Annotated in this window: 63 protein-coding genes (2 of these 63 cut by a window edge); 53 read left to right on the top strand and 10 right to left on the bottom strand. The window is 40.6% G+C overall.

Annotation, left to right across the window (positions count from 1 at the left end; all coding sequences use genetic code 11):
* From ACZ42C_RS08455 to ACZ42C_RS08400, 12 genes are all read left to right on the top strand, one after another.
* Nucleotides 1–162: the 3' portion of a TasA family protein gene (locus ACZ42C_RS08455; RefSeq protein ID WP_461183241.1), read on the top strand. The gene continues 540 nt to the left of window position 1, outside the view; only the last 162 of its 702 coding nucleotides appear in the window; the start codon falls outside the window, past its left edge; the stop codon is at nucleotides 160–162.
* Between the two features lie 303 nt (nucleotides 163–465).
* Complete coding sequence (locus ACZ42C_RS08450) at nucleotides 466–1,026, top strand: TasA family protein (RefSeq protein ID WP_461183242.1); 561 nt, start codon at nucleotides 466–468, stop codon at nucleotides 1,024–1,026.
* Nucleotides 1,027–1,287: 261 nt separating this feature from the next.
* On the top strand, nucleotides 1,288–2,070 hold the full coding sequence (tapA, locus tag ACZ42C_RS08445; RefSeq protein WP_461183243.1) for an amyloid fiber anchoring/assembly protein TapA: 783 nt from the start codon (nucleotides 1,288–1,290) through the stop codon (nucleotides 2,068–2,070).
* A complete protein-coding gene (sipW, locus tag ACZ42C_RS08440; RefSeq protein ID WP_461183244.1) occupies nucleotides 2,067–2,636 on the top strand; it encodes a signal peptidase I SipW in 570 nt (189 codons plus the stop codon). The genes tapA and sipW overlap by 4 nt, the downstream gene beginning before the upstream one ends.
* A 106-nt stretch (nucleotides 2,637–2,742) precedes the next feature.
* Nucleotides 2,743–3,423, top strand: coding sequence for a hypothetical protein (locus ACZ42C_RS08435; RefSeq protein WP_461183245.1), 681 nt, complete (start codon nucleotides 2,743–2,745; stop codon nucleotides 3,421–3,423).
* Between the two features lie 225 nt (nucleotides 3,424–3,648).
* Nucleotides 3,649–3,786 (top strand): anti-repressor SinI family protein, encoded by a 138-nt coding sequence (locus ACZ42C_RS08430; protein ID WP_464891348.1) that lies wholly within the window; start codon nucleotides 3,649–3,651, stop codon nucleotides 3,784–3,786.
* Nucleotides 3,787–3,855: 69 nt separating this feature from the next.
* Nucleotides 3,856–4,188 carry a helix-turn-helix domain-containing protein gene (locus ACZ42C_RS08425; RefSeq protein ID WP_461183247.1) on the top strand — a complete coding sequence of 111 codons (333 nt, stop codon included), beginning with the start codon at nucleotides 3,856–3,858 and terminating at the stop codon, nucleotides 4,186–4,188.
* 89 nt (nucleotides 4,189–4,277) lie between these two features.
* Nucleotides 4,278–4,766 carry a VanZ family protein gene (locus ACZ42C_RS08420; protein ID WP_461183248.1) on the top strand — a complete coding sequence of 163 codons (489 nt, stop codon included), beginning with the start codon at nucleotides 4,278–4,280 and terminating at the stop codon, nucleotides 4,764–4,766.
* A gap of 163 nt (nucleotides 4,767–4,929) precedes the next feature.
* Nucleotides 4,930–5,097: a hypothetical protein gene (locus tag ACZ42C_RS08415; RefSeq protein WP_461183249.1), complete on the top strand. Its 168-nt coding sequence runs from the start codon at nucleotides 4,930–4,932 to the stop codon at nucleotides 5,095–5,097.
* 46 nt (nucleotides 5,098–5,143) lie between these two features.
* A complete protein-coding gene (gene nagA, locus ACZ42C_RS08410) occupies nucleotides 5,144–6,328 on the top strand; it encodes an N-acetylglucosamine-6-phosphate deacetylase (protein WP_461183250.1) in 1,185 nt (394 codons plus the stop codon).
* Nucleotides 6,328–7,047 carry a glucosamine-6-phosphate deaminase gene (gene nagB / locus ACZ42C_RS08405; RefSeq protein WP_461183251.1) on the top strand — a complete coding sequence of 240 codons (720 nt, stop codon included), beginning with the start codon at nucleotides 6,328–6,330 and terminating at the stop codon, nucleotides 7,045–7,047. Before nagA ends, nagB begins: the two co-directional genes overlap by 1 nt.
* 527 nt (nucleotides 7,048–7,574) lie before the next feature.
* The gene (locus tag ACZ42C_RS08400) at nucleotides 7,575–8,603 is read left to right on the top strand and encodes a multicopper oxidase domain-containing protein (RefSeq protein WP_461183824.1); all 1,029 of its coding nucleotides are present in this window, start codon (nucleotides 7,575–7,577) and stop codon (nucleotides 8,601–8,603) included.
* Between the two features lie 56 nt (nucleotides 8,604–8,659).
* Here the strand turns inward: ACZ42C_RS08400 and ACZ42C_RS08395 are convergent, their stop codons facing one another.
* The gene (locus ACZ42C_RS08395) at nucleotides 8,660–9,292 is read right to left on the bottom strand and encodes a YigZ family protein (RefSeq protein ID WP_461182882.1); all 633 of its coding nucleotides are present in this window, start codon (nucleotides 9,290–9,292) and stop codon (nucleotides 8,660–8,662) included.
* A gap of 141 nt (nucleotides 9,293–9,433) precedes the next feature.
* Between ACZ42C_RS08395 and ACZ42C_RS08390 the strand changes: the two genes are divergently transcribed.
* The 35 genes from ACZ42C_RS08390 to ACZ42C_RS08220 all read left to right on the top strand — a co-directional run bounded on the left by ACZ42C_RS08390 (nucleotide 9,434) and on the right by ACZ42C_RS08220 (nucleotide 44,931).
* Complete coding sequence (locus ACZ42C_RS08390; RefSeq protein WP_461182881.1) at nucleotides 9,434–10,573, top strand: sensor histidine kinase; 1,140 nt, start codon at nucleotides 9,434–9,436, stop codon at nucleotides 10,571–10,573.
* Between the two features lie 150 nt (nucleotides 10,574–10,723).
* Nucleotides 10,724–11,413: a response regulator gene (locus tag ACZ42C_RS08385; protein ID WP_461182880.1), complete on the top strand. Its 690-nt coding sequence runs from the start codon at nucleotides 10,724–10,726 to the stop codon at nucleotides 11,411–11,413.
* Nucleotides 11,414–12,304: 891 nt separating this feature from the next.
* Complete coding sequence (locus ACZ42C_RS08380) at nucleotides 12,305–13,147, top strand: DegV family protein (protein WP_461182879.1); 843 nt, start codon at nucleotides 12,305–12,307, stop codon at nucleotides 13,145–13,147.
* 484 nt (nucleotides 13,148–13,631) lie between these two features.
* Nucleotides 13,632–14,672, top strand: coding sequence for an ATP-dependent helicase ComFA (locus ACZ42C_RS08375; protein ID WP_464891347.1), 1,041 nt, complete (start codon nucleotides 13,632–13,634; stop codon nucleotides 14,670–14,672).
* A 148-nt stretch (nucleotides 14,673–14,820) separates the two neighbouring features.
* Entirely contained in the window at nucleotides 14,821–15,348 is a 528-nt protein-coding gene (locus ACZ42C_RS08370; RefSeq protein WP_461182877.1) for a ComF family protein, read from the top strand.
* Nucleotides 15,349–15,390: 42 nt separating this feature from the next.
* Nucleotides 15,391–15,786, top strand: a complete 396-nt coding sequence (locus ACZ42C_RS08365) for a TIGR03826 family flagellar region protein (RefSeq protein WP_461182876.1) — start codon at nucleotides 15,391–15,393, stop codon at nucleotides 15,784–15,786.
* 74 nt (nucleotides 15,787–15,860) lie between these two features.
* Complete coding sequence (flgM, locus tag ACZ42C_RS08360; protein ID WP_461182875.1) at nucleotides 15,861–16,121, top strand: flagellar biosynthesis anti-sigma factor FlgM; 261 nt, start codon at nucleotides 15,861–15,863, stop codon at nucleotides 16,119–16,121.
* Between the two features lie 15 nt (nucleotides 16,122–16,136).
* Nucleotides 16,137–16,625 carry a flagellar protein FlgN gene (locus ACZ42C_RS08355; protein WP_461182874.1) on the top strand — a complete coding sequence of 163 codons (489 nt, stop codon included), beginning with the start codon at nucleotides 16,137–16,139 and terminating at the stop codon, nucleotides 16,623–16,625.
* 228 nt (nucleotides 16,626–16,853) lie between these two features.
* Entirely contained in the window at nucleotides 16,854–18,380 is a 1,527-nt protein-coding gene (gene flgK / locus ACZ42C_RS08350) for a flagellar hook-associated protein FlgK (protein ID WP_461182873.1), read from the top strand.
* 7 nt (nucleotides 18,381–18,387) lie between these two features.
* Nucleotides 18,388–19,254: a flagellar hook-associated protein FlgL gene (gene flgL / locus ACZ42C_RS08345; RefSeq protein WP_461182872.1), complete on the top strand. Its 867-nt coding sequence runs from the start codon at nucleotides 18,388–18,390 to the stop codon at nucleotides 19,252–19,254.
* 234 nt (nucleotides 19,255–19,488) lie between these two features.
* Nucleotides 19,489–20,052, top strand: coding sequence for a DUF6470 family protein (locus tag ACZ42C_RS08340; RefSeq protein WP_461182871.1), 564 nt, complete (start codon nucleotides 19,489–19,491; stop codon nucleotides 20,050–20,052).
* Between the two features lie 153 nt (nucleotides 20,053–20,205).
* Nucleotides 20,206–20,658: a flagellar assembly protein FliW gene (gene fliW / locus ACZ42C_RS08335; protein ID WP_464891346.1), complete on the top strand. Its 453-nt coding sequence runs from the start codon at nucleotides 20,206–20,208 to the stop codon at nucleotides 20,656–20,658.
* A 2-nt stretch (nucleotides 20,659–20,660) separates the two neighbouring features.
* Nucleotides 20,661–20,891 (top strand): carbon storage regulator CsrA, encoded by a 231-nt coding sequence (csrA, locus tag ACZ42C_RS08330; RefSeq protein WP_461182869.1) that lies wholly within the window; start codon nucleotides 20,661–20,663, stop codon nucleotides 20,889–20,891.
* A gap of 153 nt (nucleotides 20,892–21,044) precedes the next feature.
* Complete coding sequence (gene flaG / locus ACZ42C_RS08325; protein WP_461182868.1) at nucleotides 21,045–21,395, top strand: flagellar protein FlaG; 351 nt, start codon at nucleotides 21,045–21,047, stop codon at nucleotides 21,393–21,395.
* A 14-nt stretch (nucleotides 21,396–21,409) separates the two neighbouring features.
* Nucleotides 21,410–22,918: a flagellar hook-associated protein 2 gene (locus ACZ42C_RS08320; RefSeq protein WP_461182867.1), complete on the top strand. Its 1,509-nt coding sequence runs from the start codon at nucleotides 21,410–21,412 to the stop codon at nucleotides 22,916–22,918.
* Nucleotides 22,919–22,978: 60 nt separating this feature from the next.
* Nucleotides 22,979–23,380 carry a flagellar export chaperone FliS gene (gene fliS, locus ACZ42C_RS08315; RefSeq protein WP_461182866.1) on the top strand — a complete coding sequence of 134 codons (402 nt, stop codon included), beginning with the start codon at nucleotides 22,979–22,981 and terminating at the stop codon, nucleotides 23,378–23,380.
* Nucleotides 23,380–23,733: a flagellar protein FliT gene (gene fliT / locus ACZ42C_RS08310; RefSeq protein WP_461182865.1), complete on the top strand. Its 354-nt coding sequence runs from the start codon at nucleotides 23,380–23,382 to the stop codon at nucleotides 23,731–23,733. Before fliS ends, fliT begins: the two co-directional genes overlap by 1 nt.
* A 181-nt stretch (nucleotides 23,734–23,914) precedes the next feature.
* Complete coding sequence (gene hpf, locus ACZ42C_RS08305) at nucleotides 23,915–24,472, top strand: ribosome hibernation-promoting factor, HPF/YfiA family (protein WP_461182864.1); 558 nt, start codon at nucleotides 23,915–23,917, stop codon at nucleotides 24,470–24,472.
* 370 nt (nucleotides 24,473–24,842) lie between these two features.
* Nucleotides 24,843–25,034, top strand: a complete 192-nt coding sequence (locus tag ACZ42C_RS08300; protein ID WP_461182863.1) for a hypothetical protein — start codon at nucleotides 24,843–24,845, stop codon at nucleotides 25,032–25,034.
* A gap of 332 nt (nucleotides 25,035–25,366) precedes the next feature.
* Nucleotides 25,367–27,883 carry a preprotein translocase subunit SecA gene (gene secA, locus ACZ42C_RS08295; RefSeq protein WP_461182862.1) on the top strand — a complete coding sequence of 839 codons (2,517 nt, stop codon included), beginning with the start codon at nucleotides 25,367–25,369 and terminating at the stop codon, nucleotides 27,881–27,883.
* Nucleotides 27,884–28,044: 161 nt separating this feature from the next.
* A protein-coding gene (prfB, locus tag ACZ42C_RS08290) for a peptide chain release factor 2 (RefSeq protein ID WP_461182861.1) occupies nucleotides 28,045–29,146 on the top strand; the annotation gives its coding sequence in 2 pieces (ribosomal slippage) (nucleotides 28,045–28,116 and nucleotides 28,118–29,146; 1,101 coding nt in all).
* Nucleotides 29,147–29,417: 271 nt separating this feature from the next.
* The gene (cccB, locus tag ACZ42C_RS08285) at nucleotides 29,418–29,792 is read left to right on the top strand and encodes a cytochrome c551 (protein ID WP_461182860.1); all 375 of its coding nucleotides are present in this window, start codon (nucleotides 29,418–29,420) and stop codon (nucleotides 29,790–29,792) included.
* A gap of 437 nt (nucleotides 29,793–30,229) precedes the next feature.
* Nucleotides 30,230–30,916, top strand: coding sequence for a cell division ATP-binding protein FtsE (ftsE, locus tag ACZ42C_RS08280; protein WP_461182859.1), 687 nt, complete (start codon nucleotides 30,230–30,232; stop codon nucleotides 30,914–30,916).
* Nucleotides 30,906–31,802 carry a permease-like cell division protein FtsX gene (gene ftsX, locus ACZ42C_RS08275; protein WP_461182858.1) on the top strand — a complete coding sequence of 299 codons (897 nt, stop codon included), beginning with the start codon at nucleotides 30,906–30,908 and terminating at the stop codon, nucleotides 31,800–31,802. Before ftsE ends, ftsX begins: the two co-directional genes overlap by 11 nt.
* Before the next feature lie 189 nt (nucleotides 31,803–31,991).
* Nucleotides 31,992–33,440, top strand: a complete 1,449-nt coding sequence (locus tag ACZ42C_RS08270) for a murein hydrolase activator EnvC family protein (protein ID WP_461182857.1) — start codon at nucleotides 31,992–31,994, stop codon at nucleotides 33,438–33,440.
* A 158-nt stretch (nucleotides 33,441–33,598) separates the two neighbouring features.
* Nucleotides 33,599–35,065, top strand: a complete 1,467-nt coding sequence (locus ACZ42C_RS08265; RefSeq protein ID WP_461182856.1) for a S41 family peptidase — start codon at nucleotides 33,599–33,601, stop codon at nucleotides 35,063–35,065.
* 234 nt (nucleotides 35,066–35,299) lie between these two features.
* Nucleotides 35,300–36,520 (top strand): PDZ domain-containing protein, encoded by a 1,221-nt coding sequence (locus tag ACZ42C_RS08260; protein WP_461182855.1) that lies wholly within the window; start codon nucleotides 35,300–35,302, stop codon nucleotides 36,518–36,520.
* 501 nt (nucleotides 36,521–37,021) lie between these two features.
* A complete protein-coding gene (locus ACZ42C_RS08255) occupies nucleotides 37,022–37,543 on the top strand; it encodes a cupredoxin domain-containing protein (protein WP_461182854.1) in 522 nt (173 codons plus the stop codon).
* 22 nt (nucleotides 37,544–37,565) lie between these two features.
* The gene (locus ACZ42C_RS08250; protein WP_461182853.1) at nucleotides 37,566–39,029 is read left to right on the top strand and encodes a cbb3-type cytochrome c oxidase subunit I; all 1,464 of its coding nucleotides are present in this window, start codon (nucleotides 37,566–37,568) and stop codon (nucleotides 39,027–39,029) included.
* Between the two features lie 71 nt (nucleotides 39,030–39,100).
* Nucleotides 39,101–39,661, top strand: a complete 561-nt coding sequence (locus ACZ42C_RS08245; protein WP_461182852.1) for a hypothetical protein — start codon at nucleotides 39,101–39,103, stop codon at nucleotides 39,659–39,661.
* A 403-nt stretch (nucleotides 39,662–40,064) separates the two neighbouring features.
* On the top strand, nucleotides 40,065–41,216 hold the full coding sequence (locus ACZ42C_RS08240; protein ID WP_461182851.1) for a multicopper oxidase domain-containing protein: 1,152 nt from the start codon (nucleotides 40,065–40,067) through the stop codon (nucleotides 41,214–41,216).
* 66 nt (nucleotides 41,217–41,282) lie between these two features.
* Entirely contained in the window at nucleotides 41,283–42,647 is a 1,365-nt protein-coding gene (locus tag ACZ42C_RS08235) for a right-handed parallel beta-helix repeat-containing protein (protein ID WP_461182850.1), read from the top strand.
* Complete coding sequence (locus ACZ42C_RS08230; protein WP_461182849.1) at nucleotides 42,644–43,177, top strand: nitrous oxide reductase accessory protein NosL; 534 nt, start codon at nucleotides 42,644–42,646, stop codon at nucleotides 43,175–43,177. The genes ACZ42C_RS08235 and ACZ42C_RS08230 overlap by 4 nt, the downstream gene beginning before the upstream one ends.
* 68 nt (nucleotides 43,178–43,245) lie before the next feature.
* Complete coding sequence (locus ACZ42C_RS08225; RefSeq protein ID WP_461182848.1) at nucleotides 43,246–44,223, top strand: ABC transporter permease; 978 nt, start codon at nucleotides 43,246–43,248, stop codon at nucleotides 44,221–44,223.
* The gene (locus ACZ42C_RS08220) at nucleotides 44,224–44,931 is read left to right on the top strand and encodes an ABC transporter ATP-binding protein (RefSeq protein ID WP_461182847.1); all 708 of its coding nucleotides are present in this window, start codon (nucleotides 44,224–44,226) and stop codon (nucleotides 44,929–44,931) included. It abuts the gene before it with no gap.
* A 273-nt stretch (nucleotides 44,932–45,204) separates the two neighbouring features.
* On the opposite strand, the gene ACZ42C_RS08215 is transcribed toward ACZ42C_RS08220, so the two are convergent.
* Nucleotides 45,205–45,390: a hypothetical protein gene (locus ACZ42C_RS08215; protein WP_461182846.1), complete on the bottom strand. Its 186-nt coding sequence runs from the start codon at nucleotides 45,388–45,390 to the stop codon at nucleotides 45,205–45,207.
* Between the two features lie 283 nt (nucleotides 45,391–45,673).
* Between ACZ42C_RS08215 and ACZ42C_RS08210 the strand changes: the two genes are divergently transcribed.
* A complete protein-coding gene (locus ACZ42C_RS08210; protein ID WP_461182845.1) occupies nucleotides 45,674–46,225 on the top strand; it encodes a YkoP family protein in 552 nt (183 codons plus the stop codon).
* On the opposite strand, the gene ACZ42C_RS08205 is transcribed toward ACZ42C_RS08210, so the two are convergent.
* Nucleotides 46,222–47,070, bottom strand: a complete 849-nt coding sequence (locus ACZ42C_RS08205) for a metallophosphoesterase (RefSeq protein WP_461182844.1) — start codon at nucleotides 47,068–47,070, stop codon at nucleotides 46,222–46,224. The two genes, ACZ42C_RS08210 and ACZ42C_RS08205, sit on opposite strands and share 4 nt — an antisense overlap.
* Nucleotides 47,071–47,152: 82 nt before the next feature.
* On the opposite strand from ACZ42C_RS08205, the gene ACZ42C_RS08200 reads away from it, so the two are divergent.
* Nucleotides 47,153–48,253, top strand: coding sequence for an MGDG synthase family glycosyltransferase (locus ACZ42C_RS08200; RefSeq protein ID WP_461182843.1), 1,101 nt, complete (start codon nucleotides 47,153–47,155; stop codon nucleotides 48,251–48,253).
* A 146-nt stretch (nucleotides 48,254–48,399) separates the two neighbouring features.
* Here the strand turns inward: ACZ42C_RS08200 and ACZ42C_RS08195 are convergent, their stop codons facing one another.
* Both ACZ42C_RS08195 and ACZ42C_RS08190 read right to left on the bottom strand, forming a co-directional pair.
* The gene (locus ACZ42C_RS08195; RefSeq protein ID WP_461182842.1) at nucleotides 48,400–49,269 is read right to left on the bottom strand and encodes a helix-turn-helix domain-containing protein; all 870 of its coding nucleotides are present in this window, start codon (nucleotides 49,267–49,269) and stop codon (nucleotides 48,400–48,402) included.
* A 564-nt stretch (nucleotides 49,270–49,833) separates the two neighbouring features.
* Nucleotides 49,834–51,015: an IS256 family transposase gene (locus tag ACZ42C_RS08190; protein ID WP_464891313.1), complete on the bottom strand. Its 1,182-nt coding sequence runs from the start codon at nucleotides 51,013–51,015 to the stop codon at nucleotides 49,834–49,836.
* A gap of 367 nt (nucleotides 51,016–51,382) precedes the next feature.
* Here ACZ42C_RS08190 and ACZ42C_RS08185 point away from each other — a divergent pair, with 367 nt between their 5' ends.
* The 4 genes from ACZ42C_RS08185 to tnpC all read left to right on the top strand — a co-directional run bounded on the left by ACZ42C_RS08185 (nucleotide 51,383) and on the right by tnpC (nucleotide 53,905).
* A complete protein-coding gene (locus tag ACZ42C_RS08185; RefSeq protein WP_461183842.1) occupies nucleotides 51,383–51,526 on the top strand; it encodes a hypothetical protein in 144 nt (47 codons plus the stop codon).
* A gap of 57 nt (nucleotides 51,527–51,583) precedes the next feature.
* Entirely contained in the window at nucleotides 51,584–51,910 is a 327-nt protein-coding gene (gene tnpA, locus ACZ42C_RS08180; protein WP_461183807.1) for an IS66 family insertion sequence element accessory protein TnpA, read from the top strand.
* Nucleotides 51,904–52,260, top strand: coding sequence for an IS66 family insertion sequence element accessory protein TnpB (tnpB, locus tag ACZ42C_RS08175; protein ID WP_461183806.1), 357 nt, complete (start codon nucleotides 51,904–51,906; stop codon nucleotides 52,258–52,260). Before tnpA ends, tnpB begins: the two co-directional genes overlap by 7 nt.
* 136 nt (nucleotides 52,261–52,396) lie before the next feature.
* The gene (gene tnpC / locus ACZ42C_RS08170; RefSeq protein ID WP_461183808.1) at nucleotides 52,397–53,905 is read left to right on the top strand and encodes an IS66 family transposase; all 1,509 of its coding nucleotides are present in this window, start codon (nucleotides 52,397–52,399) and stop codon (nucleotides 53,903–53,905) included.
* A gap of 49 nt (nucleotides 53,906–53,954) precedes the next feature.
* On the opposite strand, the gene ACZ42C_RS08165 is transcribed toward tnpC, so the two are convergent.
* From ACZ42C_RS08165 to ACZ42C_RS08145, 5 genes are all read right to left on the bottom strand, one after another.
* A complete protein-coding gene (locus ACZ42C_RS08165) occupies nucleotides 53,955–54,236 on the bottom strand; it encodes a hypothetical protein (RefSeq protein ID WP_461183775.1) in 282 nt (93 codons plus the stop codon).
* A 34-nt stretch (nucleotides 54,237–54,270) separates the two neighbouring features.
* A complete protein-coding gene (locus ACZ42C_RS08160; RefSeq protein ID WP_461183776.1) occupies nucleotides 54,271–55,296 on the bottom strand; it encodes a YcaO-like family protein in 1,026 nt (341 codons plus the stop codon).
* Nucleotides 55,297–55,314: 18 nt separating this feature from the next.
* Nucleotides 55,315–56,133: a nitroreductase family protein gene (locus ACZ42C_RS08155; RefSeq protein WP_461183777.1), complete on the bottom strand. Its 819-nt coding sequence runs from the start codon at nucleotides 56,131–56,133 to the stop codon at nucleotides 55,315–55,317.
* Nucleotides 56,126–57,028 carry an McbB family protein gene (locus tag ACZ42C_RS08150; RefSeq protein WP_461183778.1) on the bottom strand — a complete coding sequence of 301 codons (903 nt, stop codon included), beginning with the start codon at nucleotides 57,026–57,028 and terminating at the stop codon, nucleotides 56,126–56,128. The genes ACZ42C_RS08155 and ACZ42C_RS08150 overlap by 8 nt, the downstream gene beginning before the upstream one ends.
* A 448-nt stretch (nucleotides 57,029–57,476) precedes the next feature.
* Nucleotides 57,477–57,671, bottom strand: the 3' portion of a protein-coding gene (locus tag ACZ42C_RS08145) for a hypothetical protein (RefSeq protein ID WP_461183779.1). The gene runs 12 nt beyond the window's last position; the window shows 195 of its 207 coding nt (coding positions 13–207); the start codon falls outside the window, past its right edge; its stop codon occupies nucleotides 57,477–57,479.

Genomic DNA, 57,671 nt, shown 5'->3' with positions numbered 1-57,671 from the left:
GTCCCAGAAGAAGTGACTGGAATCATGGCTGGTGATACGGCAGAATTCGACGTACAATTCCGCTTTAATGATACAGGAGAAGCGCAAAATGATCTACAAAACCTTGACTTAGAGCTTAACTGGACATTTGAAGGCTTCCAGGGTGAAGGCCAAGAAAAATAAGTAAATGATTAAATAAGAAAGTGAGGCTGGGTCATACCTATTTTATTGTAGAAATTGCCAAACAAACCACTTACCCAGCTCCGGGAATATACGGAGACTCCAGCAGGATAAAAGGCATCGATGAGACCCCGCAGGGCGCCGTGCGCCCGAGGAGGCTCATTAGCCGCCTGCGGAAAGCGAAGTATATTCCCGGGGCGGTCGGTGACACTCTATTAACACTATTTGTTCGGATTTTCTTCAGTGTTTAAAGTTAAGTCCAGACTCATTTCATAAAAGCACAGATTCAAACAGGAGGGAGAAAACATGGCCATTAAGGAAAAACTTGTGATGAGCATGCTGATTGGCGTCTTGGGAATTGTGCTCGTCAGCGGTGGCACATTTGCCTATTTCAGTGACTCGGTTCAGACAAACAACAATATAACTGCCGGGACATTGGATCTTGGTGTTACAAATATTGATGACGAAGGGGTATTGTTTGAGTTTGAAAACAAAAAGCCCGGGGATACGTTTGATTATACATTCAATTTGAGAAATGAAGGCTCATTGGATATCAGGGATGTCACGCTTTATTCCGAGCATGCCATCCGGGATAAAAACGGGGAAATAACTGAAAATGATTTCGATAAACAAATACTGCTTACTTCAGTCAAAGTGGACGATGAGGAATTAATAGAAGAAGAAATGACGCTTGCTGATCTTAAGGATGAAGATGTAATTCTAATTGAAGACTTTGGCTCCGGGGATGAAGATGCAGCAGTATATGCAGCATTTGAATTTATACAAACGGACAGCAGCCAGAATAAATACCAGGGTAACTCCATGGAGCTGGAATGGACGTTTGAAGCAATGCAGACAGAAGATTAATCCTATCTAAATACGGCCGGTGATCTCCTTCCTTGCTAAATGTGACCTGAAAAGATATGAAGTTTTTCAGGTCACATATGTATCATTTGGCATTTATGTGCATTCATAAATATATGACAAGTTGTGTATTTATGAGTACACAGAAATGCATTTGATTAAGGTAGGTAGCGCCGGAAAGATTTACATAATTGTCACTCACATATTACCGGATAGCCTTCCCGCCCGGTGATATATTGGCCCCAGTTTGAAAGGAGAATGAGGATGCGAAGTAAACGGTTAAGAAAATTTAGAAGGCAATTTCCTGTAGCTTTTTTTCTTGTAAAACTTGTACTGATCTGGTATTTGGTTGTTTTTTCCATTAGCTATTTAACATCAGGAACTGCTGCCCACTTTTATGATGCGGAGGAGGCTGATGCGAAGGTCCATGCCGGATTTTGGGCCGATGGCTGGGATGGAAGTTCATTATCATTTATGGAAAACGGCAACACAAACATAAAATCATGTGATCCTGTTGAAATCAGTACCGAAATAAAAAATACCGGTGATGGAGATATGGTGGATGGCAGTGTGTATGATATCTATTATATCGAAAATGGCAACCCGGAAAAACATGGGGTGAAACTTGATTTACCGGAAGACGAAGGGAGTATACCTGCGTTGGAGCCTGGTCAATCAACAGAATTGACCCATATTGCACAACAACCAGGGGTGTATGCCTTTTTAGCAGAGCAGCCAGAGGGTCATCCAGAGGGAGACACCGTATGGAGTAAGTGGGTCATTGTTAACTGTCCGTCAGGGAAGGCGGAAGTAGATGCAGAGACAGAAACGGAGGAAGAGGCTGAACCTGAAAATGAAGCAGATCCTGAAACGGAGAAAGAGGAAAGACCGGAACAGGATGCAGATGAAAGTGTAAATGAAGAAAGTGAAGCGAAAGAATCTGAAGAGAAAAATGAAAACAGCAAAGAACATGAAGAGGAAATAATTGAAGAAGAAATAGAAGACGAAGAAACAGAGGAAGCAGAGGAAGAGGGTGAGGAGTCATGAAAAAAAGAAAGTTTTTAAAATGGATGAACAGTTTTGTCAGTGCGGTGCTTATGGTTTTGTTAATCGGCGTGGCCACCTTATTTGTCTATACCAAAGTTTCCGGCGGGGAACCGGAAGTTTTCGGCTATCAGTTGAAAACGGTTCTGTCCGGATCGATGGAACCGGAATTTCAAACAGGTTCGATTATTGCAGTACAAACGGTAGAAGATGGCTCCGGCTTTGTGGAGGGGGACATCATTACCTTTATGGAATCTCAGGATAAATTGGTTACCCACCGGATTGTGGAAGTAAATGAGACAAACGACGGGGTGATATATACAACAAAAGGGGATAACAATAACGCACCGGACTCCAGCCCGGTACTGGCTGAAAATGTGGTTGCGGGTTATTCCGGGTTTACCGTTCCGTATGCCGGCTACATCATTAATTTTGCCCAGACACCAAATGGCGCTTTAGTATTCCTCGTGCTTCCGGGCGTGTTGATGGTCGGGTATTCCGCCATTTCCATCTGGAGAGCGCTGGGAGAATTGGAAAATGAAAAAAAAGCCGCCAGTACAGATTCATAAAATACCAGCTTCCCGTTAAGCTTTCGTTTACAGTACTACGGATCAGGCAGGAAGGACGATGTTTTCCTGCCTGCAATAATAAAAGTCTTATGTGAGGAAGATGCTTATGAAACTTAAAAAATTATTGCTTTCTATAATAGTTGCTCTGCTCATTGGTCTTTCACCATCTCTAAATAAGCCGGTTGCAGCAGATGAAGAAATTTCCATTGGTGTATCACCGGAAGATACATTATTTCAAGTGGAAAATATGAAGCCGGGAGATTGGGCTCCAAGAACGGTTACCGTAGAAAACAGGGGCGCGCAGGATTTTTCCTACATCATGCATATGGAGAATGAAGAATCGGATAAGCTATTCCGGGAGCTGCTGTTGGAAATAACGGCGTCCGGTACAGCATTATATGATGGAAAACTCGCAGACTTTGAGAACCTCGAGGAAAGATTCCTGGAACAGGGAGAACAGGAGGAACTGGAACTCACAATTCGGTTTCCGGAAGAATTGGGCAATGAGTATCAGGGATTAAATACAGCGTTTACCATCATCTTTACGGCAAATAGTACACAGGAGGAAGCAGCTGTTGAATTGCCAGGGTTTATTGGAAGTGATGCTACTCCATCTTCTGACAGTGAAGCCTCTTCTGCAGGAGGGAGCAGTGGATCTTCATCTGGAATCGGAGGGACCCTTCCTCAAACTGCGACCAATATTTTTCTGTTTCTAATATTAGGGGGCGTTCTATTGGTCAACGGCTTATTGCTATATAAATATAACCAATACAGAAAAAGAGCATAAAATGAGTCTAAAGCACTGTTTTTATGCTCTTGCCAAGCTAAAGCCTTTTCGACAAGAAAATAAAGAATAACCTACAAAACTAGTTGCATTTTGACAAAACAACCTACCCAAAAGGCGTGGGTTATATAGTATAATAGTCATAGCGGTTATTATATTTATACATATTTAAAAACGTGCATCATGTCATTTTAAAAGGTTGGAGTGGAATAAGAAACAGGGGGTTAAATGATGCAGAGTACGGTAAAAAAAATAGCGTTGGATGATGAGTGGGTCAGGCTGATCAAAAGTGCGAAGACATTGGGCATTACTACGGAGGAGATACGTGAGTTTTTGGAGGAAGCAGAAAAAAATGGAGGTGGATAAGTTTTAAATATAAAAATAGAACTCTTTACCTTCTTTATGGTATAATTTCCGTTGAAAGAAGGTGAGAACTTGATCGGTGAAAAGATAAAGCAGTTGAGGAAAGAAAATAAAATGTCTATTTCCGAGCTGGCTGAAAAAGCCGGTGTAGCAAAATCATATCTTAGCTCTATCGAACGAAATCTTCAAACAAATCCATCGATCCAGTTTATTGAAAAGGTAAGTGCAGTATTGAACGTTTCCGTAAATGAACTGATTAAAGACGACAGGGAGAAGGTTAACGAAGATGAGCTGGATGAGGAATGGCTGGAAATAGTTCAGGAAGCAATGGAATCAGGTGTTTCCAAAGAACAGTTCAAGGAATATCTCGAATTTAATAAATGGCGAAGTAAGCAAGGAAATTAAATTTAAGCAGAGAAAGATAAGCTGCCGTCACACATATGGACTTTCAGGAATTGAATCTTTCCGGAAAGATAAACGGGAGATTACACAAAATGAAAAAATATATATATTGGCTCCTGCCTCTTTTGTGGATGGGAGTTATTTTTTATTCTTCAAGCCAGCCATACGAAAATCAGGATATGCGGCCGTTGCTTGCAGACGGGATGAATCTGTCGTCTATTGAGCCGCTGGTGAACTGGATATCTTTTACGTATAATGGGTCCGCAGTAAGTGTGGAGACACATGGAGTTGCCGGATTTATTGAGTTTTTTATCCGCAAAGGAGCACATGTTGCGGTGTTTTTTCTGTTGGCCTGCTTCTTTTTTATCGCCTTAAGAAAATCGACGGAACTGCAATTTAAATATGCTGTAGCCATTTCGTTTTTTGCAACAGTTGCATATGCTATTGCAGATGAAGTTCATCAAGGATTTACGCCAAACCGAACGCCTTATGTTGGCGATGTTGTGCTGGATGCATTAGGTGCGTTTGCTGCTGTGATTATGCTAACGTCCATCTATTATTGGAAAAAAAGGTCATCCTGAAGTATGTTCCATGACCGTTTGGTTTTTCCAATGAGGCATATACCAGGTTTGTTTCTACAATTTTTTATAAAAAAAGCGAGGAAACGACAATATTCGACAGCAATTGGCGAAGAATTATGGTATGGTATGGTAATGACATGATGAGAAAAAGGCGGGAAGAATTATGAAGGAGCAGGAATGGTATAAGGATTTGCTTACCAAAGTAATTACAGAAACAGAAAATCAAAAAATTAACACTGCAGAAGAATTGATAAAAACTTTGAAGGACGAAATCAGTCTATCGCAAATGAATCAAAATACAACAGTACCAGCAAAAATTATGTCAAAATAAACAAAATTCAGAATTGGGGGGGTCAGACCCCATAAGGATGGTTTGTATGGAATCAGTGGGTTCAGTGTATATCAAACATGCGACTGTTTATTTGGAGGAGGAGATTATTCAGAATGGCTCTGTGCTGATGAAGGATGGGCAGATTACAATTATTCAATCGGGTGAAATGAAGACTGTTCCCGACAATGTACAAGTGGTCGATGGTACAGGCCTGTTTCTGATTCCCGGGTTTATTGACGGGCATATACACGGTGCAAACGGCGCTGATGTCATGGATGCAACGGAAGAAGCACTGGACACCATAGCCGAGGTGCTGCCTGAGGAAGGAACGACCGCATTTCTGGCTACGACGATTACTCAGTCTCCGGAAAATATGGAAGCTGCTTTGAAAAATGCATCGGCATATCATTCTAAAACAGGGCAGGCGGAAATGCTTGGTGTTCATTTGGAAGGTCCTTTTATTGAAAAAAATAAGGCCGGAGCCCAACCTGTGAAATACATAAGGAATCCTGATTTGGAGCAATTTAAAAGATGGCAGCAACTGGCAGGGGACCGGGTCACATCCATTACGATGGCGCCGGAACTCGACCAGGATGGAAGTTTTATCGAGTACTTATATCAAAGCGGGATCAATGTTTCAGCAGGCCATACAGGGGCAGGATTTTCCGATATGAAAAAGGCGGTGGATCATGGAGTGCGCCAGGTTACGCATTTATGCAACGCCATGACCGGTATTCACCATCGGGATATAGGGGTGGTGGGTGCAGCCTTTTTTCTGGAAGAGCTGCGGGCAGAGCTGATTGCTGATGGAGTTCATGTCTCGCCTGAAATGCTGTCCTTAATTTTTGCCAATATGGGAAGTGAAAGATTGCTGTTAATTACTGATGCCATGCGGGCAAAATGTTTGAAAAAAGGAAATTATGAGCTGGGCGGCCAACAGGTAACTGTTTCCGAAGACAGGGCAGTTTTGTCAGATGGCACATTGGCAGGCAGTATACTAAAAATGAATGCAGGTGCAAAGCAAATGCTTGATCTCCCTGATGTAACTATGCGCGATATTGTGCGTATGACTGCAGAAAACCCGGCAAAACAACTGCGTGTTTGGAACCGAAAAGGCAGTATTGCAGTGGGGAAGGATGCAGATGTGCTTTTAGTGGATGAAGCACTGAATGTTCAATATTCAATTTGCCGCGGAGTAATCAGTTTTAAGAGTGAGGAGGCGCAAAAGTAATGAACATCATCAAAGTAAAGGACTATCAGGAAATGAGTGAGCGTGCCGGAGAGACATTGGTTCGTACGTTGAATGCTAAGGATAACCCGGTACTGGGGCTGGCAACCGGCTCTACCCCGGAAGGAATGTATGCATACCTGGTGGAAAAGTATAAAACAGGAAAAATTTCTTTTGCGGATGCACAAACATTTAATCTGGATGAATATGTCGGATTGGATGCAGAAGATCCAAACAGTTATACATTTTACATGCATAAACATTTATTTAGCCAAGTTGACCTGCCCGACCAAAATGCACACTTGCCGAATGGTACAGCGGAGAATTTAGAAGAAGAATGCAAAGCATACGAAAGGAAAATAGAGCGTGCGGGCAAGATTGATCTGCAAGTCCTGGGAATCGGGCTCAATGGGCACATCGGCTTTAATGAACCCGGCACTCCTTTTAAAAGCAGAACGCATATTGTGGAATTGGATGAATCAACCCGGCAGGCCAACGCCCGTTTTTTTAACTCTATGGAAGAGGTGCCGACGCAGGCACTTACCATGGGAATAGAATCGATTATGGAAAGCAGGGAAATTCTTATGCTCATTTCCGGAGAGAAAAAATCGGAAACCCTGACTCAACTTTTAAACGGAAAAGTTACCGAAAGTTTTCCGGCATCCATATTGCATGAACACCCTAATGTCACTATCATCACAGATGAAGCAGCGTATAAATAATACGTCTTGGCCGTACTTCTGTTGCAAAGAATTTATGCTGTATTTGATAAAAGGCTTCATGCCGAACAAAAAATACTTTATAGCTTTGCTGAAAGTGCATTAAAAATCCATCTATTAAGAAGGTGGGTTTTTTATTATTATAAAGTTGACTGGCTAAACTCTATAGCCGGATGCTATAGTAAACCCCCTGGGAATGTCAACCTGCTTCCTGCGAACCAGGACTATAAAATGCCTCGCTGCCCACATTGTGAAGAGATCACATAAAACACAGTTCGTTAAAATCTATACACGATAGAATTAAGTTTACACTATATTCACCGTGTCAAACTTTGTTCATTTTTGCACATATATTTGTGATTTAAATCACAGGTGAGAAGGGTGAAAAAAACTATACTAGAGTCAGAGATAAGAAAGAGCCATTCAGTCAAGCAGATAACACAGCAGATCCAGGACCAATTTGATTGAGTGGATAAAATAAAAAATCCTTATCTTTAAACAAAAAATAATCTTATGAGGTGATTATTATGTTGAAGAAGAAATTGGGTTATGTTGTTACCGGTCTGAGTGCTGCTGCGTTGTTGTTATCTGCCTGCGGAACATCCGTGGATGAAGCATCCCCGGAATTGGATGATTCCATGGAGGAAGTAAATGCGGCTGAAGAGGTGGAGGTTATTAAACCGCACCAGGATCTGAATCAGGAGCCGGTGCCGGTTGAAATGGAACGTGACGGTTCGGATGTATATATTAAGATGACTTCCCAGATTACGGATATTGAAATCGCACCAGGCGAATTTTATAAAGCATGGACGTTTAACGGCGAAGCGCCAGGCCCGCTCGTGGAAGTAATGGAAGGGGACACCATCCATTTCACCATGGAAAACCTGGACCCGGCCATTCCGCACAGCATGGACTTCCACGCTGTTCATACGGCACCGGATAAAGGTTTTGCCGATGTGGAGCCGATGGAAGAAGAGACTTTCGTCTATGACGCTTCAAAACCGGGCGTATTCATGTACCACTGTGGAACGGACCCGATCCTTTCCCACATTGCCAATGGCATGCACGGCGTGATCATTGTCCATCCGGAAGATGGCTTCCCGACAGATGATGAGGTGGATCGTGAGTATGCGATTATTCAAAACGAATGGTATCAATATAATGATTTGGATGATATGACTAACGGCGTACCGTCCCAGGTTGTATTCTCTTCCAAAACACTGGAAGGCGGAGACCAGCCTAATACAGACGGAACGACCACTTCACTGAAGGATGAACCATTACACGCTGAAGTAGGCGACAAAGTTCGTTTCTATATCAACAATGTAGGTCCGAACGAAATTAGCTCTTTCCACGTCGTAGGCACCATGTTTGATGATGTCTATATCGACGGAAACCCTGCCAACCATATGGAAGGACTGCAAACAGTCATACTTCCGGCAAGTGGTGGAGCAGTGGTGGAGTTCACGGTAACTGAAGCGGGCGAATACCCATTTGTTACCCACCAGTTCAACCATGCCACTAAAGGCGGCGTTGGCATCCTTAAAGTAACCGAATAAGAAAATAAAGGGACGGCTCTCCTGCAATAATGCAATTGGAGAGCCGTCCCGCTGTTTTACACGTCAATTTCTATATATTTCTGTTCAGTTTGCTGCACTTCAGCCTGGTCACTTGTTAAATTGGTAATCCACTCCTGAAAGCCTTCTTCTTTGCCACTTTCTGCATAGACGATAAACTCCACTTTATCCAGGTAATTAATCTTCTCCAAAATATATTCAGAGTTTCTGAGCTCATTTTCCAATTTCCCGAGCAGCGTATAATCTATGGTAACAGAGAACCCTTGCATGAGCTGTCTTTTAACGACACCGGTTGTTTTGATTGCCTGGGAAGTGGTGTTACCGTAAGCACGAATGAGTCCGCCCGCCCCAAGTTTAATGCCCCCAAAATACCTTGTCACTACAACAGCAGTATCCTTGAGTTTTTGCTTTTTCAGCACTTCCAGCATTGGCACACCGGCAGTCCCGCTCGGCTCACCGTCGTCATTTGCTTTTTGGATCTGATCATGTTCCCCGACCATATATGCGGAACAATTATGTGTGGCATCCGAATGTTTTTTCTTTATTTCCTGAATAAATTTTTGTGCTGCCTCTTCGCTTTCCACACGTCTGACATATCCAATAAATCTGGACTTCTGGATAATGATCTCGTCCATTCCCTCTTTTTTTACTGTATAATAAGACTGCAGCATTAATATTACCTCCAATTCATTGCATTATAGTATAATAACAGGTACAAAGTAATAGAAGAAAAATTCATATAATATGCAGAAAGACCCTATAAAAAAATGGTAAATGCCCGTATAATTATATCATAGGTTGGTGGAGAAGCTATGGTGAAAAAAATCAGCGAGTCGGCACTGGATTTTATTATCAACGACATGATAGAAGTAGTAGAAAACAGCAAAGATGAAATATTTAATATCAGTGAAGAAGCGCGCAAAGAACATGAGCACCTTGTTCGCGAATTAAAAATCACCAAAGTAAAGGTTGCAAAACATATTGAGGATGGTGATCAGCTCGAGCAAAAAGTAAGGTACTCCAGGCAACGTTTAGCTGAAGTAAGTAGACACTTCGATCGTTATTCGGAAACGGATGTCAGGTCGGTTTATGAACGAACACATGCCATGCAGACACAGCTTGCAGTCATGCGGCAGGAAGAAAATGCATTGCGCGAAAAGCGCGATGATCTGGAAAGAAGGCTGATTTCCTTAAGCCAGACAATTGAACGGGCAGAAGGACTGGCAGGGAAAATTTCCGTCATCCTGAATTATTTGCACGATGACTTTAGACAGGTAAATGAAATGATAGAGGATGCCAAGGAAAAACAGGAATTCGGTCTGAAAATAATTGAAGCGCAAGAGGAAGAACGCAGCCGGATTTCAAGGGAGATTCATGACGGGCCTGCCCAAATGCTTGCCAATATTCTGCTACGCTCAGAACTGGTGGAAATGTCTTTCCGGAAGAATGATGTAGATCAGGCGCTTACCGAAATGAAAAGCGTACGAAAAATGATTCGTTCCTCGTTGTACGAAGTTCGTCGGATTATTTACGACCTGAGACCGATGGCTCTGGATGATCTCGGTTTAATACCAACCATCAGAAAATATGTCACAACGATTGCAGACTATAATGACACAGAGATTAATTTTACACCAATAGGGGAAGGAAAACGTTTAAACCAAAAATATGAAGTTGCATTTTTCCGTCTGATTCAGGAAGCAGTGCAAAATGCTGTGAAACATGCGGAATCAACATTAATAGACGTAAAGCTGGAGATCGGCAAGGAAAATTTATCCATGCTCATCAAGGATAACGGAAAAGGATTTGATCCTACGATAAAAAGGGACAAGTCATTTGGATTAATTGGAATGCGTGAGCGGGTGGAGATGCTGGAAGGCAAATTCAGCATCGATTCCAAACCGGGTAAAGGTACGATGATTTTTATTCAGGTTCCATACCAGCATACATAATCCGGAACTGCATTTGTGCCGCATATCTACGGATTCAGCCAATCTATAAATATAAAACAGAAAATAAACAGATAAAGAGAAAAGCAGGAAATATGATATCTATCATCTTAGGTTAATAGGAAATAGAATCAAAATTTGGAGGAAGTACAAATGGCAGACAAACGAGTAGGAATTGTTTTAATTGATGACCATAAATTATTTCGTGAAGGGGTAAAACGAATTCTTGATTTGGAAGAAGGCTTTGAAGTGCTGGCTGAAGGAGACGATGGTTCCGTTGCTGCAAAACTGGTAAAGGAACATAAGCCGGATGTAGTCCTGATGGATATAAATATGCCCAATATTAACGGGGTGCAGGCAACTGCGGATTTAGTCAGGTACTTCCCTGATACGAAAGTGATTATTTTGTCCATTCATGACGATGAAAGCTATGTCACCCATGCACTGAAAACCGGGGCCCAGGGCTATTTACTGAAGGAAATGGATTCAGAGGCACTTATTGATGCCATTAAAGTTGTGAGTGAAGGCGGTTCTTACCTGCATCCGAAAGTAACCCATAATCTTGTACTGGAATACCGCCGTCTTGCAAAGGAGAACTTTGTTGTTTACGGGGAAAATGGAATGGAGGTTCAAAAGCCGCTCCATCTCCTCACAAAAAGAGAATGCCAGATTTTACAGCTGCTGGCAGACGGAAAGAGCAACCGCGCAGTGGCAGAAACATTATATATCAGTGAAAAAACAGTGAAAAACCATGTCAGTAACATTCTGCAAAAAATGAATGTTAACGACAGAACACAAGCTGTAGTATCCGCCATACGAAAAGGCTGGGTGGAAGTAGGCTAGGTGAATATGGAGGATGGTTCTTCTGTTGTATGTAGGTGTACAGAAGAATCATTTAGATGATAACAAAGGAACATAACAATGCGTCCCTTGATTCAATGGCATTTGTATGTTCCTTTGTTTTGTGTAAAAATCAGGGATATTTAGGATACAGCGGCAGGAGTAAAATTGCATGTAACATGGAGGTGAGTACTTGCGGTAATGAGGCTGTTGCTATAAAATAGAGACTTGGCTTTGCGCTGGATTTGGAAACCTCGCTTTTTTCCGGGGAATCGCTCATATCCTTGGGAGAGCGCCCATAACGTCGGGGATTCGCTCATATTTCCGTAGGATCGCCCATAACGTCGGGGAATCGCTCATATCCTTGGGAGAGCGCCCATAAACTCATAAATTCGCCCATATTTCCGTAGCATCGCTCATAACGTCGGGGAATCGCTCATATCCTTGGAAAAGCGCTCATATTTTCATAAATTCGCTCATATTTCCGTAGGATCGCCCATAACGTCGGGGAATCGCTCATATCCTTGGGAGAGCGCCCATAAACTCATAAATTCGCCCATACCCCCGGAAAAGCGCTCATACCTAAGGATAACCGCCCATAACCCAAAAAATCCGCTCATATCCCCTGAAAACGCTCATATCCCCGAGAAAACGTCCATACCCACGAAGGATGGCCCATATTCCTTGGAAATTCCCTCCCCCTAAAAAGATTTCTGCTGTCTAGCCTCCTTTCCCTTCCGCTGACGTCAGGGAAGACGAAGCGTGCATGCTTTTTTCTTATTTCTTTATCAGTAGTGCATTTTTTCATCGTTTCATGTAAAATAATAGCTGACTGGTTTGCTATACGAAATCATATAAATAATGACAATTTTTTTATAGAGAGGTGAAGAAGCGATGAAAGTAGCTGTAATGACGGACAGTACAGCATACATTCCCGAAGAAGTCAGGAAAGCGCATGGTATTCATATGGTTCCGCTCAGCGTAGTATTTGAAGACGAATCATTCAGAGAAGAGATGGACATTACTACCGAAGAATTCTATCAAAAGATGAAGGAATCCAGCCAACTACCTAAAACCTCCCAGCCGTCTGTAGGATATGTGACGAAAAAGTTTGAGGAACTTGCCAAAGAATACGATGCGGTTGTTTCTATCCATTTGTCAAGTGGGATCAGTGGTACATATCAGGCAGTAGTCAGTGCCGGGGAAATGGTGGAGGACATTGAGGTTTATCCTTACGATTCTGAAATCAGCTGTATGGCTCAGGGCTTTTACGTGCTGGAAACTGCCAAGCTGGCGGAACAAGGTCATAAACCGGAGGAAATCATCAAACGGCTGGAGGAAATGAAAAAGAGCTTACGGGCTTATTTTATGGTGGACGATCTAACCAACCTGCAACGTGGAGGCAGGCTCAGCAGTGCCCAGGCTATGGTAGGTGGTCTGCTTCAAATAAAACCGGTGCTGCATTTTGTTGATAAAGTAATTGTTCCTTTTGAAAAGATACGCACCCGCAAAAAGGCAATCAACCGGATTATGGGATTACTGGAAGAGGATGCAGCAAAGGGACAGGCGCTGAACGTCGTGTTTATACACGGAAATGACAGGGATGCAGCGGTGGAACTGGAAAAGGAATTCTTAGAGAAATATCCTGATATGGACACGTCCATCAGCTATTTCGGACCGGTGATCGGCACACATGTCGGTCAGGGGGCACTTGGTGTCAGCTGGTATGTAAAATAAAACCGCATCGTAATCGCAGTGGAGAATTCTCGATTAATATACCTCACACGAATAAATGCCCAGGAGGTTTGGAAGTTCCGGACCTCCCATTTCCGATCGAAAAGGAGGAAATGGTTTGGACAAAGACGTTGAAATACAAAGGAACGAGCCATCACGGCAATTTTCAGGCAAGCTACTCCTCAGAAATGAAATCCCCCTAGATGAAAATACCTTTCAACAAATGCTGTCTGCAAATCACTTTATCCCAATCCAATCAATCATCAGAAAAAACTTCATGCCTCAATGCCAGCGCTGCGGAAACCAAGAGCGCAGGTTTTTTGCCGATATCCCTTGTCAGTTATGTCAAAAAACACATCTGTATTGCCGCAAATGCATTCAAATGGGGCGGGTTATGACATGTGAGCCCCTTTATGCCTGGTCCGGAGAGCAAGCGTTATGGCCTATGCATGAAAGCCCCTGTACATGGAAAGGAGATTTGACCAACGTGCAGCAACGGGCGGCAGAGCGAATTGTTACAGCCTTGAAACATCACGAAAAAGAATTGCTTATATGGGCTGTTTGCGGGGCAGGGAAGACAGAAATGCTTTTTCCTGGTATTACTGAAGCATTAAAACTGGGGATGCGGATTTGCATTGCTTCCCCGAGGGCCGATGTGGTGAGGGAACTGAAACCGCGTATAGAGCAAGCCTTCCAATCAGTTGATGTCCAGGCTTTATACGGTGGAAGTAAAGAGAAGATCGGCAGTGCGCAACTCCTTATTGCAACGACACATCAATTACTGCGCTATCGGGATGCATTCGACCTAATGATTATCGATGAAATTGATGCCTTTCCCTTTCATGCAGACCGTTCCTTGCCCTTTGCCGCCAAACGAGCAAAAAAACCCAAAAGTACAACCATTTATTTAACCGCCACCCCACGAAAACAGCAAAAGTCACTCATCCGTCGAAAAAAGCTCCCTCATATCTTTGTTCCTGTCCGCTATCATGGCCATCCCTTACCTGTACCGCAAATGAAAGTGAGCTTTTCATTGAAAAAGAACTTACAAAAAAGCACAACACCTGCCGTATTTACTTCCTGGCTGCAGCAACGGAAGAATCCGGGAAGGCAGCTGCTCATTTTTGTTCCTACCATTTCTTTAGCAGAAAACCTGCTGGGGAATATCTCCAAATCTCTTTTGCAGGCGAAATTCATCAAAAATAGAAATCAAGTGGATGCAGTCCATGCGGACGATCCGTACAGAACGGAAAAAGTAATTAAATTCAGGGAAAAAGAGCTGTTGGTGATTATTACAACTACCATCCTGGAACGGGGAGTAACTTTTCCCTCGGTGGATGTAGCCATATTAGATGCAGGACATGAAGTGTTTGATGAAGCAGCACTTGTACAAATTGCCGGCCGCGCAGGAAGGAGTGCAGATGATCCGACTGGGGAAGTTGTATTTTTTCATGAAGGGAAAACAGAAGCGATGGTACAGGCGATTGATGCGATTAAGCAAATGAATAAGCGGGGAGGAGGACGTTAACATGCATTGCCTATGGTGTTTTGAGGAAATTATTCCGAACATGAACTGGGAAAACATCATCCTCCACCTTAAACCTAAGCCGCTTTGTGAGCAGTGTGCAGGAATGCTGGAAAAATTGCATGGGAGGCGTTGCCGGCGGTGCAGCCGAATGTCAGTGGATAAGGTTTGCAGGGATTGTGCTTGGTGGCAGCAGCATTTGAAAAAGGATGTATTGGCATATAATCATTCCATCTATGACTATAATGGTTTGATGCAGGAAATGGTTGCCAAATGGAAATACCGGGGAGATTATCAGCTTGGGGAGGCTTTTAAACAGCCATTGTTCGATGCATTTTCACGGCATTTTAAAAAAAGGAACCCTGTCATTGTGCCAATTCCGCTGAGTAAGGAAAGGCTTTTGGAACGCGGGTTTAATCAGGCGGAAATGCTGGCGGCATTTTTACCGGGTCGGACAGTTGTAGCATTGGAAAGAGTCCATGGGGAAAAGCAGTCAAAAAAGACGCGGAATGAACGAATCTTTGCCGATAATCCATTTACCCTCGTCAAAACCATTAAAAAAACGGTCATTCTTGTCGATGATATATATACGACAGGTACTACCATCCGGCATGCAGCGGCTTTACTAAAGGAACATGGCACACCTGAAGTTTTTAGTCTTACATTGATTCGGGGTTAGCCGCTGTTGTGTTATAATTAAAAGATGAAAAGAGGGATCATCATGGCGGAACTGGCCAATTGCGCTCGATGTGATGCTGTTTTTGTAAAAGGAATTCGGGATATTTGCCCTAGCTGCTATCAAGAAGAAGAAAATGCGTTTAACATAGTTTACCAATACATGCGCCAACAGAAAAACCGGGAAGCAACGATGGCGGAAATTGTGGAAGCCACTGGTGTGGAAGAAGCATGGATCATCAAATTCATCAAAGAAAAACGATTGCTCACCTCCCGGTTTCCAAGGTTGCGTTATCCTTGCGAGAAATGCGGGAAACCAATTGACCAGGGCCGGTTATGCAGCAGCTGTTCCAAAGAATTAAAGGCAGATCTTGAGCTTCATGAAAATCAGCAAAAGCGGGAAAAAGAAGCGAAGAAAAAAACTTATTATATGTTTGATTAATGACTTTACAAGAAGAGGAAGTATGCCGATATAAAGTATACATACAGTCGGCGGAAAGAAATTGAGGTGAAATAATGAAAATTAATGGTCCGAATCAAACAAATTTCAATCCTTATAAACACCAGATTCAACAACAAAAGGACCTGAAGAAAGGCATGAAACAGGATCAAATTGAAATATCCAATGAGGCCAAAAAGCTGTTGGAAAATGACAAAGCTGACCCGAAAAGGGAAGCGTACATTCAGGAGATTAAGGATAAGGTAGATTCAGGTGAATATGAAATCAACTATGAAAAAACTGCAGAGAAGATGATTGATTTCTGGTCCAGGCAGTAAAAGGGGGACACAACTATGTCCATAGAAGAAATTATCGGGTCAGTGGATGAATTGATACAATACCATGAACGTCTGCTGGCTATTTCGGAACAAAAGACAGCTGTTATTATAGACGGAAATATCGAAGAGTTGCAGAAGTTGTTGGTGAAAGAAAGAAAAGAAGCCCGGCTGTTGGAACAGGCGGAAGAGAAGCGTCAGGCCGGAGTGCAGGAATGGTTTCTGCGCAGGCGGGACAGCCGTGAGGCAACATTGACCAACATGCTGGAAGTGATCAAGAATCCTATGGAAAGGGATCAATTAGGACGGACTACGATCCAATTAACCGAGCTCATTACGAAGCTGAAACAGCAGGAAGAGCTGAATCAGGCCCTGTTAAACCAGTCCATGAAATTTGTCCAGCTGACAATGGGAATGGTGAACCCGGATTTAAAAGAAATGAACTACGGAAAACAAAAACAAACGGGCCCCACCGTCCAACACTCCGTTTTTGATTCCCAGGCATGAAATAACGGGACGGTCTGCATTTCAGTGTATTTGAAGAGATACAAAGACAGCAGGTTATTTCCTGAAAAACTTTTCACGGATGTCCGGGAGAGGTATCAATTTCTTTTCCGTAAATAAATTATTCCAGAGCTTAATACAGTACAGTTGCAGCCGGGACGGTCTATATCTAAAAAGATTCGGCAACTGGTGAATCGTTCCGGTGTTTATAACGCATAAAGGGGTTTACATATGAGTACATTTCACGGTTTGGAGATGGCGAAGCAGGCTTTGTTTGCACAGCGCTCGGCTTTACATACAACAGGTCATAATATTTCCAATGCAAATACGGAAGGTTATACGAGGCAGCGAGTGAACTTTGAGACAACGAGCCCGTATCCTGCCGGTGCGAGAAACCGTCCGGAGATGCCGGGTCAAATGGGGACGGGCGTACAAGCCGGATCCATTGAGCGCTTCCGCGATCAATTTCTCGACAATCAGTTTCGTGCAGAGAACGGCAAGTCAGGATATTGGGAAGCAATGTCTGATGCACTGGGACGTATGGAAAATATAATGAACGAGCCATCGGAAAGTGGGTTGTCGCATACGATGGATCAATTTTGGCAATCACTTCAGGATCTTGCGGTTAGTCCGGATCATTCTGGTGCCAGGTCAGTTGTTGCCCAGCGTGGACTTGCGGTTGGTGAGACATTTAATTATTTGGGGGATTCCTTATCAAGCATTCGCACAGATTTGCAGAACCAAATTAATACAACGGTGTCTGATGCGAACTCGACTATGCGCCAGATCCACAATATCAATGAGCAAATAAAGCAACTGGAGCCGCACGGTTATTTGCCGAATGATTTATACGATGAACGCGACCGGTTAATTGATGATTTATCGAACATGATGAACATAAAGGTGACTTATGAAAAAAGCGGGGATGGTTCCCCGGACATTGCAAAGGGTCTCGCAACCATTGAAGTGGTTAATAATCAGGGAAGGGAATTTGAACCCCCTGTCATGTTAGTGAATGGAAACCCTGGAGAGGGAACAGTGTATGAACTTGAAGCAGCATACGGTAACGGACCTTACAATGAAGTGACAAGTGTAACTGCAGATGGAGAAGCATTTGACATACTCGCCTCCAACGGTTCCCTTGGAGGGCTGATTGAGGCTTACGGACATAATATGGAAGAAAATGAGGAGGGAACAGGCGTTTACACGTCTATGCTTGCCAATTTGGATGAGATGGCCAATGCATTTGCCTCTGCTTTTAATGAAGTGCATCAAAACGGTTATAACCTGGATGGAGATCAGGGAGCATCTTTCTTTACATATAAAGACGGATTAACAGGAGCCCGCGGACTTACCGTTGAACAGGATATTCTGGATCAACCTGAAAGGATAGCAGCCAGCGCTGATGGCGCTGCAGGAAATGGTGCCAATGCTTCCGAATTGGCCGCTGTGTTTAACAATAAAAATTTAGATGGCAATCCGCTGGGTGAAAACACGTCGGTAAACAGCTTTTACCAATCTATGATCGGTGAGCTTGGTGTCGCTGCGCAGGAAGCAAATCGAATGACAAACAACACGGAGATACTCCGTTCCCAGGTGGAAAATCAGCGTATGTCCGTCAGTTCGGTTTCTCTGGATGAAGAGATGTCCAATATGATCAAATTTCAGCATGCCTATAATGCATCAGCAAGAAGCATGACGGCAATGGATGAACTGTTGGACCGGATCATCAACAATATGGGATTGGTAGGGAGGTAATTAAGATATGCGGATAACTCAAAGCATGCTTTCCAATAATATGTTAAGAAATTTGTCAAACAGCAATGCCAATATGAATACATATATGGATCAATTGACGACAGGCAAAAAAATAAACCGCCCATCCGATGACCCGGTTGTTGCCATGAAAGGGATCAATTACCGAAGCCAAGTGTCGGAAATTCAGCAATTCCAGCGCAATACGAGTGAAGTCCATAATTGGATGGATAATACCGATGCGGCATTAAATACAGCAACCCAGGCATTGCAAAGGCTTCGTGAATTGGCAGTACAGGCAAGCAATGATACTTATGATGACCAGGAAAGGGAAAACATAAAGGAAGAGGCCGAACAGTTAAAAGACCATTTAATTGACATTGCAAATACGAATGTAAATGGGAAGTATATTTTTAATGGTGCAGATACGAATGCTTCTCCTTTTCAAGGTGATAATTTTCAACCGGATGATGGTGAAGTTATCATTGAAGTAGCGGGGGGAATGAAATTGCAGGCAAATGTAAATCCGGAGGACGTATTCGGAGATGATTTATTCGGCAAGCTCGATCAATTTATTCATGCATTGGGAGAGAATGATCAACCGGGTATAGAAAATAGCATGGAAGAGCTTGACCAGGGCATTAATCAAATAATTAATGTGAGAGCAGATCTCGGTGCACGGATGAATCGCCTGGAGTTGGTGGAAAACAGACTGGCTGACCAGGAAATTGTAGCTACAAAGACAATGTCTGATAATGAGGATATTGATTATGCAGAGGCAATCACGAAGCTTATTACCCAGGAGAGTCTCCACCGTGCTGCATTGTCTGCCGGTTCCCGGATTATTCAGCCATCCCTGGTTGACTTTTTACGTTAATTGCTTCCCCACCACCCTTTGCCCTTTGTTCCGGGGTGAAGGGTTTTTTTACACGGTATAAAATGTTAGCAAATGTTTATGGTTGGGCGGGGAACTGCTTTAACCCTCGTCCAAGAGAAGTGATCAGGGAAGTTAAATTTTTAAGTCTTAAATATAAGAGAAACTGACACATTCACTTAAAGACGAGCAATTATGAGTTTTTCAAAAATAAATGCGCAGAAGGAAGGTCTGTACATGAAAATTCCACAAATACGGCTGGAATCCCAAATGGCGCAGATCGAGATTCAGCAGACAGCTGCAAAACAGTACATAAAACAGCCAAAAGCGGAAATGACCATTCAACAGCCCGCAGCTTCAGTATCTTTGAAAACCACTCCTGCCAAATTGCAGATAGATCAAACACAAGCCTGGGAAGACATGAATCTGATGCATATTACAAGGCGAAATGAAAAATTTGCCGAGGAAGGTTTACAGGCGGTGCAGGATGGGGTTGCAAGAAGAGCAGCACAGGGAAGGGAATTAATGATGATTGAAAGGGAAGGAGACCCAATCGTTGCACAGGCAGCTGCCAATAGCCGGAAATCGGGAAAACCATTGGGGATTACATTTATTCCTTCTCCTTTTTCGGTAAAAATAGATTACCAGCCATCAGAGGTTAACATAGATGTGCAACTAAATAAGCCGGTGATAGAAGTAAACACGAATAACCCGCAAATGGATTATGAAACCGGTTCTGTGGATATCCGTATGAAACAGCATCAGTCCTTGAACATTGATTTCATCTATCCTGATGATTAAGACAGTATGAAGCGTATTTTAGCCTGGACGAGGAAAGAAGAATATAGCACGAATGTTTTGATGGCTGTATTTAAAATAAACAAAAACTATAGATGAAGGAGGGAAGGTCGCTTTCCTTCCCGTGCTTGAATGCAGGGGTTTCCAGCGGCCGCTATGATGAAGATACAAACAAAATATTTAGGTGAAGCAGAAATAGAACAATCGAATATTATCCAGTTTGCTGAAGGGATCCCCGGATTTAATGAGGAAACAGCGTTTATTCTCATGGACATCCCCGGGAATGCCGGTTTTCATATTTTGCAATCTGTCACATCGCCGGGCACGGCTTTTATTGTCACTAACCCGCATCAGATTTATCCGAATTTCACATTTACCTTGGACGATCATTTGCTGGATAAGCTTCAAATACATAATGAAAATGAAGTGGTTGTGCTAACGATTGTCACGATCAAAGAACCTTTTCAGGAAAGCACACTAAATTTAAAAGCACCAATTATTATCAATCCTGTAAGCAAACGGGGGAAACAATATATCATCAATAATGATGACTATCCGACAAGGGCGGCAATTGCACCACAGCATTCCCGCAGAGCGGAGGGAGAATAACAATGCTTGTTTTAACGCGAAAAAAGAATGAGTCCATCCAAATTGGTGAAGACATTGAAATTAAAGTGCTTGGAATAGAAGGAGATCAAATCAAACTGGGCATTCACGCACCAAAATCATTTGATATTCATCGAAAAGAAATATATGAAGCCATTCAGAAAGAAAACAATGAAGCGGCAAATATTTCCTTGGATATGCTTGAGGTCCTGCCGAAAAACAAAAATGAGGATTAGAAAGTATCCACTTTGTCTCTTGTGACATAGTGGTTTTTTGTTTCTATGCAAAAATAAATGTTACTGTATCATAACCTTTTACATTAACCCCATTTATATTTCCCGGACTTATGCCGATATAAAGAATAAATCGGATGGTGAGGGGTGCAAGCGATGCGATTGGAAAATGAAATGCAGGGAGTCGTTGGAGCAGGGCGAACTTCGGAAATGTTTGAAAACAAAACGCCGATAAAAGAACGGATAAAAGAAGATATCGATTTACATAAAGATTTGGAAATCAGTAGGGAGAAAGTAGAAACAGTAGTAACAAAGATAAATGACCTGATGGAACCATTGCGGACGAATTTGAAATTTGAGTTACATGAAAAATTGGATGAATATTACGTTACTGTCGTCAATTCGATGACAGAAGAAACGATTAGAGAGATCCCACCTAAGCAATTCTTGGATATGTATGCAGGTATGCTGGAATTCATGGGAATTTTAATCGACGAAAAAATATAGAGGAGTGAGATCCAATGATGCGGGTTGGCGGTTTGGCAACAGGAATGGATGTAGATCAAATAGTGAACCAGTTGATGGATGCTGAAAGAATTCCGCTGAATAAAATGCAGCAGGATCGGACAATGCTGGAATGGCAGCGGGACGGCTTCCGGGAAATTAACAAGAAACTGTCGGAGTTGGATAATATGATGCTCGATATGAAGATGAGTCATACATATCATTCCAAAAATGCCACATCCTCACAGGAAGGGGCTGTGACAGCAACAGCTACCACGAGTGCATCCGATGGTGCATATGATTTAAAAGTTACACAGCTGGCAAGTTCTGCGATTAACGTGAGCCAGGGGAATATTGGGATTGACCCTGATAAAACGTTGGGATCACAGGCAGACAAGTTAGGTGACGGGTTTGAATTTAAGACATATCATTTTTACACATTTGATGAAAATGGTGAAAAACAGACACATGAAGTATCGGTAAATGAGAACGACACACTGAATGATGTACTGCGAAGAATTAATACAGACGATAATCATGTACGGGCTTTTTATGATGGAGGAACCGATAAAATTATAATGGAAACTACAAGAACCGGAAATTATAACACAACCGACGAATTCGGTGGTAATGAAATCGGTTTTAATGAGGATAATGCATTTTTTACTGAAGTATTAAAGCTTACCGGTGAAGAAAAGGGCGGAGAAAACGCTCAATTCGAATACAATAACAGTGGTCTGACAATGGAGTCCAGGACAAATTCCTATCAGCTGAACGGAATCAACTTCCAATTTAATAATGTTACGGAAGGGAATGCCAAAATAACCGTCTCCAATGATACGGAATCATCCTTTGAGAAAATTATGGCCTTTGTTGATAAATATAATGAAGTCGTCGAAACGTTGAATGAATCACAGCGCGAGGAACGTCATCGGGACTATCCTCCTTTGACAGATGAACAAAAAGAGGAAATGAGCGAAAGTGAGATTGAGTTGTGGGAAGAACGGGCGAAAAGCGGAATTTTAAAAGGAGAATCCGTCATTACAAATGGTTTATTCAATATGCGGCAAAGCTGGTACTCCTCCGTGGATACCGATGGAGAATTTACTTCTTTAACACAAATAGGGATCACCACGTCATCCAATTATATGGACGGCGGAAAGCTGACGGTGGATGAGGGAGAACTGCGGGAAGCACTGCAGCAAAATCCGGATGATGTGCAAAAGCTTTTTTTCAATAGTGATGATGGTGCAAGCCGAGGGATTGTGAACCGGCTGGAAGATGCGCTCGATTCCACAATGTCGCAAATCGGAAACCGTGCAGGCAATAGCAATTCACCTTCATTGGAGAATTATACATTAGGAAAACGAATGAGCGAAATAAACGATCGTATCTCTGCATTTGAACAGCGACTGGTGCAAGTGGAAACGAGATACTGGAACCAATTTACAGAAATGGAGAAGGCAATATCCCGAATGAATCAGCAGTCGGCCCAGTTAATGTCCCAGTTTGGCGGAGGTATGTAACCAGGTTAAAGTAAAAGGGTAGAGATAAGCAAATATTGTTAAGGGAGTGGAATTAGTATCATGGCGGTAAATAACCCATATCAAACCTATCAGAATAACGCGGTGAACACGGCTTCCGGCGGCGAACTAACACTTATGTTATATAATGGCTGTATTAAATTTATAAAACAAGCAAAAAAAGAGATGGACGCCAATCATTATGAAGCGAAAAACACGAATATCCAAAAAGCACAAAATATTATTAGCGAATTGATGCTTACGCTGGATCAAAAAGTGGAAATATCCAAACAAATCCTCCCACTGTATGAATACATGCAATATCAGCTGAAGGAAGCAAATATAAAAAATGACCCTGCTTTATTGGAGGAAGTATTGGGCTTTGCAGTGGAATTCAGAGATACGTGGAAGCAGGTTATTATAAAATCGAGGCAACAGCAAACTTTCCAAGGGGCACAGGTTTGATGAACCGCGTCAAAACGGTGTATGAGCTGACAGTGGAACTCCAACATGTGCTTAACCAGGAGATAACGGATAAAAACAGAGCAGAAATTATTGAAAAGACAAATGTACTTGTGGAAAAGCGAGCGGCGTATATCAATCAACTCCATCCACCGTATACCATGGAGGAAAAAGAGTTGGGAAAAAAATTGATCTCATTAAATACAGAGGTCCAGACTAAAATGCAATGGCTGCACGACACACTGAAATCGGAATTAAAAAACGTGAAGAAGCAAAAAAGATCAAATCGAACTTATATTAATCCGTATTCCAGTATGCAGAATACAGATGGAATGTTCATGGACAGTAAAAAGTAATAAGATATTCATTCCGTTAAATATAAAAAAAGTGTAAAAATAATTAACGTACTGTAAAGGTGCTATATACACGTTTATCCCCCTTTTAGCGGGAAATGACATAGGAAAATCGTAGTTATGGGAGGAAATATAGGCGGAAACGTAGTATAATATAAGTATAAGATGAAAGGAGGACACTTTAATGAAATTTAACATTCGTGGTGAAAATCTTGAGGTGACTGGGTCATTACGGGATTACGTAGAAAAAAAGATAAGCAAATTGGAAAGGTACTTTGACACACCACCAGCTTCAGATGTTCACGTTAATTTAAGTGTCTACAATGATGAGCAGAGAATAGAGGTCACTATTCCGATGACAAATCTGTTGTTGCGGGGTGAAGAACAGCATACTGATCTTTACGCTGCCATTGACTTAGTAGTTGACAAATTGGAAAGACAAATCCGTAAATACAAAACAAAAGTAAATCGCAAATTCAGGCAGCAAGGCGCGCCTAAACATATATTTGCCGAATTGGAAAAGGAAGCTGTAGCGGTACAGGAAGAATCCGAGGAAGATGAAATCGAGATCGTCCGCACAAAGAGGTTTAATTTAAAACCAATGGATTCTGAAGAGGCAATTTTACAAATGGACATGTTGGGTCATGCTTTTTATGTCTTTACAAACGCTACCAGCGGGGACACTAACGTTGTCTATCGCCGGAAAGATGGTAAATACGGCTTGATAGAGCCGAATGCCTAAATTAAAGTGAAATAAGGAAATATAACATATATAGAAACAGCATGTGAAGGTTTTTTAACCATTGCATGCTGTTTTGGTTTGTTATTTGAATATTTATCATGGGAGGAAGAACTTTAGAATATAGACTTTAACAGGCTGTGAAAAATACTTGGCAACCGTCGGACTTTGAATTTTGTCGAACGAAGAGCCGAAATTGAATTTTGCGGTTATTACCTCCTTGAGATTATCCATTTTCTTTCATATAATACGCTTCAACTTTTAAATTCACCTCTATTTCCAATTATATAATGTTGGAAAATAAAAAATCAGTGATTCGACCGATATGCAGACGTGTGCTATAACTATGATAAAAGTCCTGGGAGGGATTATTATGTTGCCGGAAGATCGACGGACAATAAATAATCTGGTAAGAAAAGTGAAACAGCAGGAGGATACAATCACACAACTTGTGAACATCATTGCAGCTACAAATAGGAGAATTACCGATGTTCTCCATAGAATGGAGAAGGAAAAGCTGCCGAAAGCTTCTGGAAAAATTCAAATGAAGAAGACGATAAAGTAGCAAAATTCAACATTTTGCAAAGAAAGAACCGTTCCTCTGCTTCAAAGAAGTTGTCAAGTTTCCTGATGTAATGTTATGATTAAACTTGGACTGAAGTCTTTTTTTGGCAGATAATAAGGGTAAAATTTTTACCAGGATTATTACATGGGACTTTAGATTATACCCTTGTGAAGTTATGGCTTGTACTTTACAGCATAAGGACAGCCAGAAAAGCAAATGACACTTTTTAGGCATTCTTTAAACGGCAAGCGAACTTTTACAAAGGGGAAATGGTTAAAGTTTTTATCAAATATAATATCAGTCAGTGTATAATTTGAGGAGCGTATTATAACATGGCAACTTTATTAAAAAAAATTTTTGGGGACGGGAATCAAAAACAAATAAAAAAAATACAGAAAACAGTGGATCAGATTGAAGCAATGGAACCGGAGGTGGAGAAACTTTCCGACCGGAAGCTGCAGCAGAAAACGGAAGAATTTAAAAGCAGGCTGGAAAATGGAGAAACCCTGGATGACATACTTGTCGATGCATATGCGGTAGTGCGTGAAGCTTCGAAGCGAGTGCTTGGTATGCGCCCGTTCACGACACAGCTGATTGGAGCTGTTGCATTGCACAATGGGAATATTGCCGAAATGAAAACAGGGGAAGGGAAAACCCTTGCCTCCACAATGCCTGCTTATTTAAATGCCTTGGAAGGAAAAGGCGTTCACATTATTACTGTCAACGATTACCTTGCCGATCGTGATGCAAGGGAAATGGGCGAACTGTATACATTTCTCGGCTTAACTGTTGGACTGAACGGAAACGGACTGTCAAAGGAGGAAAAAAGAGAAGCTTACAACAGTGATATTACCTATGGAACAAATAATGAATATGGTTTTGACTACTTGAGGGACAATATGGTGCTGTATAAAGAACAAATGGTACAGCGTCCACTTAATTATGCCATCATTGATGAAGTGGATTCCATTTTAATTGATGAAGCAAGAACCCCGTTAATTATTTCCGGATCAGCAAAAAAATCCGCTTCCCAATATCAGCAGGCAAACAGTTTTGTTGCCACGCTGCAGGAAGGGGATTATACGTATGATGAAAAAACAAAAGGTGTACAACTCACGGAGGAAGGATTTAACAAAGCAGAGCGATATTTTAACATTGAAAACCTGTTTGACTTAAACCATGTTTCTTTAACCCATCATATTAATCAGGCGTTGAAAGCCCATATTTCGATGCATCGTGATACGGACTATGTGGTGGAAGAAGGAGAAGTGGTTATTGTCGACCAGTTTACCGGCCGTTTGATGAAAGGTCGCCGGTACAGTGATGGACTTCACCAGGCCATTGAAGCAAAAGAAGGGCTGCAGATTCAAAATGAGAGCATGACCCTTGCTTCGATTACTTTCCAGAACTTCTTCCGTATGTATAACAAGCTGGCCGGAATGACCGGTACGGCCAAAACAGAGGAAGAAGAGTTCCGCAATATCTATAATATGGATGTTATCGCCATCCCGACCAATAAACCGATTATTCGTGAAGACCGTGCAGACTTGATTTATAAAACGATGGAAGGTAAATTCAAGGCGGTTGTTGCAGAGATTAAAGAAAGGAATAAAGCCGGCCAGCCTGTACTCGTCGGGACCGTTGCTGTGGAAACATCCGAGCTGATTTCCCAGCTGTTGAAAAAATCCGGCGTCAGACATGAGGTACTGAACGCCAAAAACCATTTTAGAGAAGCGGAAATTATAGAAAATGCCGGACAAAAGGGTTCCGTGACCATTGCGACAAATATGGCGGGGCGCGGTACAGATATTAAATTGGGTGACGGTGTAAAGGAACTTGGCGGTTTGGCTGTAATTGGTACAGAGCGTCATGAATCACGCCGCATTGACAATCAGTTGCGGGGACGTTCCGGACGTCAGGGTGACCCGGGTGTTACCCAGTTTTATTTGTCCATGGAAGATGAACTGATGCGCAGGTTTGGTTCGGATAATATGAAAAATATGATGGAACGACTCGGTATGGATGATGACCAGCCGATAGAAAGCAAGATGGTTTCCCGGGCAGTGGAATCTGCGCAAAAACGGGTGGAAGGGAATAACTTCGACGCCCGTAAAACGGTACTTTCCTATGATGACGTACTAAGGGAACAGCGTGAAATTATTTATAAACAGCGTTTTGATGTCATCGACGCGGATACGAATTTAAGAGAGATCATTGAAAATATGATTATCTCCACGCTTGAACGTGTTGTGGCTACCCATACACAGGATGATGATGAAGATGAATGGGATTTAAATGCTATTATTGAATACGTTCATGGGAACCTGTTAAATCAGGATGATATTGCGCTGGAAGATATTAAAGGAAAAGAACCGGAAGAAATAAACGAATATGTCATGACGAAAGTGCGTAAACGCCTGGATGAAAGGGAAGAAGAGTTGTCCGAAGAACAAATGCGCGAGTTTGGAAAAGTTATTTTACTGCGTACTGTTGACACGAAATGGATGGACCACATTGATCAAATGGACCAGCTCCGTCAAGGCATTCATTTACGTGCCTACGGACAAAATGACCCGCTGCGCGAATACCAAATGGAAGGTTTCTCCATGTTTGAAGTCATGATTGAAAACATTGAAGAAGAAGTGGCTAAATATATTATGAAAGCAGAAATTCGTGATAACCTGCAGCGTCAGGAAGTGGTGAAAAATACCCAGGCAGTATCCGGTGGCCAGGATCAGGGAGAAAAGAAGAAAACGCGCAAGCCATATGTGAAAACACAAACCGTCGGACGAAACGATCCATGTCCATGCGGCAGTGGGAAGAAATATAAAAATTGTCATGGGAGATAAGTATGGAATATAAGCGGGGGTATTTGATCGGATCCGCACTTGTTCCCGGGGTGAAAGTAATATTGACGGATCAGGCAGCTGAGGAAAAATTGGCTTTACCTGTTGAGTTTTAAGCTTTTTCCCCAACCTCACACCCAAATAAATAATAGAGGTGATAGATAATGGAAATGCAGGAAATTAAAAGCGAACTTGAAAAAATGAGCAACAGAATCAATGAATTCAGGGGGTCTCTTTGACCTGGATAAAAAGAAAGACAGGATTAGGGAGCTTGACCTGGAAATGACCGAACCGACGTTTTGGGATGACCAGGACGTCGCTCAAAAAGTAATAAACGAAGTAAATGGTTTGAAAAGCTATGTAAATGATTTTCAGGATCTCGAAGAAAAATTGGATAATGCCAAGGTGTCTTATGAGCTTGTAAAAGAAGAAAACGACAAAGAACTATTCGAAGATTTACAAGCAGAAATGACAGCATTAAAGCAAGATATTAATGACTTTGAGCTGCAAATGCTGTTAAGTGAACCATATGACGCCAATAATGCCATTCTTGAACTGCATCCTGGAGCAGGCGGGACCGAATCACAGGATTGGGCAAGTATGCTGCTCCGTATGTATCAGCGCTGGGCGGAAAATAAAAATTTCAAAGTGGAAACCCTGGATTATCTTCCAGGTGATGAAGCAGGAGTTAAAAGTGTTACGCTATTGATTAAAGGTCATAATGCATACGGGAATTTAAAGGCGGAAAAAGGGGTCCACCGACTAGTGAGAATTTCCCCTTTCGATTCTTCCGGGCGCCGCCACACTTCATTTGTATCTTGTGAAGTAACTCCGGAAATGACGGATGACGTGGACATTGATATTAAATCAGAGGACATTAAAGTGGACACGTACCGTGCAAGTGGAGCAGGCGGGCAGCATGTGAACACGACGGATTCAGCTGTAAGAATTACACATTTGCCGACCAATGTGATTGTTACCTGCCAAAATGAACGCTCCCAGATCAAAAATCGGGAAGCTGCCATGAAAATGCTTAAATCCAAATTATATCAGCTGGAGATTGAGAAACAGCAGGAAGAGTTGGCGGAAATACGCGGAGAGCAAAAAGAGATAGGCTGGGGAAGCCAAATTCGTTCCTATGTTTTCCATCCTTATTCCATGGTAAAAGACCATCGCACGAATAAGGAAATCGGGAATACTCAAGCGGTTATGGACGGGGAAATTGACCCGTTTATTGACGCTTATTTGCGTTCTCAAATGAACTAAAAAGAGAATTTGGATATATTTATGAACAACCAAATGAATGTATTTACCAAGTAGATGACGGAAGAATTTACATGATATTTATCACAAAACCCTTATATGACAAGGTTTAAAACAAATTTCATTAATTTGACACAAATTGCGGTACGTGTTGATGCGCCAGCATTATTTTCCAAATCTTCCATGTCTATGTTAAATATGCGGGTTTTAAAATACATTAAATTGGTTATAATAGATATGACGATATTTAATACTTGGTTAGGGGGATTTTTACATGAAAAAATGGTTGTTAACCATCGTTTTCGGTTCCGTGCTCGTCCTTGGCGCTTGTGGCGGAGCTGATGATGATACTGATGAGCCGGCTGATGACGGCGCAGATACGGATACTGAAGAATCCGCAGACGATAACGGTGAAGGCGGTACAGTTGATGTAGCGGCTGCCGAGGAAGCATATCAGCAAAGCTGTGCTTCATGCCACGGTCAAGATTTATCCGGTGGAGCCGGTCCTGATCTGACAGATGTTGGCTCTCGCTATTCTGCTGATGAGATTGCCAATATCATTGAAGAAGGTATTGGATCCATGCCGGCAGGGACTGCAACAGGTGATGATGTAGATCTGCTTGCCAACTGGTTAGCGGACATGGATTAAGAAAGTGAAACATTAAAATGTAAAAACCTGATCTCTTATGTTACATAAAAGATCAGGTTTTTTTATGTTCTGCTATATTTTTATATTGGACATTCCTCTTTTCCTCCAAGTACTTTCCAGATATCCAAACATTCCATCGGTTACAAACTGAATGATGTAGAAAGATGTTGTCCATTCAGCTTCACCATATAACATATTCTTCAATAACACCCGTAGACATGACATTAGATTACAAAAGCCGTTTTGTTGAAACACAAATGTAATATAAATTTAGCCAAAATACGACGAAAAAGATGTTATAATGAATAAGAATTATTTAGAGAGCTTATTCGAATAGCCTTGCTATGGATTTACATCAGTCAGGTTTTCCGGATGAATACATAGGAAGGGATCAGACATCTTAGATTTACTACATTAACTTTAAAGGTGATAACAATATGATTTTAATGAAAGATATATATAAAACCTATGCCAATGGCGTTACTGCTTTAAACGGCATAAATATTAATATAGACCAAGGAGAATTTGTCTATATTGTAGGCCCCAGCGGTGCGGGAAAGTCAACGTTTATAAAATTGATCTACAGAGAGGTAAAACCCTCTTCAGGCACGATTTATGTCAATGAAATTGATTTAAAAGATTTAAAGGAAAAAAAGGTTCCTTTTTTACGAAGGGATATAGGGGTGATATATCAGGATTTCAAGCTGCTTCCCAAACTGACAGTCTATGAAAATATTGCATTTGCACTGGAGGTTATTGAAGAGTCCTCCCGTAATATCCGCAAACGTGTAATGGAAGTGCTGGATCTTGTGGGGTTAAAGAATAAAGCAAGGTTCATGCCGGATGAACTGTCCGGAGGGGAACAGCAGCGGGTGACGATAGCCAGGGCCATTGTGAATAATCCAAAGATCGTTATTGCGGATGAACCGACCGGTAATCTTGATCCCGATACGTCCTGGGGAATTATGGAGGTATTCGAGGAGATTAACACAAGAGGAACCACGGTAATTATGGCTACGCATAGCAAGGAAATTGTGAACACAATAAAAAGAAGAGTTATTGCAATCGAGGATGGCCTGGTTGTAAGGGACGAGCACCGGGGTGATTACGGATATGAAGTTTAGAACATTTACAAGGCATTTACGGTCAGGTTTTAAAAACATCTCCAGGAATGGCTGGATGACTGTAGCCTCAATTGGTGCAGTAACAACCACGCTCATTTTAGTAGCTGTTTTTCTTGCGGTTATGCTGAACCTTAACCAGATGGCAGCCAACATTGAAGATGATGTGGAAGTAAACGCACTAATTGACCCAACATTTAATGATGAGGACGATATAGTCCAATTGGGAGAAGAAATAGCTGAAATCAATAGCATCGAAAGTGTTACCTTCTCATCCAGGGATGATGAACTGGAAAAACTGGTCCTCAGCATGGGCGAAGAAGGGGAAGCCTGGCAGTTATATGAGCAGGATAACCCACTGAATCATGTGTATATCATCAGAACGTTCGAACCGGAGGATACCATTACGGTAGCTGCTGAAGTGGAAGCATTGGAAGGGATCGAAGAAGTCAATTATGGCCAGGGTGTCGTAGAAAGGCTGTTCCAATTTAACACGTATGCAAGAAATATCGGCTTGGTTTTAATATTGGGCTTGGTTTTCACAGCCATATTCCTGATCTCCAATACGATAAAAATTACTATTATGGCACGAAGCAAGGAAATTGGCATTATGAAACTGGTAGGTGCGACAAACAGTTTTATCAGATGGCCGTTCTTCATTGAAGGACTGTTGCTTGGCGTGCTTGGTTCTATCATACCCATTTCGCTTGTATTGGGCGGTTACTATTATATAGACACCAACATCAGTGAAAGGATCAATTACAGTTTTGTTGAGCTGTTGCCATTTAATCCATTTGCCTGGCAACTATCACTTATCATATTGATCATCGGCGCTTTTATAGGAATTTGGGGAAGCGTGATGAGCGTCCGGAAATTCTTGAAAGTATAAGTACCAGCAATATTACAGTCCGGGTTTCCCGTCAAACTATTGCTTGACGAAACCTCAATCGGCAAACCTTCTGCAATTAAGGACGGAGTCTGAACCCGATTCTCCGTCCTTAACAAAGCAGAGACATAACTCGAACCAAAAACATCAGAGAAAAAACAAGTTATTCAGGGGAAAGGGGAACACGAGTTGATGAAAAAAATGATATCGGTCAGCCTTGCATTAATCTTTGCAATTGCATTTGGTGCATTTCAAGCAGATACGCTCAAAGCAGATTCGATTGATGATTTAAAAGAAAAGATCAATGAGCTGGAACAAGAGAGAGATGAACTGGAGAATCAAAGAGGAAACTTAAGCAGTGACAAAAATAGTACGGAAGAGCAAATGGACGAAAACCTAAGTGAACAAAGTGATGTGGAAAAAGACATTAACGCCATTGATGAAGATCTTCGGAAAACAACAAGTGACATAGAAGAAAAAGAAACGGAGATTATCGAAACAAATAACAGATTGGAAGAATTGGCGGATAGAATAGAAGAACTGGCAGATAGAATAGAAGAATTAAACCATCAAATCACTGTGCTTGAAGAAAGAATTGAAAAACGTGATGAATTGCTGAAAGAACGGCTTCGATCCATACAAAAAAGCGGCGGAAACATGAACTACATAGAAGTAATTCTCGGTGCGCAAAGCTTTGGGGATTTTATTAGCAGGGCGGCAACAGTAAACACGATTATGGATCAGGACAAAACGATCATGGAAGCGCAGGCCAGGGATAAAAAAGAGTTGGAAGAAAACAAACAGGAAGTGGAAGCCAGTAAAGCAGAAGTAGAAGCGAGCAAAGAAGAAGTAGAAGAGAAAAAGCTGGTATTGGAAGAGCAAAAAGAGGAACTTGTCTCACTGGTTGCCCAGCTGGATGAGCAAATGGAGGAAAAAGAATCATTAATGGCCCAGCTTCAGGATGAATATGAAGGTCTGGAAGAAGATTTGCTCACACTTGAGGAAGAGCAGGAACTTATAGCCGCACAAGCTGCAGCAGTCGAAGAATCAAAACGACTTGCCGAATCGGAAAAAAGCAACTTGGAGCAGAAAGCAAAAGAAGAAGCTGAAAGAAAAGAGCGTGAAAGAAGAGAACGGGAAAGAAAAGCAGCTGAAGAACAGGAAGAGTCAAATTCTAATTCCGGAGGCTCCGGAAACAGCGGCGGTGGATCTGAGGAAACAGTAAATTCAGGAGGCGGCAATAGTACTTTCATTTGGCCGGCATCCGGACGCTTAAGTTCACATTACGGATATCGTGTCCATCCGGAACATGGTACAAAAAGACTGCATGCCGGACTTGACTTGGCGACACCGGTAGGGACGCCTTTAAAAGCTGCAGCTTCCGGTGTAGTAAGTTTCGCCGGTACAATGGGTGGTTACGGTAAAACCATTATGATTACACATACAATCAACGGGAAAACCTATTCCACTTTATATGCACATTTAAACAGTATTTCCGTGTCTGCCGGTCAAAGCGTAAGTCAGGGACAGAACATTGGAGCAACAGGGAATACGGGAACATCCACAGGACCGCACTTACACTTTGAAATACATCCCGGAGGATACAGAAACCCGGTGGATCCTATTCAGTATTTACCATAGTAAAAGAATAAAGATAGTATAAATAGAGGCATTGCCCATTCTTCGGGTTAATGCCTTCTTTGTTATAAATTCATAAATATTGAGCCGAAACCATAGTCATAAGAAGAAGATCATGGTATGCTTTTTATAATTGTTAAAGTTTTATTTGGGGTGAAAAAATGAAGTTAACGAAATTGCATATAGCCTTCATCATGGTCGCTGCCCTGATATTGGGAGCTATCGGAGCATTTGCCGGTGTGCAAATGGCACAGCCTGGAGAAGACAGCGAACAGCAGGAAGAACAATTGGAACTTCCTGTGGATACGGAATGTGCAGCTAATAGAGATGATCTCCCGGAGGACGTAGAAAAGGTTTCCCAGGCATTTCAGTTAATTAAGGAACATTATCTGGAGGATGTGGATGATCAGGAATTAATTGAAGGTGCGATCCAAGGGATGCTATCCACCCTGGAAGACCCGTACAGCTCTTATATGGACGTGGAAATGATGGGTGAATTCAATGAGCAGATTGAATCCTCATTTGAAGGCATCGGTGCTGAGGTCAGCATGGTCAATGGTACGGTAACCATTGTATCACCGATCAAGGATTCACCTGCAGAAAGAGCAGGACTCCGGCCGAACGATCAAGTATTGACCGTTGACGGTGAAAGTGTGGAAGGACTGGATTTAAACGAAGCCGTGGCTAAAATACGCGGTGAAAAAGGCTCTGAAGTCATTCTGGGAATACTTCGGCCGGGAAGTTCGGAACCCTTTGACATTACAATTGTACGGGATACCATTCCAGTGGAAACAGTGTACAGCGAAACAGAAACGATTGACGGAAAACTGACGGGCATTTTGCAGGTCACTAACTTTTCCGAGAAAACAGCGGAAGAATTCACGGAACAGCTGGAACAATTAGAGAATGAAGGGATAGAGGGATTGGTTATTGATGTCCGTGGAAATCCCGGTGGACTTCTGAATGTTGTTGAAGATATTTTAATGCTATTTATCCCGGAAGACATTCCATATCTGCAAATAGAAGACCAGAATGGGGAAACAGTTCCATACTATTCTCAACTGGAAGAGGAAAAGGATTACCCGATCAGTGTGTTGATCGATGAAGGCAGTGCTTCCGCTTCGGAAATTCTGGCAGTAGCCTTAAGGGAAATGGGGAATGATGTCGTCGGACAACCCAGCTTTGGAAAAGGGACGGTACAGCAGGCCGTGCCGATGGGAGATGGCAGCTCCATTAAATTAACCTTTTATAAATGGCTCTCACCAAACGGGGAGTGGATTCACGAGACGGGAGTAGAGCCTACTATTGAAGTGGAACAGCCTGAATATTACTATACTACTCCTGTACAGATTGAAGAATCCTTAACTTACGACCAGGCCGATGACCGCATAGCAACGGTGCAATTAATGCTGGATGGTCTTGGTTATGAACCGGGACGGACGGATGGTTATTTTGATAATGCAACAATGGATGCAGTTACAGCATTCCAGGAAGAACATGACTTGGAGACCACTGGTGAACTTGATCAGGAAACCGCCGGTCTGATAGAAGCAGAGTTGGTTGATCATATTCGAAATGGGGAAGATGATCAGCAAATGGAAAGAGCTTTACAGGAAATATATGAGTAAGGTGAATCCGCATGGCAGCCCCATGCGGATTTTCTTTTTTTTATACATAAAATGTTCTATCATCCTGCTTCAAAAATGATATGATAAAGAAGGAAGTGTGTCGGCACCTGTAGAATGTTAGATACAGAAACATTCATGGAGGGAGATGGTGCCCACCCATGGTGGTAATAATATGTTATGGTATGATCTGAATTTTTTCTAATTTAAGTGAAGTTACAGAAGCGGGGGGATCGTATGTTGGAAGCATGGTTATGGGAAGTGGGGAAAGGAATCGGCAAGGTTTTCCTGAACCCCTTACTGTACTGGGCTGTTCTACTGGTAATGTGGACAGGCTGGCAGCGAATCAAAAAAGAGCGTTATGACTTTGGGATAAAAATATTTGATGTGTTTTCGGAATGGCGCTATACGTGGAAGGCTTCCGTATTATTCGGGCTTGGTATGAGTCTGGTAACGATTCGTTCGGGGATGGTGTTTTCCTACGAAACTTTATTACTGTTAAGTGCAGTGCTGATCCTATTTAGTATTACCGGTAAACTAACCTTTCTCTCTGCAAGCTACACAATTGGTATTACCTATTTCCTTTTACTTGTACTGCCGGTTTTTGTAGGTGAGCAAACAACGTGGAATATGGTATTGAATGCCAATATTCATTTAACATCTCTTGTCATTCTTCTGGGGATCTTTATCATTATTGAAGGTATCATGTTAACGAGAACGAGGCGTAAAGATACTTACCCCGGGTTGACAAAAGGAAACAGGGGTGGATGGGTTGGATACCATCATGTGAAGAAACTGACCGTCATACCATTCTTTGTATTGGTTCCGGCTGGATTAATCGAGCCGGCGGCATCTTTCTGGCCATACTTTTCTATTGGCGGTGATTCATATGGACTGCTGCTTTTTCCTTTTTTAATCGGGTATGATATTAAGGTGAAAAGCACGTTGCCTTATCTGGCTGCAAAAAAGCTGGCCAAGCCGATGATTTATTTGGGCATATTAGTATTGGCCGTTGCAATTGGAAGTATTTATGTACCGGTATTGACACTTGCTGCAGTAATTATAGCTGTTTTGGGAAGAGAATTTTTCCATTACCGCAACCGGGTGAAAGAAAATGAAATGCTGCCATTCTTCCGTCAAGTTAAAGAGGGATGCAGGGTACTGGCTGTCATTCCGGGAACGCCTGCGGATCATATTGATATCCTTCCCGGTGAAACGATTGTCAAAGTAAATGGGGCAAAAATAACCGGTGTGGGTGATTTTTATCAGGCGCTGCAAAAAGGCGGTGCTTTCTTTAAACTGGAGGTTCTTGATGACGCGGCTGAAAAAAAATTTGTACAGGGTGCACTGTATGAAGGTGAGCATCATGAATTAGGTCTCATTTTCACGGAGGAACCTCATCAGATAAATAAAAAGAAGAATAGCAGGGAGGTTGAACAAGAAAATCAGGGAATGTAAAGCTCTATTTGATGGCGTATATTATTCATTCCAAGTTAGGGAGATGCAAAACGCTTACTCTCCGCTCTACCTTTCATCCTCTGCTGCCAAAATAAAAAACAGGCTTTTTATCCTTTCAAGGGATCAGGCCTGTTTTTTTATATTTTAATATACTATTATGCAATTCCCTTCTGCACCTCATTAACCAGCTGAGTTATTACCGGCATAAATGTGAACATTTTATGTCATTTTTTATTGTGTGTCAGGGATGAACCCAAGATTGCAAGGTAATTTTCTGTGACATTTTCCATCATAGACAAGCTAAACACTACTATTAAGGGGGGAACAGTTAAAAGGAAAACCTCGATGCCTCAACCTTTTATGTAGTTTTCACTATTCTAAGCTTATAAAGCATGGAAATAAAAATAAGCAAAAAGTGAACTTTTTGTGACTCAGCTCACTTTTCCTCCCTATGTAATTACGTATCATAAAGTAGAACAATAATTACTGGGAGGGGTTTTTTTGATACAGACAGTTGCTTGGATTACCAGTCTAATATTTATGTCATTCATAGTAATTATATTCGGTTGGGTAGCACTGAAATCAAAAGAAAAAAGAGATTATGAGCCAATTAAAAAGAAATGGTACAAAGCACGGACGTTTTATGGCAGTGTGCTCGTCATATTTATGCTTGCCATCACTGTCTATACGTTGCGTGATCTGCCATACAATCAGCCTGTATACGGAGAGGGAAATGAACCGACTGTGGTGGATGTGGAAGCATTCCAGTTTGGCTGGAATATAAGCCAGACAGAGTTTTCAGTGGGGGAGCCGATAGAATTTGAAGTTACGGCTGCAGATGTAACCCATGGTTTTGGAATCTATGATGAAGAAATGAATTTGATTGCTCAAACGCAGGCGATGCCGGATTACATAAATACGGTTTACATTACATTTGATGAACCGGGTACGTACGAAATTCTTTGTATGGAATATTGCGGACTGGCTCATCACCTTATGATTGAAGAAATAGTAGTTAAATAAACCAAAAAGGGGAGGGATAATCATGGAATTAACAGCAAAATCGAGAAATGGTTTAGTTGCGATGTACTTGTCTGTCGGCGGAATAATTATTTTGGTCATGATGTTATTTGGTATTTTGATGCTTATGGCTCAAGGCGGGACAATCGATCTCAGTCCCGCGACATTCTATCAATTTTTAACGATTCACGGTACCGGAATGATTGGTGCATCTGCCTTTGCAGCAGCAGGAGTGATGTGGTATTTCCTGAGTAAAGAAGTAAAATTATCAACAAAAATTTTCAAACTTAATGCGGTATTGTTTCTTGTTGCTGTAGTAATGATCATCGTTGGTGTGTTTTCTTTTGAATATGCAAGCGGGTGGACGTTCTTATATCCGTTGCCGGCTATATCGGCGAACGCCTGGGGAGTGACCGGTGCTTTACTGTATCTGTTTGGGATGCTTATATTGGGAGTCGGCTTTCTATTAATGTACATTGATACCGGAAGAGCTATTATTAAGAAGCATGGAAGTCTGGCAAAAGGACTTGGCTGGGACGTCATATCAGGGAAAAAAGCAGAAAAAGATGCTCCTTCCCCGACAATTGTAGCCAGTACGATGGTGACCATCGTCAATGTGACAGCAATTACTGCAGGTGCCATCGTGATCTTTATGAATGTGATTAATGTAATCAATCCTGCATTTACATTTGATCCTTTATTGGCAAAAAATCTGACATTCGCATTCGGGCATATTTTTGCCAACTCAATTATTTATATGGCAGTGATCGCGGTTTATGAAATCTTGTCCAAAAAAACGAACAGACCTTGGAAGGCAAATAAGCCATTCTTAATTGCCTGGACGATGTCCACTGTATTTACGATGGTGATCTATACCCACCACATGCTGATGGACCCTGTAATGCCTACATGGATGTTAATCATGGGTCAGGTTCTTTCCTATGCAAACGGCTTGCCTGTCCTTGTAATTACCGCATACGGGGCATTGATGATAGTATATAAATCTGGAATCAAGTGGGATATGGGGTCAGGATTGATGTATACCGCCATGTTTGGCTGGGTAATCGGTGTTGTGCCGGCAATTATTGATGCAACCATTGTTGTAAACCATGTGATGCATAATACGAAATGGGTGCCGGGCCACTTCCATCTGTATATGGGACTGGGAGCCTGTGCGATGCTGTTTGGATTTATGTATTACCTGGCTAAAGAAGACAGTGCCATACGGACAAACGGTCTTGATAAGTTTGGTCTGATCGGCTATATAGTAGCCATTCTCGGGCTTGGAGGTTCATTCCTTGTATCCGGTGCGATCAGTACACCGAGAAGATGGGCTACACATTTTCCTGATTGGATGGCACCGGCTAATTTTGGGGCAGTAGCAGGCGTGCTTGCAGCAGTCGGATTAACGATTTTTATTATCCATTTTGTCCGCTATATGATAATGCGTAATAAACACAACAAAGACTATGAAAAAATTTCCGCGTGAATTTTGGGTTGAAAAGTAAGTGATCGATCTAATTAACGGTTTTTTAAAAATAAAACGGGAGGAATAATGCGATGAGACAATTTATTGCAGGGGTCATTTTATATACGGTATTGCTTATTCCTCCTGTCCTTCATTTTCTGGAATCCATGATGTATACGCATATGCTTGTTCAAATACCGCTGCTCATTGTTGCCGGCTGGATGATGGGAAAGGTGGTTATGGAGAAGGGCAAACCTTTCTTTGATAAATGGAATGCAAATGGTGTTCCGGGAATAACTCTTACGATTGTTGTTACTATGTACTGGATGCTGCCCCGTGCCATGGATGAAGCATTAATGTATTGGCCGGTTGAAGTTTTTAAGCTTGTTGGGCTTCCCCTATTGGCAGGTATTCCACTAAGGGACAGCTGGAAAAAACTGCGTGCGGTGGGGCAAAGCTTTGTCTACTTAAACTATCTTCCTATGTTTGGTCTGATGGCCTGGCTATATATTGATACACCCATTCAAGTTTGCAACAGTTACCTGGAATCGGAACAGCGGGTTCTCGGTTGGGGCTTTTTTATCATTACCGCTGCCATGGTTCTATTTATTATCCAGTATGTCTTTACGGATCATTCAGAAAAAGAGGTTTGACAGCAGTTCTGTAATTAGAGTGTAATTGATAGTAAAATACTTCATCTTAATCCTGTTCAAAAAGAAATAATAAGCTTTCAGATGAGCAAATTAATAAAATTTTATTTTCTTTCCCCCTACGCACTTAAAATTCTCCTATATTGTGAAAAGATCACATATATATAAGCCGCTTAACTAATAGTTTTACCCTATTATCATAGTATTAACTGTATTTACGTCAGACATACATTGTTCAAAAATGCACATGTTTGTTGTGATTTGAATCACAGGTAATGAGGCCAGGAAAACATATAATTAAATCAAAGAAAAGATCACATCCAGTCAGGCATCAGGCAGGATAATCAAGTTGATTGGGTGTTGAATTTTTCATTATAGTAATAAAACCAATTAGGAGGGGTTATTAATGAAAAAGGTAGTTGGTTTAAGTGTAAGTGCACTCATAGCTTTAGGGTTGTTTGCCGGATGTGGAACTGATGGTGCAGAAGGGGAAAGTGCAGACCAGAATGAAGCTGATCAAGTGGCGGCTTCGGAAGCAGGAGAGGAAAATCGGAGTTATAGTTACGATGTGGATCCTGTAGACTATGAACCAATTGAGCCTCATAAAGATTTAGACCAGGAACCAATTCCGGTTAAACAAGAGCGCATTGGCGAAAATGAAGTGAACATCGAGATGACAGCACAAATAACAGATATTGAGATTGCACCAGGTATTGACTATAAAACATGGAACTTTAATGGGGAAGTACCAGGTCCGGTGTTGGTTGTACAAGAAGGTGACTGGATAAACTTCACGCTGCATAACATGGATCCGGCGATTCCACACAGCATGGACTTCCACGCTGTTCATACCGATCCAATGACTGGATTTGCTGATGTGGAGCCTAATGAGTCAGGTACATTCCGATTCCAGGCAAGTTCTCCGGGCGTATTCATGTACCACTGTGCAACAGATCCCGTGTTGTCCCATATTGCTAACGGAATGCACGGTGTTATCATCGTAATGCCTGAAGACGGCTTCCCAACAGATGATGAAGTAGATCGCGAGTTTGTGATTGTGCAAAACGAATGGTACAAGTACAATGACTTGGAAAATATGATGAACATGCCACCACGTCAAGTAGTATTCTCTGCTAAAACACTTGAATATATGGATGATAATGAAGTAGACGGATATACGTTTGATGGCAGGAATTCAAACGGCACAGTGATGGCCATATCAGAGGATGATCCTGAAACTGTTCTCTATGCAAAACCGGGTGAGAAAATCCGCATGTATATTAATAATGTCGGACCGAATGAAATCAGTTCTTTCCACGTGATAGGTTCCATTATGGAAGATGTGTATCTGGACGGAAATCCTGAAAACCATCTGCAAGGAATGCAAACAGTTGGTTTACCTGCATCGGGTGGCGCAGTAGTTGAATTCACACTGAAAGAAGAAGGGTCATACTCCTTTGTAACACACCAATTTGATCATGTATCCAAAGGTGCAGTTGGTACCATTATTGTAAACGAATCAGGCGAACCTGATGGCGGGTCAATGATGAGCCACTAATAACAAAATGACTCAACTAATCCCTTCTTTTTCAGAAAAAGAAGGGATTATCTATGAGGTGATAAAATGTGGGGGAAAATAGGATTCTTGTTAACCGTTACCTTTTTCATTATGCTGAATCCTGGTTTTGTACACGCTGAGGAAATGCATGTTAACGATGAGGAAACATTGAATACGGCGTTGGAAGAAGCAAGTGATGGAGATATTATCATCCTTGAAGAAGGAGAATATCACGGTAATTTTGTAATTGAAGATTCTATTGAATTTAAAGGGAAGGACGGCGCTCGGATTATAGGTCCTGATACAGGTTATCCCCTGATCATCGAGGCAGATGATGTCGTTGTCGAAAATCTTCATGTTGAAGGTGGAGCGTCAGATGCAGCCGGTATTTTTTCACGCGGAGATAGAAATAAGATAACAAACAATACGATTAACAATGTTTTTCATGGCATCCTCGTGAGAGATGGTCATAGTAATACCCTTACAGAAAATAAGATTTCAAGCTGGGATGATTCAAGCAGATCATATGGATATGCGATGTATGTGATCAATGGGGACGGTGCTATGATCAGTCATAATGAAACATACGATACCCAGGACGGGGTGTGGGTATCTCATTCCACTTCTGCAATCATCCATTATAATCGGTTTATTAATGCGAGGTACGGAATTCATACCATGTATGCGGATAATATTGCTATTGCGCATAATGAAGTAAGAGGAAGTCATAACGGCGGCATGATTATGGAAAGTAATAATATAACGATTAAAAATAACTACTTCCACTTAAATACAACGTCAGATGGTGCCGGGATTTTTGGATACGATTTATTTGATTCTGTGATTGCAGATAATATCATTCTGGGAAATGCCCGAGGTATTTTTCTAAGCTATGCGCAAAGGAATGAGATATATAGAAATGATATAACGGAAAATGTCAGGGGCATGGAATTTGGTGATGGCGGAACGAATAACACGGTTTATTATAATAACTTTACAAAAAACACCCAACAGGTTGTAACAAATCCGGAAAATGAAAATGAATTTAACTATGGTGAATTAGGAAATTTTTGGGATGATCAAAACATCCTGGATTTAAATGAGGATGGAATAAATGATTTTGCCTATAAAAGCGGGGACGTTTTTTATCAAATGATTGAAAGAGATCCTTTTTTACAAATCTTCTTTGATAGTCCTACTGTTCGTCTGTGGAACACAATTGAACAATATACGCATATCCCATCGGAGACACATGTCATTGATGAATATTCACTGGCAGAGCCTATAGATATTGTACCTCAAGTAGAAGTATATGTACCGGAAGACAATCAAATGGAATTTTCAAATCCGGCAATATTAACTGGTTTATTTGTTACTACTATTGCTGTTAGTGGGTTTACGATATTTATTACCAGGAGGAGAAAAATATGAAAAAGATGTTTAGTGCCATTATTATTTTGTCCATAGCCGGTTTATTAGCTGCATGTGGGGATGCTGCTTATGACCCTGTAGATTTATCGGAAACAGATCAATGTTACACATGCCATATGGGGATTGAAGATGAACAAGCAGCTACGCAATCCATTTTAACAGACGGGACACCACGCTTTTTTGACGATATTGGATGCATGCTGATGTACTTGCAGGACACAGATGACGAAGTGGAAGTTTCCTATGTAATGGATCATAATGCCGGTGAATGGCTCGATTTGTCTGATGCTTACTTTGTTCATGATCAGAACATTCAAACACCAATGAGTTATGGTTTTATTGCTTTCGGTTCAGATCAGGAAGCTGAAGAGTTTATATCGGAAAATGGCGAAGGTGAACTTTTAAGCGGTGAAGAAATCACTGCGATTGATACTGCTTCACTGGAAGAATGGTACAGTGGACATTCGGAAGAACATCACGATCATGGTGACCATGGAGAAGATGATGGCGACGAAGAACATGACGGATAAAACGATACGAAGCTATGAATAAAGAAGGTTTCCGTTGTTAAGTGGTTGCATGACTGAGGAGGGCGAATATGAAACGATCAATGTTCCATTCCATGCTAAAATTGGAAATACGGGTTTTGCTGCGGAGTAAGTGGCTGGTAAGTTTACTCATACTTTTTATCGGACTTGCCTTTCTTCTTTACTTTTATGGTATTGAATCAGCAAAAAGTACGGCTGTTCCGGTGGTGAATGATGCAGGAGAAGCAGCAGGGGTGGAATTTTCTGTAGGTGATGTGGATCCGGCTTATTTTGGTCTCGATGCAGTGGAAGATACATCCGCTGTGTATGACGAACATGGTAACCTGTCCCAGGAGACATTAAGCAATGCATATAGTCGTTCTATTGCTATGCTGATAAATCTTTCTCTCTGGATCGTTCCTATCATTTGTTTAATTCTTGGTACAAATTCTCTTGTTGCAGATAAGGAAGAAGGTCGGTTTTCCTTATACCGAACGTATGAAATGTCAAATGCGCATTATTTGATTAGTAAATATGTGTCCCTTTGTGTGACTTTAATAATTTCATTAGGTGCTTCTTATGGTATATTCGGTCTGGTTCTTTATTTTGCAGGTGCGATGCAGGACGCGGTGATGTTTGGTGTATTTCTTGCGCTTAATATGTTAATTATCTTCGTATTCTCGGGGCTGGCGATTCTTATCGGATCCTACGCTGTAACAAGAATGCAAGGATTAACACTGGCATTATTTGCCTGGAGTTTTCTCGTATTCATATATGAATTTATCATATTTTCCATCATCGATTTTGTTCCTTACGCACAAAAATTAAACACATTATTTTTGCTTATTCTTGCTAATCCGGTTGAATCCATCCGAGTATGGGCGATTAATCAACTAGGTGCCGATTATATCTTTGGTTCCCAGTATTTAATTTTAAATGAATGGGGAGCTGATGGCACATTAAATCTGTATTTCTTCATCTCGATTATACTGATCATTCTCGTTTCCTTAATACTATCGATATTTGTTATAAGAAGGAGAGTGGCATAAATGGATGCTGAAAACATTCAATTGGAAATCAAGGATGTGTCAAAAAAATATGGAAAAAAAACGGTACTGCAGCCGACCAATTTAAATATTACGCGCGGAAAATGTGTCGCAGTTTGCGGTGGAAACGGAGCCGGAAAGAGTACGCTGATAAAAATAATTACCGGAATTGAGAAAGCATCCAGCGGTTCTATTCAATTTAATACGAAATCCAAAAAGAATTTCTCCTACATGCCGGACCATATGAACTTTCATTCTGAATTAACACCTGTGGAGGTGCTGGATTACTATGCCTCCTTTATTGGGGCAAAGAAGGAAAAGATTCAGGAAGTCCTGGAAAAGGTCGGATTATGGGACAAAAGAAATAATAAAGTTGGTTCTTTTTCCAAGGGAATGACCCAGCGGGTAAACCTGGCACAGGCGTTACTGGCTGATGTCGATTTATATATTCTTGATGAACCAACGAATGGACTTGATCCTTTCTGGGTCATCCAGTTTAAGCAGATTCTGCAGGAACTAATCGATAATGGAAAAACCGTTGTATTATCCAGTCACATCATGCGGGACGTTGTGGAAATCTGTGATGAGATTGTTATATTATTTGAAGGGAACGTAAAAACATCCGGCACGCTCGAAGATATTTATTCGGAAACAGGCTGCAGTTCATTGGAAGAAGTGTTTCTCTCAATGGTTGAGAGAGAAGCGAGTTAATGGCTGGTTGGATATATGTGCGGCGCTCTCTGGTATGCAGGGTGCAAGGTTGTGTACCATAGGGAGCGTCTCAGGTATGTCATCGAGTGGAAAATGCAAAATGGGCTACCATAGGAGTGTCTTTGGTACCTCATCGATAGAAAAGATTAAATGAGTTACCTTATGGAGCCTTTTGGAAGTACTTTGAGAAATTCTGTTTGATATCGACGATACTTTAAATGATTCTCAGCAAACCGACTATTGCTTACGTATTTCAACATTAGAATGGAGTCATCAGCCAATTGGAAAATCGTATCTGAGCGATTTTCGTCTGCTGTTACTCTGAAAGTTGCTTGGCAGCAATTTCTCGATTTTGGGAATGTTTTTCAGTCCGAAATATTCGTGCGTAACATCTTCATAAAGTTCACCAAAAAATTTCAATAAAATATCTTTATTTTGATAAGCGATCCCCTCTGACATTTGCATGTCCCCTTTTACATTAAATATATCATATCTTAAGTTTCTGATAAATTTCTATCATGATAATCAAATAACTCCTAATTTACATCATTCTGGATAACAGCATTCGGAATTTCCCAGCATCACAATCCTGTTTCTAATCCAAAAAATACCTTCAATATTTTTTCGGTTTTCACAAAAAATAAAGATACCATAAAAAGTTAAAGGAATTTGCATAATGCAGTAAGGATTTTCTTTTAGTCCTATGCATGTTCAGAGTTAATATTGGGGAAAGGAAATCGTCATGAAAAATTATCTATTGGGTGTGTGGAACTTTATTGATCCAATATACTACAACTGCAGCCGGCTGCACTATATTCCGGATACCGGGCAGGAAAATACGCTGCTGCGCGTACGGCTTACAAGGTACAAAGGAACTGCAGTTACCCTTAGTGACGGCACAGTCATTCATAAAAATGATCTCCTGCTGAAGATCCATTTGCACAATGTAAAAATGATCAAGGAGTTAAATAATATCAACAGTGATTTGAAACGGGCTGTGTATATCTATCACACCATTAAAAAAGCGTTGCCTAAACTGGTTGCCTATCTTAAAGCACATCCGCGATACAAAGATATAAAAGCCATTATCGGGATTACAAGTCTGTATAAAGGATCGGAAAGGCTGGGTTTTGAGGTTGTAGCCATCCGGAACAAATACTATCAAATATTTAAAAAAATAACGTTTTTGCCAATCAATCTGATAGCTGGCAATAAACGTTACGTGGATCCAGTATATTTATTTATGTCTACAAGTAAATTGAATGCAAAATATGATTCCGCTCTTCATATTTAAGCATGTTTGGAAAGGGTAACATCGTTATCTTTGCTGTTCACTGTTACATCATGCAAAGTGATCTCCGGACGGCTGCCAACCCGAATGTTAAACCCGGTTTGCCCCAATCCTTCACTAATATAAAATGGAGAACTGTTATGCGTATGAAGTCCTTTGATAATATTCTTTCTTGCAAGCTCTCCCATCTTCACCAGATGATACGCCTTTGGATAACAAATTTGTCCACCGTGAAAATGTCCGGCCAGTAAATAATCAAATCTGTAGTCCTTCATTTTCAGCACCACAGTTGGGTCATGGGTTAACACGATATTCATTCCCGGCACCGTCTGCCTGTAAGATGAAGCAAGATCACTCCTGTTTGTGCTATGGTCGTCAACGCCAATAATGTTAATCACCTGATGGTTGACCTTAATGGTTCTGCTCGAATTTTGCATTACATGAATATCGTAATCAAGCAGCAGGTTTTTCAGTTTCAGAAAGTTATCTCCTTTCAGCACATAGTCATGATTGCCGAATACTGCGTAAATGCCATGCGCAGGCTGCATGTTTTTCAGCACCTGCAAATAAGGTATTAATTTGGGTATCGACCTTACCCTGTCAAGAAAGTCTCCTGTTAAAGCAATAATATCCGGTTTCTCATGTTTTAACTTTTCGGCTAGTTCGTCCGGTGAAACCGATATATTTTCCAGATGAAGGTCTGATAAGTGAAGAATGGATAACGATGGGCTCTCTGAATTACTATCATTTATATGAACCTTGTTGATTTGTATATCTTTTGTATTTTTATAGGCACGGTAAATAAGAAAAGCCAGAATGCTAATAATACCAATGATGATATAAATCATTATTTCGCCTCCCGATTACATTATAACACCTGTGTTGAAGCTGTTTCACTGGTAATTGAAGGCAGACGCGGAGATGAAAAAGATGGAAATAGGCAAAAGAAATGAAGCACTTTTTATGCCGTTTATGCAAATTCCAACCGGTCACCACCATGTATCGGATGCATTAATGGAAGATCTGAAACAGGTAAATGACAGAGTAGGAAGTACAAAAGTTGATATTTTGTCGTACAGTTACGGGAAAATAGAACAGATGATATCTTCCGTGTATCTAAACAGCATAAAGTATATTCCGGATTTTTATGATAAATTGTACCGGGGACTTGCCGCCGGAAAGCGAAAAAGGCAAATACGGCATTACCATTATGAATGGCTTTTTATGCCTTTCTTTAAAAAGATAATAAACCAGCACGATCCTGATGTTCTTTTTTTTACACATTGTTTGCCTTCCAATATGGCGGACGTATTAAAAAGCAAAGATTTGCTGGATGCTGTCACGGTTAATGTATACACCGATTATTTTGTCAATAATGTATGGGGCCTGGAGTCGGTGGATTACCATTTTGCACCCTCTATTCCGGTAAAGCGGTACTTAATGAAAGCAGGGGTGGAAGAGGAAAGGATTCTTATTACCGGAATTCCAGTACATAGAGCTTTTCGGAATAGTGAAGAAATCATCGGAAGAAATGATAAAAAGACGATCCTTGTGACCGGAGGCAGTTTAGGAACCGGGCAGCTGGAAAAAATTCTGCCGGAAAACCCGGGAGATTTGGATTTCATTGTTCTATGCGGTACAAACCAGACTTTATATGAACGGCTGAGGAAAAGGCAGCATCAGCAAATCAAACCAATTCCATATATCCGGTCTAAATATGAAATGAATCGATTATATGATGTTTCGGATGCAGTGATTGCAAAAGCGGGCGGGGTAACAATCAGCGAAAGCCTGATGAAACGAAAGCCATTATTTATCAGCAGTGCACTTCCCGGACCTGAAAAAGTCAATGTACAGCAATTACAGGAAATGGGGCTTCTGCTTGAAGCAGACGAAACAGATATAACCGGACAGCTAAGTGCCTTTTTGTCCGGTTCAAACGAGAAAAAGAGATATGAAGAAAAGCTGGAGGCATATCATGAATATCTGGAAACAAAGCCAATGCATGTACTGCTGAAGGAATTATTATAATGGGAGAAATCCCTTGGATACAGTTAAAATCTAGATGATAAGAGTTCATTTAAGAATATTTAAAAAGTAATACTTAATCAACTAGACAGATAACTTGTAACGAGTGATTAAAAAAACGGGAGGGTTACCCGGTTTTTCTAAAAAAGTTAAACACTAGCCATACGGATATCTTCTAAATCTTTTTTAGCTTTAGTCAAATATTCTTCTTTTTCCTTGATAAAAAAAATAGATATAGCAATTTTCATGTTTTCCTCTGCTAACTTATATTCGCCTGTTCTTTGAAATGATTTAGCAAGCATGTGATAGGTTCTCCCTTTCAGGTAAAATAAAGAATTGTTTTTTAAATAAGCGAGCAGCTCTTTACTTAGCTGAATGACTTGAGAGTAGTTTTCTTTGTAATAATAACGGGAGGCCAGATTATAGCAAATACGAACATACAGTGTTTCGTCTTCGAGGTGTAGAATGTTTTTGACTGCTTGAAATGCTTGTTGAAAGTACGTGAGTGCTTCTTTATCTTCATTCAATGAAGCACAAATAAGACCTAGTACATTCATCGTTGAGATGGCCGTTTCGGATTCGAGATGTTCTGGAAGTTCATTCAATAGTAATTCTTTCGCTAGCAAAGGTTTGTTATCTTTCTTATGTAAGAGTATTGCTTTGTGCCAGTTAATGAATAACAGATGATCATTATCCTCATCGACTTTTTCTACTAGGTTCGACAGGTTTTCAATTTCCATCTCCAAATTAATATAGTCTTTATGGTAAACATGTTTTCGGCAATTTTGTTTTATACGAGTAATGGATTGTTTCTGCTTTATGGTTTCATTATCAAATAATGCAGAAAGCGGAATTTTTAGTTTTTTACATAGTTCATTAAGAATAAAAATATTTGGCGATGTTTCACCTTTTTCTATCCGAAATAATGTAGATTCATCACAGATACCGTCTACCATTTTTCTTCGAGAGACCCCCTTCTTTTCACGAAACTGCTGTAGCTTTTGTCCAATAAATTCCATAATAACATCCCCCTTTAATATCTATGCATAATTGCATATTTAAAAAGTTTAACAAGGTTGCTATAATTTATATCAATAAGACTATTTTATCAAATTAATACAAAAAATGGGGATTAAAAATTAAAAAATATTACAGATTTTTTTAATTGTAGTGATTTCTTCAAATTTATCTTTTTTCAATAATGTTGATGGAGAGGAGGAATTTGGTGCAATGGCTATAATAAAATCCCAGGGGGATGATCTAATAGAAGGGGAGTATTAGTAAATCCATGAAAACGAATCGAAAAAATGTCATTGTCTATTTTCTTATTACTTAATCATTGCTTTTTGTTCTTCTTCAGAATCGACAATCAGAGAGTACAGAAGGATAATAATTCTTGTTAACCATTATGATAAAATACAAAAATCAAATAAGATGTATTCATTAAAAATATTCATTTTTCATAGGAAAGTGGTTCCGTCAAGAAGTATGTGTAAATTTTAATAGGGTATTCCACAGAATTGGTGGGGGAGCAGACATCATCCCCCGGGTACCCGGGGGATGATGTCTGAAAATTCTCCCGGTTACACTTTGCTTGTTTTTCCATATCTTGCTTCAAACATGTCTTGAAGCGGTTGATAAGCACTCGCAAAGCCTCGCAGTTTCCGTTCTGCCCATTTTTGATTGTAGTCAATGGATTGGAGATAAACCACTTTCTCTGCCGCCTTTTCGCTGGGCAGGCTGTTCATCGTCTTGGTACGTTTTTTGATTTCCTTCATCGTTCGCTCAATGATGTTTGTCGTGTAGATCATGCGCTGGATGGATGACGGGTAATTTAAAAACGTCAGAAGCACATCTAAGTCTTTCTCCCACGATTTGACGATTTTAGGATGCTTAGCCTCCCAAGCATGTTTAAAAGTCTGGAATTGCTTTTTGGCTTCTTCTCTTGTACTTGCCTCGTAAATGGGCTTTAGATCCTCGGCAACGGCCGTTTGGTCTTTTTTGCGCACGGCATTTATGGCATTTCGGATTTTGTGAACGACACAGCGCTGCACATCAGCCTTTGGATAAACTTCTTTCATTGCGTCTTCTAAACCAGGCAGGCCGTCAAATACACCAAGCAGCACTTCCTCGGCACCACGCTTGTAAAGGTCAAGAAGGATTTCTTTCCAACCGAGTGAACTTTCTTGGCCGCCGACATAGAAACCGAGAATCTCGCGATAACCATCTTCGGTGATGCCAATGACCAGGTAGACGACTTCGTTATCAACGTCATCGCGACGCAGCTTGAGATAGGTTCCATCAAGATAAAGAACCGAATAGCGTTTCTGCAGCTTGCGCTCTTGCCATGATTCGATATTTTCCAGTGTGACATCCGTTATATTGCTTACCGTTGTTGCCGAATAAGCAGAACCCAACATGTGCTCGATCATTTGACCGATTTCACGGGTGCTGATGCCTTTCTGGTACATTCTCGTGACCGTTTCTCCAACCCATTGGTCACGGCGCTGGTAAGGATCAAACAACTCCGTCTTAAATTCACCGTTGCGATCACGCGGAACAGCAAGGTCATCGATATGACCGTGCTTGGTGTCGAGAGTGCGTGTGTAGTACCCGTTTTTCACCTGTTTCAGTTCAGGGTGCTCCACCTTAAAAAACTGTTCCATTTCTTCTTTCATAATGGTTTCCAGGTGCTCTTTGACAAAGTCACGAACAAGTGTGTCAAGTTGATTCATAAAGTCATTATTGGTTATACTATGAGACATGGTAGGGTTTCTCCTCTCTTAGAATTTTAGCCAATTCCGAGGGTACCCTACCTCGTTTTTTGTCTCAAATAATTTACACAAACTATTTTACGTCATCAGGAAAGTTGCTTTTAAACTGCTAAATGATGAATAATACCCATCAATTAGTTAAGCATCTAAGGATAAGGTTATTTACTCAGATTTCAAAAAGTTGGATTTGAATCATTCGAATTTAGTATCATTTTTAAATTCAGTAATAAGACTAATTCCAACTAAGAATATCAACTATTAATAAGAAAAGGAGGGCAGCTAATACTTGGAGTTAATTATTCCTAACATATAACTCCTTAATAAATTTTCTAAAGTTAATATACGAGGGAGGGACAAAATGAGTAACACAAAGAATGTAGATGTTTATGTTACTTCAAGTACTACAGAAACAGAATTTGGTATGGGAATACTTACCGGAAATCAAGAAATTAACTATGGTGATGAACCAGTGGTACGTAAGCGTCAAATAAAACACACATAGAATCAGAAAGTCATCCATGCGATAATCTTCTTAGAAATGAATTCAGGAGGTTATGCGATGACTCTAAAAGACAAGAGAATAGAATGGGAAGCGCGGTATGATGCTTGGAAAGATAGCGGGCAAAGTGTAGCCGAATGGTGTCGGGATCATGAAATCAAAGCCCACCAGATGTATTATTGGATCCAGCGATTCGAGAACCAGGAAAATCTTTCTGAACAGGAACCAACACAATGGCTCGCCGTCCAGGTGGAAGAGGAAAATATTTCTTCCAAAGGAGAAGGACCTATCTTTATCCACTTTGATGCTCTTTCTGTCGAAGTGCGACCAGGAGCCAATGTTGGATTACTATCCGATATCATCCATGTCCTGCGAAATCAATGTTGACAAACTTACAATTTGAGCGTGTCTACCTGGCCCGCGGAAGCACAGACCTTCGTAAGTCTATTGACGGTCTGGCGGTGATTGTTCAAGAATGCTTTGACCTCGATCCCTTTTCTCCTTGTTTGTTCGTGTTCTGTAATCGGAAACGTGACAAGTTAAAAATCCTGCAGTGGGAGCACAATGGGTTTTGGCTGCATTATCGCAGGTTGGAAAAGGGAACATTCCATTGGCCATCAGAAAAGGACACAGCACCTATGAATATCAGTCCTCGTCAGCTTCGCTGGCTGCTGGATGGTTTGCCAATTGAACAAAGGCAGGCACACCGTGAGGTGAAAGCGCGTACCATTATTTAAAAGATTGAAATATAGGAATACGGGAATTCGACTAGGCAAGTCGAATTCTTTATCGTATACTTATTTTATGGAAAAAACAGCGCATACATCAACCCAGTCAATTGAATATTATAAAGCGCAAAATGAAAAGCTTGAGATGGAAAAAGAAGCGTTGGAGGCAAAATTAAAATGGTACGAAGAACAATTTCGTTTGAGCCAACAACGCAGATTTGGATCTTCCAGTGAGAAGACCGATTCAGGTCAGCTCTCTCTTTTCAATGAGGCCGAAGATACTACTGACACGACGGTGGAAGAACCAACTGTCGAAACGATTACATATAAACGCAAGAAACAGCGTGGTCAGCGTGAACAAAAGCTGGAAAACCTGCCTACGGAAACGATCGAATATCGTTTATCCGATGAGGAACAGGTCTGTTCGTGCTGTGGAGGAAATCTTCACGATATGAGCACGGAAGTGCGTAAAGAATTAAAAATCATTCCTGCGCAAGTAAAAGTCGTTGAACACGTGCGCCACGTATATAGCTGCCGGCATTGCGAACGCCATGAAATTGAAACACCTATTGTGACAGCGAAGATGCCGGAGCCAGTATTTCCTGGGAGCCTCGCCTCTCCATCCGCCATGGCTTACACCATGACACAAAAATATGTAGAGGGCATGCCACTTTACCGGCAAGAGAAACACCTGGAACGCTTCGGTGTATCCATTCCACGGCAGACACTGGCCAATTGGATGGTATACGGTGCCATCACATGGCTGGAGCTCATTTATAACAAAATGCACGCCCAACTATTGGAATTGGATACGATGCACGCGGATGAGACGACACTGCAAGTTTTATCCGAGCCGGAACGGCCGGCAACATCCACCTCCTACATGTGGCTATATCGCTCAGGGCATACTGATGTACCCATCGTTCTTTACGATTATCAGCAAACACGGGCGGCCAAACATCCACGCCGATTTCTGAAAGGCTTCCAGGGCTACCTGCATGTAGACGGTTATCCCGGCTACAATGGGCTTCCTGACGTTGTCCTTGTTGGGTGTTGGGCGCACGCACGGCGCAAATTCACAGAAGCACTCAAGGCTCTTCCTGAATCCGCAGCCACTACGGCTGTGAAGGCAAACGAAGGCTTGGACTTCTGTAATAAGCTTTTTGATATTGAACGAGATTTAAAGGACAAAAGTCCGCAAGAACGCTATGAAAAGCGTTTGGAACGCAGCCAGCCAGTGCTGGAGGCTTTTTTGGCATGGTTGAAAGAGCAAACACCACGCGTACTGCCAAAAAGTGCGCTTGGTCAAGCCATCAAATATTGTCGTAACCAATGGGAACGTTTAGAGGCATTTTTGGAGGATGGCCGATTGGAGATTGATAACAATCGAGCTGAACGGTCCATCAAGCCTTTTGTGATCGGAAGGAAAAATTGGCTTTTTAGCAATACCGCAAAAGGAGCAAAATCCAGTGCGATCATTTATAGTGTTGTGGAGACGGCCAAGGAAAATGGACTGAATCCATTTAACTACCTCAGCTACCTGTTTGAGGAACTTCCCAATATAGATACGACTGATGAAGTGCAGTTGACTCGACTTCTGCCGTGGTCCGCTTCACTCCCTGATGAATGCCGCGTTCCTAATAAATCTAAATAAATTATAACAGTAGTCCACATCTGAAAAATAGGTGTGGACTATTTTACGCTTACGCATTGGTTTTTTGAATTTTTCCATCAGTTAGGTTGAATGATAAGAGTTTTTCATCTTCCGTATATCTATTATTCAATAAAGTATATCTCTCAGACCACTCACCTATAGCGGCTTTTAGGACATTATCTACATTAAAATTATAGGCATGTCCATTTATCCTAGATTCAAATTTTGATGCAACAAATGATTGCAGTCCCTGCTCTACAAAAATATCTCTGTTTAAAAAATAGACAATATCTATAAATGGGACTGCCTGACTTTTTTTACTTAAAAACATAGTATCCCCCATATCTTTTATTTATTACCAATTTTTAAATGATTATACAATCGGGTATCTTCTTCAAATCTTCTTGAGTTAAATTTATAGTGTTAATATTTATAGGTTGCCTTAAGTTTAGTCTTGATTTTAATGGAATATGATTATTCAAATACGTAGAAAATACTTTTAAAGTTTTATATTGAGTGAAAATTGATTTATTCAATAAAATAACATATAAATCTTCTACCCAATGTGGGATAGATTTTAAGATAAGTTTTCTTTCATTTGTCTCTCCATAACCTTTTATAAATTTATAACTTCCCTCTATAAAATTATTAAGATAATTTATACATTCCATATGATAGCTTGAATTAAATGATTGTATGTTACCTACCGTTATATTCTGCCAAGTTAATAAATAAGCTTCGGATAGCGATTTGTCAATTGCTTCTTCAATATTAAATCCTGTACCTGCTCCCGAAGCATATATTAAATTACCTTTTTTAATAATTGAAAATACAGATATAAGAGGAGCAAAATAATAATTTGTATAGACCTCAACACAGAACTCATTTAAACGTAATCTTTTATAGTAAGTATTTTTATCAAAGTAATTAGTCTTTAACTTATATCCCTCTTTTCCATACCAGAATAAAAAAAGAGCATTCTTTTCTAAAATTTCCCTTATTGCATTATTAACTGCTTGCTCACTTTTAAAATGAGATGCTGTACCAGTTGTATCAATAACATAAGGTGGTGTAACACTATATCTTGTATAGTGATACGGAAGTAACTTTTCCTCATTGTTAAGGATATTCCACGCCTTAATATAATTTTCTTCAGTCTGTTCGTTTCTATAACCCCCGAACATTAATGATCTTCTCTCTAAGGATTCTGACATGCTTTTTATAAACGATTCTTTCTTATTACTTGCAATTGCATTACAACCGCTGGGACTAACATTACCATTATTATCAACAACTTTACCAAAATAGGAATATGACAAATAATATTTTTCTTGTAAAAAAATATTACTAGGAATATTAAACAAGTAATCATACTCGTAAAAATGAAGCATAGCCATCCTCCAATTTAACTATTCATTTACCTTGCCAAACCATTGAACTAATGCTACTGGACAAAGTTGTACATTGAGACCCAAATTGTATGTTAGGGCATTGTCATCAAATCCTGACCAACAAAAATCACCATAGTCTCCTTCATCATTTAAACTTTCTCTTAATGATTGCGCCATTAATCCTACCTCAATTAAAGCGTGTCTATAGCCTCTTTTTCTGTATTTTGTTATTGCTCTTTTTAAATCTATTGCATAAGTAATGACAATATCTGAATATATCGTACCATCATAGCTGTTTAATAAATTCGGAATATTACGTAAATCAATTTCATCCCACTCTCTGATGCATTTTAATTTTATTTCGGTCGAATCAAATAAATAACATCCTGGCTTTATGGTTATATCTTGTAATACATTCTCCTTAAGAAAGCAAACAAGAGGTAGTACCGGATAAAGACCCCCGGCAGATGGATGTCTCTTTGATGTTGAACCTTCACTTCTTCCAAAGGAATTATATAATATGGAACCTAAAGTTTCTTTTCTAAATACCTCTTTAGATTTTAAATTTCTAATACTACCCTTAAAATTATGTTTAGTTACATTGTTAGAGAAGTCTATTTCTTCTGAGTAATAATTTGGTACAATATCAGTATTCTCTACATCTTCCAACCAACTAAATACTTCATATGGGTAATATGGAATAAAATTATTATTCTTAATTAATGTACTTGATTGATGAAATTTAGAAACTTCATTAAATGTACTTTGGGGTAAAATCCGATCCACTTTATAATTCCAATATACATTTTGTTTAGTACGATTTAACATCTTATTCATAACAATTACACATCTCCCAATGAATACTAATATCAGATGAAATTTGTTTCGTTTTTAAATTAATAGCGTAGGAGTAATTTAAGTCTTCCAAAGATTCATGGTTATATAAAGGCTGATCTTTATCTCTTAATATAAATGAACTTACTACACGATCAATTACAATTCCTAGTAGGTATAGATCACTAACTATTAATGGTGATTCCACTCTAAAACTTGAGTCTTCGTGATATAAAGAATCTATCATTTGTTGATATGTCATAGAATTATTATGATTAATTCGTAGTTGTGTTTCAATATGACCCATATGACAAAAATGACAAGGTTTATACCAAGATTTGCTGTATAAACAATCAACATAAATTGTATTATTATAAACATAACTAAGTAATAATACAGCGTCTTCAGCTTTGTTAACACTGTCGATTATTTTCTTTGCTTCTTTTCTACTATAAGGATTCAGAAATACGATTAATAAATCATTATCATTGACATCTATATTTTCAGCAAAACTACTACTTGTTATTTCAGCCTTACTGCTATAGTCATTTTTAAATAGAGCATAAACCTGTCTTTCAAATTGCTTATTATTAGTGTATAAATTAATTTTTTTTATGTCAAAATTCGGTAAAGATTTTTCAGTTATTATTTTATAATTAAGCAAGAAATTTAAGGCTTTTGCAGCAATTTCCTCAGATTGAAATAAATGATTAATTTCTTCAGTGGTAATTATTGAGTTATTTCTCTCATCCCAATCTTTAATAATATCCTTAAGCGTTGGTTCTTGTATTTGTATAATACCTTCTTTACTTTGTACCACTAAATCGTTATTAGGTAATTCATGGTATATATAGTTTGATACTTGGTATAATTTACTATCTTTTTTACTTGTAATCATTTTTTACCTCCAAATATATTTTTAAGTAAAAAGGTAACGTCAAGAATTAATTTAATCGAATATCTCCCAAAATGAAATATGGGGTTCAGGCACCCCCGGGAGATGCCTGAAATTTCCCATTAAACTTCAATAGGCTTGTCATCTCTCACTTCAAACATAACTTTATACGGATGATTATCGTTTGTAAATACACTCTGTTTCCTATCTATCCCCATGTAAGGTTGTACTAGGTAGACTGGAGGTATACTCTACCTCTTCCAATGCCTCTTGATTTAGAAATTTAATTTATTGTCTTTATGTGCTTCTTGATTCTCTATCAGATGTTTGCAGAATAGACAATTCGTTTAATTGAAAAGATTTTTTTCAGAAACTTCCAGAAAAGGTAAGTCCAATTTTCCTTTCAGTGAACACCCTCTAATAGGACAACCCAAAGATGCTCATAAATTTACTAGCTTACACTTTTCTTCATTTGTGAGGCACCACCACCTCCACTAGAACTGCAGCAAGTGCAACAGCAACATAGAGTGAGATCTGAAGGTACCACTGGTTCATCACCATAGTTAATTTCTTGATTTCCGGTAAGTATTCCCATACCAAATTCTGTTTCTGTAGTATTTGTAGTAACATAAACGTCTACATTCTT

It is taken from the genome of Virgibacillus kimchii, from assembly GCF_055379185.1.
This window is presented reverse-complemented; position numbering and strand designations above follow the sequence as displayed.

Bases quoted from the DNA above. Each gene is read 5' to 3' on its own strand.
- flgL (WP_461182872.1), top strand. From the start codon at position 18,388: ATGCGGATAACTCAAAGCATGCTTTCCAATAATATGTTAAGAAATTTG.
- fliT (WP_461182865.1), top strand. From the start codon at position 23,380: ATGAACCGCGTCAAAACGGTGTATGAGCTGACAGTGGAACTCCAACAT.
- flgK (WP_461182873.1), top strand. From the start codon at position 16,854: ATGAGTACATTTCACGGTTTGGAGATGGCGAAGCAGGCTTTGTTTGCA.
- ACZ42C_RS08260 (WP_461182855.1), top strand. From the start codon at position 35,300: ATGTTGGAAGCATGGTTATGGGAAGTGGGGAAAGGAATCGGCAAGGTT.
- nagB (WP_461183251.1), top strand. From the start codon at position 6,328: ATGAACATCATCAAAGTAAAGGACTATCAGGAAATGAGTGAGCGTGCC.
- fliS (WP_461182866.1), top strand. From the start codon at position 22,979: ATGGCGGTAAATAACCCATATCAAACCTATCAGAATAACGCGGTGAAC.
- ftsE (WP_461182859.1), top strand. From the start codon at position 30,230: ATGATTTTAATGAAAGATATATATAAAACCTATGCCAATGGCGTTACT.
- ACZ42C_RS08220 (WP_461182847.1), top strand. From the start codon at position 44,224: ATGGATGCTGAAAACATTCAATTGGAAATCAAGGATGTGTCAAAAAAA.
- ACZ42C_RS08300 (WP_461182863.1), top strand. From the start codon at position 24,843: ATGTTGCCGGAAGATCGACGGACAATAAATAATCTGGTAAGAAAAGTG.
- ACZ42C_RS08340 (WP_461182871.1), top strand. From the start codon at position 19,489: ATGAAAATTCCACAAATACGGCTGGAATCCCAAATGGCGCAGATCGAG.
- ACZ42C_RS08415 (WP_461183249.1), top strand. From the start codon at position 4,930: ATGAAGGAGCAGGAATGGTATAAGGATTTGCTTACCAAAGTAATTACA.
- ACZ42C_RS08215 (WP_461182846.1), bottom strand. From the start codon at position 45,390: ATGTCAGAGGGGATCGCTTATCAAAATAAAGATATTTTATTGAAATTT.
- ACZ42C_RS08355 (WP_461182874.1), top strand. From the start codon at position 16,137: ATGTCCATAGAAGAAATTATCGGGTCAGTGGATGAATTGATACAATAC.
- ACZ42C_RS08235 (WP_461182850.1), top strand. From the start codon at position 41,283: ATGTGGGGGAAAATAGGATTCTTGTTAACCGTTACCTTTTTCATTATG.
- ACZ42C_RS08230 (WP_461182849.1), top strand. From the start codon at position 42,644: ATGAAAAAGATGTTTAGTGCCATTATTATTTTGTCCATAGCCGGTTTA.
- tnpB (WP_461183806.1), top strand. From the start codon at position 51,904: ATGTTGACAAACTTACAATTTGAGCGTGTCTACCTGGCCCGCGGAAGC.
- cccB (WP_461182860.1), top strand. From the start codon at position 29,418: ATGAAAAAATGGTTGTTAACCATCGTTTTCGGTTCCGTGCTCGTCCTT.
- tnpA (WP_461183807.1), top strand. From the start codon at position 51,584: ATGACTCTAAAAGACAAGAGAATAGAATGGGAAGCGCGGTATGATGCT.
- ACZ42C_RS08190 (WP_464891313.1), bottom strand. From the start codon at position 51,015: ATGTCTCATAGTATAACCAATAATGACTTTATGAATCAACTTGACACA.
- ACZ42C_RS08380 (WP_461182879.1), top strand. From the start codon at position 12,305: ATGAAAGTAGCTGTAATGACGGACAGTACAGCATACATTCCCGAAGAA.
- ACZ42C_RS08200 (WP_461182843.1), top strand. From the start codon at position 47,153: ATGGAAATAGGCAAAAGAAATGAAGCACTTTTTATGCCGTTTATGCAA.
- tnpC (WP_461183808.1), top strand. From the start codon at position 52,397: ATGGAAAAAGAAGCGTTGGAGGCAAAATTAAAATGGTACGAAGAACAA.
- flgM (WP_461182875.1), top strand. From the start codon at position 15,861: ATGAAAATTAATGGTCCGAATCAAACAAATTTCAATCCTTATAAACAC.
- ACZ42C_RS08240 (WP_461182851.1), top strand. From the start codon at position 40,065: ATGAAAAAGGTAGTTGGTTTAAGTGTAAGTGCACTCATAGCTTTAGGG.
- ACZ42C_RS08390 (WP_461182881.1), top strand. From the start codon at position 9,434: ATGGTGAAAAAAATCAGCGAGTCGGCACTGGATTTTATTATCAACGAC.
- ACZ42C_RS08430 (WP_464891348.1), top strand. From the start codon at position 3,649: ATGATGCAGAGTACGGTAAAAAAAATAGCGTTGGATGATGAGTGGGTC.
- csrA (WP_461182869.1), top strand. From the start codon at position 20,661: ATGCTTGTTTTAACGCGAAAAAAGAATGAGTCCATCCAAATTGGTGAA.
- tapA (WP_461183243.1), top strand. From the start codon at position 1,288: ATGCGAAGTAAACGGTTAAGAAAATTTAGAAGGCAATTTCCTGTAGCT.
- hpf (WP_461182864.1), top strand. From the start codon at position 23,915: ATGAAATTTAACATTCGTGGTGAAAATCTTGAGGTGACTGGGTCATTA.
- ACZ42C_RS08210 (WP_461182845.1), top strand. From the start codon at position 45,674: ATGAAAAATTATCTATTGGGTGTGTGGAACTTTATTGATCCAATATAC.
- nagA (WP_461183250.1), top strand. From the start codon at position 5,144: ATGGAATCAGTGGGTTCAGTGTATATCAAACATGCGACTGTTTATTTG.
- ACZ42C_RS08450 (WP_461183242.1), top strand. From the start codon at position 466: ATGGCCATTAAGGAAAAACTTGTGATGAGCATGCTGATTGGCGTCTTG.
- ACZ42C_RS08155 (WP_461183777.1), bottom strand. From the start codon at position 56,133: ATGAATAAGATGTTAAATCGTACTAAACAAAATGTATATTGGAATTAT.
- ACZ42C_RS08150 (WP_461183778.1), bottom strand. From the start codon at position 57,028: ATGATTACAAGTAAAAAAGATAGTAAATTATACCAAGTATCAAACTAT.
- ACZ42C_RS08250 (WP_461182853.1), top strand. From the start codon at position 37,566: ATGGAATTAACAGCAAAATCGAGAAATGGTTTAGTTGCGATGTACTTG.
- ACZ42C_RS08365 (WP_461182876.1), top strand. From the start codon at position 15,391: ATGGCGGAACTGGCCAATTGCGCTCGATGTGATGCTGTTTTTGTAAAA.
- ACZ42C_RS08265 (WP_461182856.1), top strand. From the start codon at position 33,599: ATGAAGTTAACGAAATTGCATATAGCCTTCATCATGGTCGCTGCCCTG.
- secA (WP_461182862.1), top strand. From the start codon at position 25,367: ATGGCAACTTTATTAAAAAAAATTTTTGGGGACGGGAATCAAAAACAA.
- fliW (WP_464891346.1), top strand. From the start codon at position 20,206: ATGATGAAGATACAAACAAAATATTTAGGTGAAGCAGAAATAGAACAA.
- ACZ42C_RS08225 (WP_461182848.1), top strand. From the start codon at position 43,246: ATGAAACGATCAATGTTCCATTCCATGCTAAAATTGGAAATACGGGTT.
- flaG (WP_461182868.1), top strand. From the start codon at position 21,045: ATGCGATTGGAAAATGAAATGCAGGGAGTCGTTGGAGCAGGGCGAACT.
- ACZ42C_RS08245 (WP_461182852.1), top strand. From the start codon at position 39,101: ATGAGACAATTTATTGCAGGGGTCATTTTATATACGGTATTGCTTATT.
- ACZ42C_RS08320 (WP_461182867.1), top strand. From the start codon at position 21,410: ATGATGCGGGTTGGCGGTTTGGCAACAGGAATGGATGTAGATCAAATA.
- ACZ42C_RS08270 (WP_461182857.1), top strand. From the start codon at position 31,992: ATGAAAAAAATGATATCGGTCAGCCTTGCATTAATCTTTGCAATTGCA.
- ACZ42C_RS08165 (WP_461183775.1), bottom strand. From the start codon at position 54,236: ATGTTTTTAAGTAAAAAAAGTCAGGCAGTCCCATTTATAGATATTGTC.
- ACZ42C_RS08420 (WP_461183248.1), top strand. From the start codon at position 4,278: ATGAAAAAATATATATATTGGCTCCTGCCTCTTTTGTGGATGGGAGTT.
- ACZ42C_RS08160 (WP_461183776.1), bottom strand. From the start codon at position 55,296: ATGCTTCATTTTTACGAGTATGATTACTTGTTTAATATTCCTAGTAAT.
- ACZ42C_RS08370 (WP_461182877.1), top strand. From the start codon at position 14,821: ATGTCAGTGGATAAGGTTTGCAGGGATTGTGCTTGGTGGCAGCAGCAT.
- ACZ42C_RS08205 (WP_461182844.1), bottom strand. From the start codon at position 47,070: ATGATTTATATCATCATTGGTATTATTAGCATTCTGGCTTTTCTTATT.
- ftsX (WP_461182858.1), top strand. From the start codon at position 30,906: ATGAAGTTTAGAACATTTACAAGGCATTTACGGTCAGGTTTTAAAAAC.
- ACZ42C_RS08195 (WP_461182842.1), bottom strand. From the start codon at position 49,269: ATGGAATTTATTGGACAAAAGCTACAGCAGTTTCGTGAAAAGAAGGGG.
- ACZ42C_RS08435 (WP_461183245.1), top strand. From the start codon at position 2,743: ATGAAACTTAAAAAATTATTGCTTTCTATAATAGTTGCTCTGCTCATT.
- ACZ42C_RS08385 (WP_461182880.1), top strand. From the start codon at position 10,724: ATGGCAGACAAACGAGTAGGAATTGTTTTAATTGATGACCATAAATTA.
- ACZ42C_RS08395 (WP_461182882.1), bottom strand. From the start codon at position 9,292: ATGCTGCAGTCTTATTATACAGTAAAAAAAGAGGGAATGGACGAGATC.
- sipW (WP_461183244.1), top strand. From the start codon at position 2,067: ATGAAAAAAAGAAAGTTTTTAAAATGGATGAACAGTTTTGTCAGTGCG.
- ACZ42C_RS08185 (WP_461183842.1), top strand. From the start codon at position 51,383: ATGAGTAACACAAAGAATGTAGATGTTTATGTTACTTCAAGTACTACA.